Source organism: Microbacterium enclense (genome assembly GCA_038182865.1).
In the GTDB taxonomy this organism is placed as follows: domain Bacteria; phylum Actinomycetota; class Actinomycetes; order Actinomycetales; family Microbacteriaceae; genus Microbacterium; species Microbacterium enclense_B.
Genome location: CP116226.1, coordinates 1 through 55,753, shown reverse-complemented (window position 1 = coordinate 55,753; position 55,753 = coordinate 1). Strand labels below are relative to the sequence as shown.

The window sequence follows — 55,753 nt, the reverse complement described above, 5'->3', positions numbered from 1 at the left end:
TCGCCGAGGAGGTTGAGTCCGAGCACGGTGAAGGTGATCGCGAGCCCCGGCCAGATGACGGTCAGCGGGTGCACCGCGATGTATCTCTGCAGGTCGCTCAGCAGCACGCCCCACGACGGCTGGGTCACGGGGGCGCCGAAGCCGAGGTACGACAGGCCGGCCTCGGCGAGCACCGCCACCGCCATGCCCCACGACAACTGCACGATGAAGACGGGCGCGACGTTCGGCAGCAGGTGCCGGGTGAGGTTCTGCCACGAGGTGAGCCCGCTCGCCCGGCCCGCGAGCACGAAGTCGCTCTGGAGGACGCGGCGCAGCTCGGGGCGCGTGACACGCGCGATGTTGACGCCGAATCCGATTCCGACGGCCCAGATCACCACGGCCAGCGAGCCACCCCAGACCGCGGAGATCATCATCGCGATGAGCAGGACGGGGAAGGCGATGAGGATGTCGACGAGCACCGCCACGCTCTCGCGCACCCAGCGCGTCGCGAGCGAGCCGAGCGCCGCGAGGGCGAGACCCAGCACGGTGGCGACGACCCCGGCGCCCACGGCGACCGCGATCGTGGTGCGCGTTCCCGCCATGAGCAGACTCGCGATGTCGCGTCCGTTGTTGTCGGTGCCCAGCACGTGCGGCCACGACGGATCCGCCCAGCGCGCGCGGGCGTCGACGGCACCGGGGTCGAAAGGCGTCCAGACGAGCGATACCAGTGCCACGACGACGAGGAGAACGACGATCAGGATGCCGAATCGGCCGGTGCTCAGGCTCCACAGGCGCTTCAGGGTGCTCACGCGGCCTCCCGCTGTCGGGGGTCGATGAGGCGGTGCACGAGGTCGACGACGAAGCCGACGACGAGCACGAAGCCGGTCAGCGCGAGGAGCTCTCCCTGGACCTTCGGCAGGTCACGCGCTGCGACGTCGGCGACGAGCATGCGCCCCACGCCGGGAAGGGTGAACAGCTGCTCGATCACGACGGCGCCCACGATGATGCCGGCGATCTGCACCCCGAGGACGGTGATGATCGAAAGGCCGACGTTGGGCAGTCCGTGGCGCAGCAGCGCGCGCGTGCGGGTGAGGCCTTTCGCGGCGGCGGTGCGGACGTAGTCCTGACCGATCGCCTGCAGGGTCGCGCTTCGCACGAAGCGCAGGAGCATCGCGCCCTCGACGACGCCGATCGTCAGCGCGGGCAGGATCAGCGCCCGTACGGCCGCACCCGGGTCGTTCCAGCCGGCCCGGGGGAAACCCTGCGGGGGAAGCCACCCCAGCCACACCGCGAAGACGACGACGAGCATCATGCCCGCCCAGACCACGGGGACGGCGGCCAGCGCCTGCGCTGCGACGCTGAGCGCGGTTCCGCCGGCGCGGTGGCGCCCGAGCGCGGAGAGGATGCCGAGCGGGATGCCGACGACGAGCGCGACCGTCAGCGACATCGCCGCGAGGGGCACGGTGACCTGCGCCTTGTCGACCAGTTCGGTCGCGACGGACGTGCCGGTGAGCAGCGAGGTCCCGAGGTCGCCGCGGAACAGACCGCCGATCCACCCGAGGTACTGCTGCCAGAGCGGGACGTTCAGACCGAGGCTCTCGCGCAGCGCCTCGACCTGTTCGGGGGTGGCCTGTGTTCCGCCGACCAGCTGGGCGACGTCGCCGGGGAGGACCCGGAGCGCGAGGAAGATCAGCGCGCTGGCCACGGCCAGGCCCAGGACGAGCAGGCCCAGCCGTGTCAGCGCATAGCGGATCACTCCGACGAGACCGTCACACCCGCGAGCGGCAGGCGCACGTTGAGGGAGTTCTGGGGGAAGTTCGCGACGTCGGTGCCGACCGCTGTCAGCGGGGTCGACAGGAACAGCCAGTCGGCGGCATCCTGATCGTCCACGATGCGGGCGGCCTCGGCGAGCAGGTCGGACGACTGCTGCTCGTCGGTGGTCGCGAGCGCCTGCGCGTACAGGTTCTGCACCTCGGCGTTGTCGAAACCGAAGTAGTACGAGGGGTTCGCCCAGTTGCCGAAGTCGCGCGCCTCGACGTGGCGCACGAAGCTCAGGTCGTAGTCGTGGTTGGTGTACACGTCGGTCAGCCACGTCGAGAAGTCGACCTGATCGACCTGCAGCTTGACGCCCACGTCGGCGAACGATGACACGAGGAAAGTGGGAATCGAGTTCGGATAGACGTTCGGGATCGTCAGCGTCAGGTCGAGGTTCTCGGCCCCGGCCTCGGCGAGCAGTTCGCGTGCGCGGTCGGGGTTGTACGAGACGCTGCCGGTGAGGTCTTCGTACCCGGGGTCCAGCGGCGGGATCGGGCCGTTGAGCGTCTGCGCCGTGATCACGGTCTGGATGAGGGCGTCGTGGTCGATCGCCAGACGCAGCGCTTCGCGCACGCGCTGGTCGTTGAGGGGGGCGCGCTGGTTGTTGAACGCCAGCGTGGCCTTGTCGGTGGTCAGGCCCGACTCGATGGTGAAGGCGCCGGTGCCCTCCACCTGACTGCGCAGTTCGGGATCCAGTTCGAGCGCCGCGTCCAGCTCTCCGGCGACGGCCGCGTTCACGGCGGCGCTGCGGTCGGGGATGTAGTCGAGCACGACCTCGGCGACACCGGCCTTGTCGCCCCAGTACCCGTCGTAGCGCGAGAGCGTGAGGCTCTGGCCGGTGTTCCACGACGAGACCGTGAACGGGCCCGTGCCGTTGGTGGCCGTGAGGAAGTCGGTCGTGTCGTCCTTCTTGAAGACGAGGCCGGCCCGGCCGGTGAGCGTGAAGAGGAAGTCGATGTTCGGCGTCGCGAGGGTGAGGACGACGGTCGACGCGTCGGGGGAGGAGATGGATGCCACGTTCGCCAGGTCGGCGCTGCTCTGCACCGTCGCGTCGTCCTTCGCCGTCTGGAGCGAGGTGACGACGTCGTCGGCGGTGAGGGCGCTGCCGTCGTGGAAGGTCACGCCCTGGCGGAGCGTGAACGTGTACGTCAGCCCGTCGGGGGAGATGGTCCAGTCGGTGGCCAGGGCGGGGATGATCGCGTTGTTCTCGTCGCCGTCGCGGGTCACGAGTCCCTGGTACACGTTGTCGATGAGGGCCTGCTCGAGTGCGGCCCCGCTCGTGTGGCGGATGTCGAGGTTCGACGGCTCCAGGGACAGACCCACCGTGAGCGTGGCGTTCGGGTTCGCCTCTCCGGTGGTGTTCGGGCCGGGGGCGTTGTCGGAGCCGGAGCAGGAGGTCAACAGCAGCGCTCCGATCAGGAGCGCGCTCGTGGCGAGAGCAGTGCGGCGCAGCATTGCGGGGATGTCCTTTCGCAGGCCGAGGCATCGGGTGCTGTGGATGCCGTGCAGGGGTGCAAACAGCCTACTTTCACCCGTATTCCCCGCGCGCCTTTCATGACGGTGAGCGACGGCTTGTGACGCCGCGCGAAGTGCGGGTCAGCTGCTCGACGCCACCGTGCGGATGAGGTCGGCAAGACCCGCAGGGTCTTCCTCCTGCGCGTTGTGCCCGGTTGCGATCACGCGGAGGTCGGCCGCGGGTACCCGCCGCACGAATTCGTCTGCATCGTCGGAGGTGACGAAGCCGCGCTCACCGCGCACCAGCGTCACGGGGCGATCCACCTGGGACAGGTCGTCCCACCCTGTGCTCGCGAGCACCGCGCGCACGGCATCCGGGGTCGACGGATCGGAGCCCGCGTTCACCGCAGCGGCGGCGAGATGGGCGAAATGGTGCTTCCACTCCACCCGCCCGTCGGGGCGCACCCGGGAGTTGTGGAACACCCCGCGGGCCGCGGCCTCGCGCGATCCGCCGAGACCGAACGACAGTGCGCGGTCGACGAGATCGTCTCGGGATGCCCAGTCGGTCGGCCCGGCGAAGAAGGCGCGAAGCTGGGCGGGCCCCGCGCTCGCGTCGATCCCCGGTGTGATGTCGACGATGACGACCCGCTCGACCAGATCGGCTCGGGATGCCGTTGCAGCGGCGGCCGTGAGACCACCGAGCGAGTGGCCCACGAGCGTCTGCGGGCCCTCCGTCCATGCCTCGAGGGCGGTCACCACGTCGGGTGCGAGGACGCGCGCGACATAGGCTCCGTCGGCGCGCCAGGACGAGTCCCCGTGGCCGGGGAGGTCGAGAGCGAGCGCGGGGAGTCCGAGGTGCAGGAGCGTGGTGTCCCAGGTGTGCGCGTTCAACCCGGCACCGTGCAGCAGCGTCACCGCCGGGGGAGCGTCGCCCCAGCGCAGTCCGCTCAGCGTCCGCCCGTCGTGGAGGGTCAACTGCACGCGCCGCACGGAGGGCGTCGGGCGACCGGCCTCGGTGGCCTGGGCGGGCAGGAACGAGAATTCGTCGACCTCGGGCATGGGTCAACCCTGGCACCCTCGGACCGGCCGTCGCCACTGCTCCGCCTCGGAGCGTCACGCCCGCGCGACGCGCGGTCGTCGAGGCCTGCCGCGAGCCCGGGAGGCGGCTCCGAGGGCGGGCCCGAGCCCGCCCCCTCGCCGTAGGCTGTCGCCATGGGTGAGGAGAAGCGCGTCCATCTGTCCAAGAAGGCGCCCGAGGCGTACGCAGCCCTGCGATCGTTCTCGACGACTGTCGGACGCCTCGCCGCCGACGCGGGCATCGACGCGCGCCTGCGCGAGATCGTGCAGATCCACGCCTCGCAGCTCAACGGTTGCGCGTATTGCGTGCGGATCCACGTCGACGCGGCGGTCGCGGCGGGTCTCGACGCCGACGTCATCGCCCAGATCGCGACGTGGCGCGAGTCGGGGGTCTTCGACGAGCGCGAGCGCGCTGCGCTCGAGCTCACCGAGTCGTTCACCTTCATCCACGAGGACGGCATCCCCGATGAGGTCTACGACCGTGCCGGCGGCATCCTGAGCGAACAGGAGTACGTCGCCCTCAGCTGGGTGCTCGTCGCCATCAACTCCTTCAACCGCGTCGCGATCGCGGGACGATACCCCGTCCCTCGGCGCGGGGACGCGGCGCACTCTCACGGGGAGCACGCGTGATGGGCTCGCTCGTGTCGGGAGCGATGAACTTCCGCGACACCGGGGGACTGCCCGCGGGCGACCGTCGCACGCGTGACGGCGTCCTGTTCCGCTCGGGCAACCTCGTCGCCGTCGACGACGCCGGGGTCGAGACCCTGCGCGCGCTCGGCATCCGTCGGGTGATCGATCTGCGCGCCGACGACGAGGTCCGTCACTCACCCAGCCGCTTCGACGACCTGTCGATCGAGGTGCAGCGCGAGCCGCTCTTCCTCGGCTCCGTCGCATCGTTCTTCGCCCGCGACGTCAGCCTCGACGAGCTGTACTCCGCGATCGTCGACGATTCCGCCGACCGTGTCGTGGCGGTCGTGCGCGGCATCCTGAGCTCTCAGCCCGTGCTCGTGCACTGCACCGTCGGCAAGGACCGTACGGGTGTCACGGTGGCCATCGCGCTCGCCGCCGCGGGCGTCGACCGGGAGGCGGTGATCGCCGACTACGCCCGGACCGAGGCTCTGCTGCCCGCGGAACGCAACGCCCGTGTGGTCGCCGGGATCCGGTTGATGCATCCGGAGAACGTGCACGTCGAGGCCCTCGCGACGCGTTCGCCCGCGCCGGTGATGCGAGCGCTGCTGGAACGTCTGGATCGCGAGTACGGATCGCCCGCGGGGTATCTGCGGGCCCACGGGCTGGGCGATGACGAGCTCCGGAGGCTGCGCGAGGTGCTGGTCGACTGACCGATCTCTCGACATCGGGATACAAAGCCGGAACTCAGGTTAGGCAACCCTTCTCCACGGGTATAGTGGAGAGCATCATGACCACGTCCTCCGAGCACAACGACGCCGCGTGCCGCGCGTCGCGGCACACGCGCGTGCAGCACCTCGTCACCGCCGACGAGACCTCTCTCGTCGAGCTCGAGGCGCTGCTGTCGACCCTGCCGATCTGCTCGACGGGACGCGTGTTCGTCGAGGTCCCGGATGCATCGTGGATCGGCCACATCGCGGCCCCCGCGCGGATGACCTTCACGTGGCTCGACCGTTCGCGTCGTTCGGGTGCCCCCGGCACGGGGCGAGGCTGCGCGCCGGGTGAGGCCCTCGCGCGCGCCGTGTCCGGCTGGGCCGGCGAGATGCTGTGCTGCGACGACGACGCGACGCGCGTCTTCCTGCTGGGCGGGTACCTCGGTACCGCCGAGATCGTCGACGAGCTCGTCTCGCGTCACGGCGTCGATGCCGCCACGATTCACACGCCCGAGCGCTTCGGTCTCTCGACCGCCCGCTGACCGCGGCGTCGCCCGCTCCGGGTACCGGGTCAGCTGCCTCGAGGGAGGTAGTTGCCCTCGACCAGGCCGGCCTCGATCTCGAAGCGATTGCGCAACGGGTCACGGCCCGCGAGGGCGTACAGCACCGGCATGAGGAAGCCGTATCGACGCCATTGGCGCTGATGCACGGCCTCGTGCCGGAGCACGGTGTCGGTAGGGCGGGCGTCGCCGGTGAGGAAGCATCCCCCGACGCACACGCCCCCGCGCGGGAACGCCCACGCGGGGAGCCCGCGGAACACCCACAGCCCCTGTCGCTTCTCGATTCGGCCCGTGCTCCACAGCGACCCCCACACCCAGCCGACCGTGCAGCCGTACCAGTACCCGATGCGGCTCACGGGGGAGTCGAGCAGGATGCCGGGGATGAAGCGGTCCCACACGCGTCCGCGCGCCACGGCGCGGTCCGCGCGCTCGCGCCACCCCGCGGGAGGCCGGGGGATCGGGCTCACGCGAGCGCTCCGATCAGCCGCAGGATCGTCCCGAGGTCGTCCACGGCGGCGGCGGGGGACGACGGCGAGAACTCGGTGAGGGTGGCCCCGGCGAGTGGCAGCCGCTCCCGTAGACGACGAATGGATGCCGCGACATCGGCGCTGCGCGCCCCGAACGGTTCGGGCAGGGCGACGCCGGTCATCTCGGCGGGGTCGAGAACGTCGAGATCGACATGGATGTACACCCGCGATGCGCCGGTCGCGACCACGGCGTCGGCGAGGACGTCGGGGTCGCCGAGGTCGTCGGGAGCGATCACCCGCACGCCGTGGGCGTCGATGAACCTCTGCTCCTCGGCATCCAGCGCCCGGGTACCGGCGAGGACGATGCGCGTGGGCGCGACTCCCGGTTCGAGTCGGTGGGTCTCTTCGCCCTCGCCCGTGATCGCTCGCAGCACCATGCCGTGGAACGCGCCGCTCGGCGACGAGGCGGGGGTGTTCAGGTCGGCGTGGGCGTCGATCCACACCACCGCGAGATCGTCGCCCGACACCGCGGAGACCGAACCGAGGGCGACGCCGCAGTCGCCGCCGACGACGATCGCGGGCTCATCGGCCGCGCGCACGGCCTCCTCGATGCGCTGGCGCATCCGGACGAGGGCGCTCAGCCGGTGAACCGCCGTGCCGTGGGCGTCACCGGCCTCGGTCGGAACCTCGAGCACGGTGGTCGCGGCACGTGGCAGGTCGCCGGCGATGGCCTCGGCGCCGTCGACGAGCTGCATCGCTCGCGACGACGACGACCCCTGCCACTGCGGGGCGATGATGAAGCGGGTCATGGGTGGTCCCCTCGCCGGAAGACGCGAGTGCACCGCCCGGCGAGACGGACGGTGCACTCGCGATGTGGATCAGACCTGGTCGGGGCTGGGCGCGTCGATCGCCGCGCGCTGGGGGCCGCCGACCTTGAGGGCCGCGAGGCGAGCCTCGACCTCGGTCAGCTCACCCACGTCTTCCAGGGCGTTGAACTGCGCGTCGATGCTCGACGCGGCCAGCTCCTGCTTCCCGGCGGCGAGGGCCTCCTGGCGGCGGATCTTGTCTTCGAAGCGTCCGAGCTCGCTCGTGGGGTCGAGGACGTCGATCGACTTGACCGCGTCGTGCACCTTGTTCTGTGCTTCGGCGACCTTGGCGCGGGCGGTGAGCTCGTTGCGCTTGGCCTTCAGCTGGTCGAGCTTGCCCTTCATGCCGTTGAGACCGTCTTTGAGCTTGTCGACGACCTCGGTCTGCGCGGCGATCGTGGGCTCGGCGGCCTTGGCCTCGCCCTCGGCGGTGATCTGACGCTGGAGAGCGATCTTGGCGAGGTTGTCGAACTTGTCGGCTTCGGCGACGTTGCCCGAGGCGCGCAGCTCGTCGCCCTTCCGGCTGGCGGCGAGGGCCTTGTTGCCCCACTCCGCTGCCGCCTGGCGGTCTTCTTGGTGGTCGCGCTCGAGCAGGCGCAGGTTGCCGATGGTCTCGGCGATGGCCGATTCGGCGTCGGCGATCGAGTTGGAGTAGTCGCGGACGAGCTGATCCAGCATCTTCTGCGGGTCCTCGGCCTGGTCGAGGAGCGCGTTGACGTTCGCGCGGACGAGGGTCTGAATGCGACCGAAGATGGACTGCTTGGCCATGCGGGGGTTCCTTCCTAAGGCGACAGAGTCGAGTCTGGTGTCGAATGCTACGAGTTTTCTGTGACGGCCGAGAGCGGCTTGCGAGGGGCGTTCAGAAGCGTCCGCCTCCCCGGCGCGAGCGTCCGCCCCCGCTGCCGCGCGAGCCTCCCGAGCGCATACCGCCGCCTCCGGATCGCGACCGGGAACCGCCGGAGCGAGTGCCCCCGAAGCCTCCGCCGAAGCCGCCCAACCCGCCTCCGCCGAAGCCTCCACGTGATCGCGAGCCGCCCCCGCCCAGGAGGGAGTTGACGGCGATGCCGCCGAGGATGGCGCCGAGCACGTCGCTCCCGCCGCCTCCGGGCCCGCCGCCGAAGCTGCCGACGTCGTTCTGGGCCAGGGACCCCGCTTCGCTGGAGAGCTGCACGGCTCGCTGGGCGAGTGACGATGCGCCGACGGGATCGGTGGCGCGCAGGTGTTCCGCCTGGACGAGAGCCGCCCCGGCCTCGGCGAGACGCGTCCGCGCCGTGGGGCCGACAGCGCCCCGTCGCGCGGCGATGAAGCTCTCGGTCGATGACACCTGGGCGCGCGCCTGCATGAGCGCGGTGTCGAGCTGGGAGGCTGCGCGCCGCTGACGCTCGGCGGCGTCGCGTGCCTCGGCGATGACGCCGTCGATCGTCGTGTTCGCCTGCTCGAGAGTGGCGAGAGCGCCCAGGGGGTCGGACCGCTCGCCGCCCAGGGCGGCGCGGGCGGCATTCAGCTGGGCGCTCGCCGCGGCGACGGCGCCGGCGACGCGGCCGTCGGGGTCGGAGAGAGCGCCCGCCGCGGCGATGTCGCCGTCGATCTCGGCGACGAGCTCGCTCGAGCGTCTCTCCGCATCGGTCAGGTCGGTGCCGAGCGACGAGACGGCCTTCTCGAGCGTCTCGGCCTGCGTGACCGCGGCTTGCGCCGCCCGCAGGGCCACGGCGGCCGCTCCGGTGTCTCCGGCCGCGAGGGCACGCGAGGCGGCGGCGATCTGCTGGGCGGCGAGATCGAGCCGGGCGCGAGCCTGCGCGGCGTTGTCGGCGACGGGAGCGAGGGCCGTGTCGGCGTACTTCTCGCGCAACCGAGCGAGCTCGGCATCGGCGGTCGGCAGGGCGGCTGTGGCCGCGGCGTGCTGCTGCTGCAGGCGGGCGAGGGCTCCGGGCGCGTCGGCCTCGAGGGCGCGAAGCTCGTCGAACGCCGCCGCCTTGGCATCCAGGGCCTCGTCGGCCGACGCGCACAGCCGCAGGATCTCGGTGTAGCCGGCTCGCTGCTGGTCGGGGGTCTCGGGGGTCGCATCGTCGAGCTGCTGCGAGATCGTGAACGCGCGGTCGAGGTCGGCCTTCGCCTGCGCGAGCACCTCGACGAAGGGCGCGGCGGCGTCGTCGCCGAACTGCGCCCGCGCGAAGCCGAGCTCCTGCCCGCTGTTCTTGATCGCATCGTCGGTCGCGACCAGAGCCGATCCCGCGCGCCGCGAGAGTTCTTCGATGCTCTCCTGCGGTGCGGCCGAGCCCCCGGATGCCGTTCGCCGCCGCCGCAGACCGAACCACAGCAGCCCACCGCCGATCACGAGGACGAGAAGGACCACGAGAGCGATGAGACCGACGTCGGGACCGCTGCCGGCGGGGGTGGGGGCGGGCGCTGCGGGTGCGGCACGCTCCGCCGCCGTCAGCCCGTCGACGGCCTTCACCGCGGCCCCGGCCCAGTCTCCACTCGCGAGGGCGGGTTGAACGAGGTCCTGCTCGATCGCGGCGAGTTGCTGCGTCGTCAGGGCACCGTCGTCGACATCCCCGGAGAGGTAATAGGCGCGCCCGTCGACCGATACGGCCAGCAGGTACTGATGCGGACCGAGGTTGTTGCGGTTCGCCGTCTCGTTGGCCCACTCCTCGGCGGCTTCGGGCTGGGTGAACTCATCGACGTAGGCGACCCACATATCGAAGCCCGTGTCGGTGGTCAGTCGCACCAGGCGCGACTGGACCTCGGCCTCCTGGGCGTTGGTGAGGACGTCCGCCTGATCGAGCACGTAACTCGAGCCGAGCGACGGGGGTGGGACAGCAGCGGCGGACAGAGGCCACGCGAGCACCCCGGCGACCACCGCAAGCAGAACCGCCATCGCTCGCGCGGCGCTGGGCTTTCGCATGCCTCCCCCTTCGGCTGGCGGACCTGTCCACTCTATAAACGACCGCCGACACCCGGGTAGAACCGGCGCGTCCGCTGTGAGCGCACATCGACCCCGCCTAGGCTCGATCGCTCGGAGGTACGAATGGACGACCGCTACGGCACCGATGTGCTCGCCCGCGGCTGGCGTGATGCCGGACGCAAGAAGCCGGCCCACGTCGCGGCATCCGCAGACCTGGTGGTCGAGGTCGCCGGAGACGGCTACGTCGGTGCGGTGACCCGCGTCGAGGGCATGAACGTCGAGCTCGAAGACCGCTTCGGCAAGCGTCGGCTGTTCCCGCTCGGCGGCGGCTTCCTGGTCGACGGCGCTCCCGTGGTGCTCGAGGCGCCCACCGCTGCAGCGAAGGGCCGCACGCGCACGGCGTCTGGATCGTTCGCCGTCGCCGACCAGCGCGCCCGCACCGCCCGCGCGAGCCGCATCTTCGTCGAGGGCAAGCACGACGCCGAGCTCGTCGAGAAGGTCTGGGGCGCCGACCTGCGCGCCGAGGGCGTCGTCGTCGAGTTCCTCGAGGGCGTCGACCTTCTCGAACAGACCCTGGATGCCGAGCCTCCCACCGCCGAACGACGCTACGGCGTGCTCGTCGACCACCTCGTGCCGAACTCCAAGGAGTCGCGCATCGCGGAGAAGATCGCGCGCGGACGACACGGCGCGCACGTACGCATCGTCGGCCACCCGTTCGTCGACGTCTGGCAGTGCGTGACGCCGCGTGCCCTCGGCATCGCCGCGTGGCCTGAGGTGCCGCGCGGGATCGAGTGGAAGGTGGGCGTCTGCCGCGCCCTCGGCTGGCCCGCCGACGAGCAGGCCGACACCGCGCGCGCGTGGCAGCACATCCTGTCGAAGGTCACCACGTTCCGTGACCTCGAACCGGCCCTGCTCGGCCGCGTCGAGGAGCTCATCGACTTCGTGACCGTGCCGTGAGCGGCCGCAAGGTGCCCGTGCGCCACACCCCCGAAGGCTCGTCGCCTAGCCTGGAAGACATGGACGCCGCGCCCGTGTACCGCGACAAGCCGGTGTCGTTCGTGCGCCGCAGCGGCCGCATGTCGGAGGCGCAGGACCGGGCGTGGGCCGAGCTCTCGCCGTTCTACCTGCTTCCCGTGGAGCGTGCCGCCGCCGCCACGAGCGTCAAGGCGGGAACCGCCGTCGACCCCGCCGCGGTCTACGGCCGACAGGCCCGACTCGTCGTGGAGGTCGGCTCGGGCCAGGGTCATCAGATCGTCTCGGCCGCCGCCGCCCACCCCGACACCGATTTCCTCGCCGTCGAGGTCTTCACCGCGGGGCTGGCGCGCACCATGCTCGATGCCGATCGCGAGGGCGTCAGAAACCTGCGTCTCGTCGAGGCCAACGCGCCGGAGGCGCTCGAGCACCTCCTACCCGCGGCATCCGTCGACGAGCTGTGGGTGTTCTTCCCTGACCCGTGGCACAAGAACAAGCACACCAAGCGCCGCTTGGTCGCCCCCGACTTCGCACGTATCGCCGCGCAGGCGCTTCGCCCCGGTGCCACCCTGCGCCTCGCGACCGACTGGCAGGACTACGCCGACCAGATGCGCGACGTGCTCGACGAGGCGCCCGACTTCGAGCGGGCGTTCGTCGGGGAGTGGGCCGAGCGGTTCGAGGGACGTGTGCTCACCGCCTTCGAGCGCAAGGGCCTGCGCGTCGGCCGCGACATCCGCGACCTGACCTACACGCGGGTCTCGCCGTGACCGCGCACACCGCGGTGCCGGTCCGCGAGCGTTCCACCTGGACGCCGAAGCTCATCCCGGCGCTGTTGGTGTGTCTCGCCGCCCCGGTGCTGTTCGTCGTGCAGATCGTGTGGCTCGGCTGGATCCTGCTCGCGCTCGCCGTGGCATCCGGTGTCCTCGTCGACCGTCGCGCCGGCATCGCCCTCGTCCGGGGCGACGAGCCGAGCATCGCGCGCGACGTCTCTCTGGTGGCGGTCGGCCAGTTCATCGTCAGCCTGATCCCGCTGCACGCCGAACTCGACAATGCCGCGTTCCTCCGCTTCACCCTCGCCCTGGGCGGTGCGGTCGTCGTTCCCTATGTGATCTCGCGCTTCGTCTACCGCGATCGCGCGATCGCCTTCCCGTGGCGCGGGGGAGGCCGGTGGACGTGGTGGCAATGGGCGTGGCTGGCCGGCGTCATCGTGCTCGGCTATCTGATCCTGCCGTTCTACTTCATCACCTCCGGCGTCTACATGAACTGGCCGGTGGTGAACACGCCCGATCTCATTGCGCGGCTGTTCGTCGGCGTCGGCGCGGTGGGCATCTGGGACGAGCTGTTCTTCATCTGCACGGTCTTCGTTCTGCTGCGACGGCACTTCCCCGACCTCACCGCCAACCTGCTGCAGGCGATCGTCTTCATGTCGTTCCTGTGGGAGCTCGGTTACCAGGCGTGGGGACCCCTGCTCACCATCCCGTTCGTGATCGTGCAGGGCTTCCTCTTCCTCAAGACGCGCTCGCTCTGGTACGTCGTGACCGTGCACCTGCTCTTCGACGCCGTGGTCTTCGGCGTTCTGGTGCACGCACACAACCCCGGGGCGGCATCCGTCTTCCTGATCTGACCCCGGATGCCGGCACCCCGGCCGCCCTGTCCGATCGATGCGGCGTCGCCCTGACAGGCATAAACGCGATCGGCGCCCATAAACGCGAGCACAGCGCGTTTATGCGCGTGGAAAGCGTTTATGCGTGGTCTCGGAGGGGCAGCCGCCGCTGCACGGGCACTGCCCAGGTGGGCTCGATACTCTGGGTCTCGGACGCACGACCGCGCCCCCGGACGACGGATCAGTACCCGGACAGCGACAAGACTGGCCAAGGAGAGCAGCCATGTCGTGGATCGTCCTCATCCTGTCCGGCGTCCTCGAAGCCGTCTGGGCGACCGCCCTCGGCCGCTCGGAGGGGTTCACCAAGCTCTGGCCCAGCGTGATCTTCGGCGTCGCGATCCTGGCATCCATGGGCGGACTCGCCTTCGCCATGCGCGAGATCCCCACGGGAACGGCGTACGCGGTCTGGGTGGGCATCGGCGCAGCGCTGACCGTCGTGGTCGCCATGGTCACCGGTGCCGAGGCCGTCTCGGTGGTGAAGCTGCTGCTCGTCCTCGGTCTCGTCGCCTGCGTGATCGGCCTGAAGCTTGTCAGCGACACCCACTGACCAGGACATTTTCCTGGAAGTCAACCGGAGGGAACGTTCGGTTTGATCCGCTACGATCTGGCTTCACTGCACTTGTCCGGGCCCGACACCGTCGTCACTCGCCCACATCTTCCCCTGTGAAAGGTTCCGAGTGAGCGCACCGCCGAGCGAGCTTGCCTCCCCGACGCGTCCCTCGCGCGTCATCGAGCGCCCGAGCCGATACCGCCGACTCGATCGACTCCGTGGATCGCGGATCGGTCGCGCGTTGCGGCAGTACGGCGAAGACGTGCTGCGTCCCCCGCAGGGCGCGGTGCCCGTCGAGCGCGGCTCGTTCACCCGTGTCCTGCTGTTGTGGGCCATCGCCCGCGCCGTCAACTTCGGCTTCCTGTGGGGGTTCTACTCGATCGCCAAGGCCGCGCGTTGGGGCTTCGGCCCTGACAGCGAGCGCCTCGGCACCTTCTTCGACTACCTCACCGGCTGGGACGCCGACCGCTACGGTCAGATCGCCGCCGAGGGCTATCCGATGTCGCTCCCGATGAACGTGTCGGGCGACATCCTCCCCAACAACTGGGCGTTCCTGCCGGTCTTCCCCGGGATGGTCCGCGCCCTGTCGGATGCCACGGGCCTCGGCTGGCAGCCCATCGCGGTGCTGCTGAGCCTCGGTGCGAGCCTCGGCGCCACCTGGCTGCTGTTCCTGCTCCTGCGCACCGTCACGAAGCCGCAGGCGGCGTGGTGGGCGGTCGTGTTCTTCTCCTTCGCCCCGATGTCGTTCCTCTTCGTCATCGGCTACAGCGAGGGCCTCTTCATGGCGCTCATGTTCGGCGCGATGCTGCTGGCGATCAAGCGCAGGTACCTGTGGATCCTGCCGATCGGCCTCGTCACCGCCTACACGCGACCGGGGGTCCTCGCACTGGGGCTGGCGCTGGGCATCGTGTTCCTCGTGCGCTTCTTCCGCCGTCGCGTCGACCCGTTCCCGATGAAGGAATGGGCGTCGCTGATGGCGACCGGCCTCACGATCGCCGTCGCCGGATTGTCGTGGAACCACATCGCGCAGTACGTCACCGGCACGCACAACGCCTACATCCGCACCGAACTGGGCTGGTGGCTCGATTACGTCGGGAACGACGCCTTCACGCCGTTCACGCCGTGGTTCCGCCAGGCCGGCACACACCTCGGTGTGGTGGGCATCGTGCTCGTCGTCGCGCTGATCGTGGCGTTCCTCGCCCTCATGTGGTCGCGTCCCGTTCGCCGCCTCGGCCTGATGGTCGTGACCTACGGCTTCAGCTACGGCGTCTACATCCTCGCCGTGTTCCTCCCGCAGCAGAGTACGTTCCGACTGCTCATGCCGATGGCGCCGATGATGGCCGACGAGCGCTGGTCGTCCACGCCGCGGCGTCGCGCGGCGATCCTGACCGGATGCCTCGTGCTCCAGGTGGTGGCGATCCTCCTGCTGTGGACGCGCGGCAACCCGTGATCCGCTGATCCTGAACGATGACGGGGCGACGCCGAGATGGCGTCGCCCCGTCGTCGTCCGGTCAGGTCAGTCCGGGCGTCCGCCGGGGTCGACGGCGTCGATCATGTCTTCCTCGACCGCGTTGTCGGCATCCATCTCGGCGGAGCCGACCGCGTCGTCGTCATCCTCGGCGAAGGCTCCCGCGGAGTCATCGCTCGCGGGATCCGCGTCCGCCGCGCCCCCACCCCCGGCGGACGCGCTCGCGGGAGCCGGCGAGGTCTCGGGCGGCAGCGGGACGGTGGGCTCGGTGGGATTCGGGGCGAGCGGTTCGGCCGGAGTGGTCGGGGTGGCGGGCTCGGCGGGCGTCTGAGGGAACGGGGTCGAAGTGCTCATGCCGCCACTGTTCGGCGCCTCTCGCGAGAGCGCGACCCCCTTCCCCCTCGGCCCTCCCGGGTGTAACCGCACTAGGCTCGACGGAGGGGAGTACCACCAAGAGGGGACGATGTGTCCACGGCGCATGATGTGACGCGACGCGAGGCGATCGCGCAGTACCGGCTCGTCGGGGAGCCGTCCGAACCCGATCTGCAGGGGCTCGTCGAGCTCGCAGCCACCGCGTGCGGGGTTCCCACCGCGGTGATCAACATCATCGACGACCGCATGCAGCATCAGGTGGCGGCTGTCGGGATCCAGGCGGCGTCCTGCGCCCGCGAAGACTCGATGTGCGCCGCGGTCATCAGCACCCCGGGTCGTGTCGTCGTCCCGGACGCCCAGCTCGATCCGCGCTTCGCGCAGAATGCCTTCGTGACGGGGGAGATCGCCAACGTCCGCTTCTATGCCTCGAGTCCGCTCATCACGCCGGCCGGGGTCACGATCGGCACCCTGTGCGTGTTCGACGACGTCGTCGGCGAACTCTCGGATGCCGCCAGTCGGGCGCTCGACCTTCTCGCCCATCAGGTGATCGACGTTCTCGAACTGCGCCGCATCCAGCGAGACCTCGTGGAGTCCAACGCGCAGCTCGAGCAGTTCGCCGTGCAGGTGAGCCACGACCTCCGCAATCCGCTCACCGCTCTCGCCGGGTTCATCGAGCTCGCCGCCGACAGCCCGGAGATGGCGGCGGCCCCGCGGGCCGCGCAGTCGCTCGTGCGTGCGGAGGCGGCCGCCGGGCGGATGACGGCGATGGTCACCGACCTGCTCGATTTCGCCCGCATGGGGGGTACCCGCCCGCATCTCACCGACGTCGACGTCGCCGACACCGTCGACGCGGTGCTCGAAGATCTCGACGGTGCCGTGGTGAGCACGGGCGCCGAGGTGACGGTCGCCCAGTCTGAGCACGTGCGCGCCGACGACACCCTGCTGCGGGTGCTCCTGCAGAACCTCATCGCCAACGCGGTGAAGTTCACCGTCGCGGCCGAGAGGGTGCCCCGCGTCCGTGTCAGCGTCGAGACCCTGCCCGACGGCTGGCGGATCTTCGTCGACGACAACGGCGAGGCGATCGAGCCGGAGCTGCGCGACCGTGTCTTCGAGCCCATGGAGCGCGGTCACGGTGCCGAGGTCCCGGGGATCGGGATCGGGCTCGCGACCTGTCGGCGAATCGTCGATGCGCACCACGGTTCGATCGGTCTCGACGCGTCGCCCGAGGGGGGCACGCGCGTGTGGTTCGTGCTTCCCGCCGCCGCCTGACGGATACCCGGCGCACCGCCTTCGCGCAACCGTCGCGACGTCGGGGCGGGCGGGGCCGTAGCGTGGGGATCCACCGGTCGACGAGGAGGAGCGACGATGGCCCGCAATGTGCGTCTTCTGCGATGCGCCCCCGAAGATGTCTTCCGCGTCCTGGCCAACGGCTGGCTGTATCCCCTGTGGGTCGTCGGCGCCTCGCGGATGCGCGACGTGGCCGACGAGTGGCCCGCGGAAGGATCGACGCTGCACCACTCGTTCGGGTCGTGGCCGGCGCTGGTCAACGACTCGACCGTCATGCGGGTCTGGGACCCGCCGCGGCGCGCGGTGCTCGAACCGCACGGCGGCCCGATCGGCATCGCCCGCGTAGCCATCGATGTGAAGGCCCGCGGTGACATGTGCGTGGTCCGTCTGCAGGAAGAACCCGTCACGGGACCGACGAAGCTCCTGCCCGACGTCGTCTTCGACGCGATCACTCGCTGGCGCAACGCCGAGACCCTTCATCGCCTCGCATACCTCGCCGAAGGGGGAGCGCCCGGCACCTCCGAGGGATCCGCCGCGCGTGGCCACGAATCCACCGCCGAGCGGGAGCCGATCGACCGATGAGCGAGAGCTACGACGCGATCATCGTCGGTTCCGGACCCAACGGGCTCGCGGCGGCGGTCACCCTCGCGCGCTCCGGTCTCTCGGTGGCGGTGTACGAACGCGCCGACACCTTCGGGGGAGCGGCGTCGACCGCTGAACTGACGCTGCCCGGGTTCCGTCACGACGTCGGATCGGCGGTGCACCCGCTGGCGTTGGAGTCGTGGTTCTTCCGCGAGTTCGGACTCGAGCGGCGTGTGCCGCTGATCGTCCCCGAGGTGTCGTACGCCCATCCCCTCGACGGGGGCCGAGCGGGACTGGCCTACCGCGATCTGGAACGCGCCGCGGATGGGCTCGGGGTCGACGGGCCCGCCTATGCGCGCCTCATGCGTCCGCTCGTCGAGCATCTCCGCGGGGTCGCGGACTTCACCGGCAACGCCCTGTTGCGCATCCCCGGCGATCCGCTCGCGGCCGCGTTCTTCGGCATCCGCTCTCTCGAACAGGGTGGACCCTGGTGGAACACGCGCTTCCGTGAAGAGGTCGCGCCCGCACTCGTCACCGGCGTCTCGGCGCACACGATCCTGCACCAGCCGAGCCTGGCCGCCGGTGGTGCCGGTCTCGTCCTCGCCACCTACGGGCACGGTCGCGGCTGGCCGATCCCGGTCGGGGGCAGCCAGGCGATCGCCGACGCGATGATCGCGGATATCCGCGCCCACGGCGGGGTGCTGCACACCGGCGTCGAGATCACCTCGCTGGATGAGCTGCCGCCGTCGAAGGCCGTGCTGCTGGACACCACGCCGCGCGCGCTCATCCGCCTGGCGGGAGACCGGATGCCGGCGGCCTACCGCCGCGCCCTCGAGCGGTTCCGCTACGGCGGCGGTGTCGCCAAGGTCGACTTCGCGCTGAGCGAGCCGGTCCCGTGGGCGAACGCCGACATCGCCCGCACGGGCACGGTGCACATCGGCGGGACGCGCGAAGAGATCGCCGCGGCGGAGAACGCGGTGGCGCGGGGGGATCTGCCGGACGCGCCCTACGTCCTCGCCGCACAGCCGACGCTGTTCGACCCCACCCGCGCCCCCGAGGGAAAGCACGTCCTCTGGGCGTACACCCACGTGCCTTCCGCAAGCCCCGCGGACAGGGAAGAGGCGATGGTCCGGCAGATCGAGCGTTTCGCACCCGGCTTCAGAGACACCGTGCTCGCTTCGACCTCGCGCACGGCCGTCGACATCGAGGCGTGGAACCCGAACTTTCCGGGCGGTGACATCTCGGCGGGCGCTCCGACGTTCACGCAGCTGCTCGGACGGCCGATCTACAGTCCCGACCCGTGGCGCACACCGATGACGGGCGTGTACCTGTGCTCCTCGTCGACCAGCCCGGGCCCGGGGGTCCACGGGCTCGCCGGGTGGCAGGCCGCCCTCAGCGCACTGCGGCACGAGTTCGGTACGCGCCTGCGGCCCGACCTCGCTCCCCGCGACGACCAGCTCGTCCCGGCGCGCTAGCCGTGCCGGAGGGCGACAGCGTCTACCGCCTGCGCCGACGCCTCGATGCGGTGACGACCGGGCGGGAGGTCCGCGAGGGGGAGCTGCGTTCGGGGGCGGCGGCCGGCACGTCGCTGGCGGGACGGCGTATCCGGGGTTACGACACCCACGGCAAGCACCTCCTGACGCGTTTCGACGACGACACGACCCTGCACACGCATCTGCGGATGCAGGGCAGCTGGACCATCACGCGCCCCGGCCGTGCCCTCCCGACGGCCGCACGGGAGAAGGCGCGCGTGCGACTCCGCCTCGACGACGGGCGCGAGGTGTGGGGACTCGATGTGCCCGTGGTCGACCTCATCCCGACGATGCGCGAGGCCGACGTGATCGGATACCTCGGTCCGGACCCGCTGCGAGACGACTGGGATGCCGCGGAGGCTGTGCGACGCCTGTCGGCCCGGCCCGAGCGTCGCTTCGTCGCGGCACTGCTCGACCAGACGCGCATCGCCGGGCTCGGCAACCTCTGGGTGAACGAACTCGCGTTTCTGCGCGGCATCCATCCCTTCGCGCCCATCGGTGCGACCGACCTCGATGCTCTGGTCGCGCTCGCGGCACGCGCCCTGCGGATCTCGGCGACCGTGCCGGGGATGTATCAGGTGACGACCGGGAATCAGCGCAAAGGATCGTCGCACTGGGTGGCCGGCCGGGCGGGGAGGCCGTGTCTGCGCTGCGGCACGCGCGTCCTGGTGCGCGACGAGGTGGCGAACGATCCCGAGCAGCGACGCACGTGGTGGTGCCCGCGCTGCCAGCCGGTACCGGCCGGAGCGGATGTCGGAACCCCCGGGTAGAACGGAACGATGGCCGTCCTTCGCGAGAACCTGCTGCGCGTGACCCGCATCTATGCGGAAGACGCCGCGCTCGAGCTCGAGCGCGGGCGGGAGATCGTCGCGCGCTGGCCCGACGCCCACATCGTGCCCATCGCGTCGCACTGGCAGATCCCCGAGGTGCACGGCGACGAGACGAACGTCGCACGCTGGGTGCGCATCAAGACCGAGGCGCTCGTGCTCGGCGTCAAGAAGAGCGTCGCGACGCGGGTGAACGGCCGCTCGGCGGATTTCATCGCGCCGTCGCTGTCCAACGGGTGCGCCATGGCCTGCGCGTACTGCTACGTCCCGCGACGGAAGGGCTACAGCAACCCGATCACCGTGTTCGCGAACATCGATCAGATCACGCGCCACCTCGCGCGGCATGTCGCGGTGCGCGGGCAGAAGACCGAGCCCAACCAGTGCGACCCCGAGGCGTGGGTGTACGACATCGGTGAGAACGGCGACTGCTCGGTCGACGCGATGATCAGCGAGAACGTGCGCGACGTGTGCGATCTGTTCCGCATGATGCCGACGGCCAAGGCGTCATTCGCGACGAAGTTCGTCAATCGCGACCTGCTCGAGTGGGATCCGGCCGGCCGGACCCGCATCCGGTTCTCGCTCATGCCCGCGGCGACGGCCCGCGTCACCGATCTGCGCACTTCTCCGATGTCGGAGCGCATCGCCGCGATCAACGACTTCGTCGACGCGGGATTCGAGGTTCACGTCAACTTCTCCCCGGTGATTCTCACTCCGACGTGGCTCGCCGATTGGGAAGCTCTCTTCGACGAGATCGACGCGGTCCTCCACGCGCGGGCGAAGGCGCAACTCGCGTGCGAGATCATCTTCCTCACGCACAACGAGGGCCTGCACGAGGTCAATCTCGGATGGCATCCCACGGGCGAAGAGCTGTTGTGGACGCCTGCCGCACAAGAAGAGAAGCGCTCGCAGAACGGCGCGGTGAACGTTCGCTACCGACACCCGCTGAAGGCGCAGAGTGTGGCGGCACTCACCGCGCTCATCGATCGGAGACTCCCGTACTGCCGTGTGCGGTACGCCTTCTGAAGAGTCTTACGAGATGTCGCCGACCGGCGACTCCGAGGTCGTGGCGGCTTCGTCGGCGTCTTGCTGGGCGGCAGCGCCCTCCTCGGGGGACTCGCTCCCCGCGCCGTTCGAATCCTGATCGGGGGCGTCGTCGGCGCGACCGTTGGTGCTCGTCATGCTGTCTCCATTCATCCGGGGCCGGAACCGTGACCCGCGAGCGACGTTCGCACGCGGCCGCGACGGTGTCCAGGGGGTCGACGCGCTCAGATCGGGGTGACGCCGTACCTCTCGGTGAACGCCGCCATCGCGGCATCCTCGAAATCGTCGGCGTCGTCGCGCAGGTCGATGTCGTCCATGTCGTTCACAGCAGCGGGGCGATCGCGCCGGCGGTCAATGCGAAAGCGAGGGCGGTCCCGCCGATCGCGGTGGCCGCGGCGACGGATGCGCGTTCCAGACGCATGCGTCGCGTGGTGTTGACCGGGTGCGTCGTGCTGCGCAACGACGACCTCGCCTCGGCGAGAGCGTCATAGCGGCCGATGGGGATGCCGTGCGCATCGCGCGACACGAAGCCGCCGGCGACCTGGTCGACGCATCCGAAGTACTCGCCGCCACGATGCGCGACCCAGAATCCGGTGTCGACCTTCGCCCAGGTCGTGCGCGTCGACGTCGCCGGGGTGGTCCGGGGGAGAACGGCGATGTCCATGTCAGGCGGCCACCGACACGAGGGTGCGACGGCGTGCGACCGCGGTGCGCGCCGGGGCCGGAGACGCCGCGTCGTGCGCGGGGATCTCGGCAGAGAGGTCGACGACGAGGCCGGCGGAGGAGTTCGCCATGTCCGCCATGTTCTTCAGCACGGTTGCGTTGAGGGTCTCGGGCTCGGCCGAGTCGAACGCGAACCGGAGGGGGATGGAGGGCTGCAGCCAGAGCGTGGACCGGCCGGCGTCACCGTCGACATGCGTCCAGCTGAGGGTGAAGCTCTCGCTCCGGCGGAGTTTGGTCGTGACGACCACCTTCAGGTGGGCGAGGACCCGATCCGGAATCTCGATCGATTCCGTCGAGGTGGCGTAGAACAGCTGGCCCATGAGTGACTCCTTCCGTCAGCAGTTAGCTTGCCTCAGAACATAGTCGTTTAGTAACTAGTTCGTTTAACTATTATTTTGGGGTATAGTCGCCCCAGACGGAGGGGGGAGTGTGCCGTGACCGACGTCGATACCGCGAACCGCAGTGCCACGAGCGCCGAGCCCACCTATTGGTACGGGGACGAGCCTGCAGATCGCCGCAAACGCCACAAGGCGGTCCTCGAGGCTCTGCGCATCTACCGCGCCGCCGAAGTGGCCATGCGTCGCCGAACGCGCGACTCGATGTCGATGGGGGAGAACGAGCTTCTCGTCCTGAGATTCCTCCTCCGCGACTCGACCAAACAGGTTCGGCCGGGGGAGTTGACGAGGTACCTCGGACTCTCCACGGCGTCGACGACCGCCCTGCTCGACCGGCTGGAGCGCTCCGGCCACATCATCCGGGTCGCCAACCCCGACGACCGGCGCAGCATCTTCATCCAGTCGACGCCTCGTGCCGACGCCGAGGTGCGCCAGACGCTGGGCAACATGCACGACCGCATGCTCTCGGCTGTGATCGACATGTCGCCGGAAGAGGCCGCCACCGTCGTGACCTTCCTGCATCGCATGAGCGACGCCGTCGACGGTGTCGCCGCCGAGACCACGCCGGTCGACTCCCCGTGATCTACGTGCTCGTCGGCGGTCCCCGCGACGGACAGCACGTGGACGATCTCCCTCGCGGCTATCGCCTCTCCCTGAGCGACCCGCCCCCGGAGCGGTTCGGAGAGTTCGAAACCGTGCGTGCCGTGTGGTTCGAGCTCGACGACGCGATGTTCCGGTCCGCGCAGCGCCGGGACTGAGGCGTACCGCACGCTTCGCGTCGAGGCAACCCACCCCCGCTCGATACCCGCGCACCTCACGCTGAATTCATGCGCTGCGTGACATATGCCGGAGAAACCGTCCTCACCACCGACGATGTGGCCTCGTCGCTCGTCGAGCTCACCGCCGCCGTGGCCAAGGAGGGGCAGTCCGAGGCGGTCAGCATCCCGATCGTCACCAGCGACAACAAGGTCGCCCAGGCCGAGTTGGTCATCGGGGTCGGCAACGACGTGCTCTCGGCACCCGTGGAGTGGGACGACGAAGAACCCGACTTCTCGCACGCGGCGAAAGAACTCAAGGACCACCGCCTGTTCCCGCAGACGCAGCTGCGCGCCGTCGAGCCCGATGCCGGCGCAGACGATGACGGCGGCATCGACTGGGACTTCGATCAGCCCACCCGGGCGTGATCGTCGGCCCGGCTGAGGGACGGGCTTCGACGGACGACGGGATGCCGCGACTCTTGCGCCGAGTCCGCGGCATCCGTTATGTTCGCAAGCCTGTGTCATTCGGCACAGGGAGCCGAGAGAGGACGAAACGATGACCGCGAAGCGCGATCTGCGCCGTGAGCAGCTTTCGTCGTACCTCTCGGCGCTGGCCGCGTAGACCCTGTTCTTCCGCGCCCCGCACCGACAGGTCGGGGCGTTTTCCTTTCCCTCGTGGTGGGGGAGTGTCCCGACTCCCGGCTCACCGTCGCGCTCTCGCGCACCACACGAAGGAAAGGAATCATGCAGAAGCTCACCGAACGACTGGTGTCGTGGGCGAGCCTGATCGATGACAAGACCATCGAGCAGGCCCGTACCTCGTCGCGCATGCCGTTCATCCACCCCCACCTGGCCCTGATGCCCGACGCCCACCTGGGCTTGGGCGCCACGGTCGGCTCGGTGATCCCGACGCTCGGCGCCATCATGCCCGCGGCCGTCGGCGTCGACATCGGCTGCGGAATGATCGCCGTCAAGACGCAGTTCCACGCCGACGACCTGGACGGTCGTGACCTCGCGGAGCTGCGGCAGCAGATCGAACGCGCCATCCCGCTGTCGGCCGGTCGCGACAACCGCAAGATCGTCACGACCGCTGAGCCGCGCGTTGCCGAGCTCGAGGCTCTCGCCGAGAAGGCCGAGTTCGATCCGGCGAACTACGCGGGGCACTGGCGGAACCAGCTGGGGTCGCTGGGAAGCGGCAACCACTTCATCGAGATCTCGCTCGACGAGAACGATGACGTGTGGATGTTCCTGCACTCCGGCTCCCGGGGCGTCGGCAATCGCATCGCGCAGCACCACATCACGGTCGCACAGCGTCTGGCGAAGCAGTGGTGGATCGAGCTTCCGCATCCCGACCTGGCCTACCTCGTCGAGGGGTCGCCGGAGTTCACCCGGTACATTCGGGAGCTCCGGTGGGCACAGCACTTCGCCCTGCTCAACCGCGAGGAGATGATGGATCGCGTCGCGAACCAGCTCGGTCGCTTCCTCGACACGCCTGTCGAAGAGCGGGAGCGGATCAACTGCCACCACAACTTCACCGAGTCCGAGAGGCACTTCGGCAAGCAGGTGTGGGTGTCGCGCAAGGGGGCGATCATGGCCGACGCCGGTCGGCCGGGGCTGATCCCGGGGTCGATGGGTACCGCGTCGTACGTGGTCGAGGGCCTCGGCAACCCCGTTGCGCTCAACTCGTCGCCGCACGGTGCGGGCCGGGAGTACTCCCGCTCCGCCGCCCGCAAGACCTTCACGCACGAGCAGTTGCGCGAGGCGATGGCGGGCATCGAGTACCGCGACACCGATGCCTTCATCGACGAGATCCCGCAGGCCTATAAGCCGATCGACCGGGTGATGGCGGATGCCGCCGACCTCGTCACGGTGCGGCACACGCTGCGCCAGATCGTCAACGTGAAGGGTGACTGACCGGATGCCACGGGCGCGAACACGCGTCCGTGGCATCCGTGCGTGCGGGCACCGCCCCGTAGCCTGGAGAGATGCGCGAAAGAACGAGAACGTGGCGGATCGGTGGCATTCTGCTCGCCGTCTCCGGGCTCCTGACGCTTCTCGCGGGGCAGTACACGATGAATCCGTTCGCCGCTCGCGCGGCGATCGACATCGCCTGGGCGGCCGGCGTGATGGTCTTCGCCGTGGGTCTCTCCCGCTCCGCGAGCGTCGTCGCGCGGCGCCCGTTGGGCGTGAGCGCGCTCGCCGTCGTGGCGTTCGCACCGCTGGTGGCGGGAGTGGTCGTCGGGCTGCTCCCGGAGGTCCGCGCCGCCGATGACCCGGCGGTGGTCGTCATGTCGAGCATCTCGGTCGCAGAGTTCCTCCTCATGATCGCGGCCGGGCTGGTTGCGACGGTGCAGATCGCGCGGCTGGGTGCCGTGCCGCGCCGGTGGAGACGGATGCCCCTGTGGGCGCTGTGCGTGAGCGTCGGGGCCGCCGCGGTGCAGTACGCCCTCGTCGCCCTTCTCTTCCATTCCGGAGCGGGGCAGGACGTGCTCGTCCCCGTCACCTCGATCGGGCTCATCTCGCTTCTCGTGCCGACCCTCGGTCTCGGGATCCTCGCCCTGATCGCCGCGGCGTCGGAGCGTCCCGACAGCATCGACGTCTACCGCCCCGCGTAGCAGACTCGCGGCGTTCGGCGTCTCGCCGTTGCCTGGGATCGGCGTCTCGCCGTTTCCGTCTGATCGGCGTCTCCGCCGTACCCCTGCGATCGGCGTCTCCGCCGTACCCCTGCGATCGGCGTCTCCGCCGATCAGCGGGGAGGAATACACCTTTGGGTGGATGCTCTCGTTCACCTTCTTCCGCGAGCATGAGGTATCGCCCGCCGCACCGCGCCGGCGATGATCGTCCCCCGGAGCAGAGACCCATGCCTTCGACCCTCGCCGCGGCACCGACGCGGCTCACCGATCCCGTCCGCGACCCGGCGGCACCCGCCCGCCGGACTCGTCGTTTCGCGGTGCCGTTCGCCACTCTCGCGCTCGCCGCGCTCGTCACGATCGTGAGCCTGTCGCCGCTGGGCGAGGCACCGTTCACCGACAACCCGCTCGACCTCCGCGGCCTGCTGGTGGCGCTCTTCCTGGTGGACGACGGCCGAGTCCTGCCGATCCTCGTCGCGGTCGCTCTGATCGTCGGTGCCTGCGCGGAGCGCGTGATGGGCACCCGTCGCGTGCTCCTCGCCTATGTCGGGGGTGGCGTGGTCACCTCGGTGGTGGGGCTCGTCATCGGGGCGATCGAGACGTCGTTCCTGCCCGCGGTCCCCTTGAACTCACCGCCGTTCGCCGGCGCCCCGCCGATCGCCGCACTTCTGGTGGTGGCCATGGCGGCGAGCTGCTTCTCCGGTGCCCTGTGGCGCCGACGAGTGCGTTTGGCGAGCGTCTTCCTGGCACTCACGCTCTTCCTCTACTCCGCTTCGGCGAGCGACCTGTATTCCCTCGTCGCCCTGCCCGTCGGTCTCGCGGTCGGGATGCTCGCGGGCGGCCGCCGCGCGACGTTGCGCGTGCAGCGCAGTTCTCACCACGAGACGCGGGTGCTGCTGGCCGCCCTCACCGCCGTGACCGCGATCGGCCCGGTCATCGCCACCGTGTGGGGGAGCGGCGCCGGCCTGCTCTCCGTCTACGGCTGGCTCTCCTACGACCCGCTCACCGTGGCCGACGGGGTGGTCTGCGTCGTGGGGTCGACGGTGGCGCCGTGCCCGGCGGCGATGACCTACGACGAGTTGCAGACGCACGCCGGGTGGATCGCCGTCCTCCCGCTGGTCGTGTTGCTGGTGGCATCCTGGGGCATCCTGCGGGGGCGCCGGGGTGCGCTGGGACTGGCGATCGCGGTGAACCTCCTCGTGTTCGCCGGAATGGCGTACGTCTTCCTCGCCACCGAACCCTCGACCCTGGCCGACCTCGCGGAGCTGCGCGCGGCCGACATGGCATCGGTCTGGCAGACGCTCGTCGGTCTCGGGGTCAGCGCCCTCGTTCCTCTCGCCGTCGCGGTGACGTTGTTCGCCTTCCGTCGTGCCACGCCTGTCCCGTCGGCGCGCGGGGCGCGCACGGCGTTCGTCGTCACGATCGCGATCGCCGCCACGGGCACGCTCGCGGTCGCGCTCGCCGGAACCCTCGCCATTGCGGATCAGTTCGGTCCGCGCCCGGAGCCGGGTCGTCTGGTGCAGACGCTGCTCCTCCACCTGCTTCCGCCGTCGTTGCTCCCCGTCGAGGCGGTCGAGTACGTTCCCCTCACTCCGGCGGCCCAGGCCCTCTGGTATCTGCCGGCGGCGGTGTTCTGGACGGTCTGTGTCGTCGCCGCGGCACGTCTGATCCTCCGCTCCCGCGCCGCCCACGTCACGGGCGACCGCGCGCGAGCCCGGGCCATGCTCGAGCGCGGGGGCGGCGGCTCGCTCGCGTTCATGACGACATGGGGCGGCAACGCGTACTGGTTCGCTCCGGATGCGGACGCGGGCATCGCCTATCGGGTGTACGGCGGAGTCGCCGTGACCCTCGGTGGCGCGTTCGGCGCCGACAGGTCGCGCCGCGACATCGGTCGCGCGTTCGTCGACTACTGCGGCGAGAACGGGTGGACCCCGGTGTTCTACAGCGTCGACGACGCCTCCCGCGAGGCCCTGTCCGGCCTCGGGTGGCAGCAGACCCGTGTCGCCGATGAGGCGCTGCTCGACCCGCAGACCTGGACGCCCGCGGGCAAGAAGCGTCAAGACGTGCGCACCGCTACCAACCGCGCCGCGCGCGAGGGAGTCACGACGCAGTGGACGCGGTGGGGCGACCTGTCGTTCCTCGACCGCGCTCAGCTCCGGGAGATCTCCGAGGCGTGGGTCGCCGACAAGACGATCCCCGAGATGGGCTTCACCCTCGGGGGACTGGATGAGGCGGCCGATCCCGCCGTCCGGCTCATGCTCGCCCGCGACGCCGAGGGGCGCATCGTCGCGGTGACGAGCTGGCTGCCGATCTTCGGCGACCCCGGTGTCACCGGCTACGCGCTCGACGTGATGCGCCGACGCGATGACGCGATGAACGGCGTCATGGAGTTCGTCATCGGCGCTGTCGTCGAACAGACGCGGGCCGACGGCTGCGCCGTGCTCAGCCTCTCCGGTTCGCCGTTGGCATCCCATCGGGAGGGGGATGCCAACGACCTGCCCGCCGTGGATCGGCTGCTCGAGCAGCTCAGCGCCCTGCTGGAGCCGGCGTACGGGTTCCGCTCCCTCGCCACCTTCAAGAAGAAGTTCCAGCCGGACTTCGCCTCGATGTGGATGCTCTACCCCGACGCCGTGCACCTGCCGTCCATCGGTCTTGCGTTGCTGCGCTGCTACGTGCCGGGGCTGACTCTCGCCGGCGCGGCGCGTCTCGGTGCCCGACTGCGCCCCGCGCGCGAGACGTCGGGAACGGAGGTACCGGCGTGAGCGCCCTCGATGCGATCGAACGCCAGCGCGCGTCCATCCGGGCGGCCCAGGCGCGTGTCGCGGCGTTCCTTGCGAGTACGGCGGCCGACGTCGAGGTCGCCGCGCACGACGCCGAGGCGGCTCTTCGCAACGCCGTGTCATCGGGAGCGGGGCTCGAGCGCGTCTCGGCCGAGCTCGAACTCAGCCCGCGAGCCCTGCGGGCCATCGTGGAGGGATCGGTGCGGCTGCGCAGTCTGCACCCCGACGATCGCCTGCGGCCGGCGTGAGGGGATTTCACGCGGAAGGCCCCGGCGGGTGCACGCTCGCGCTCGCCGGGGCCTTCGGATTCCGGCCGTCGGATCGAGGTCAGATCCGCTCGGCGCGGTAGGTGTCGCTGCTGAACGCCAGGATGAGGTAGCCGATGATGTGCAGCAGGACCAGCAGCACGATCGAGAAGAACCACCCGTGGCCGAAGGCGCGGCCGACACGGATCGACACGATGATGTAGAACACGAACCCGACGACCGGGATCAGGTACAGCAGTGCGAACCACCCCGAGAACCCGGCGATCTTCGTCAGGAAGACGAGGTTCACGATGGGGATGATCGCCAGCCAGCCGGGGTAGCCGGCCTTGGTGAAGACGCGCCACAGCGCGACGACCAGGAGGACGTACACGGCGAGGCCGATGAGGGAGTTGGTCGCGCTGAGCGCGAAGATCGAGGTCTGCTCGGTGATGGAGTACGGGCTCGAAGTCAGCATGCGCTCATCGTAGAGGTCTCTCAGCTGACGTTCAGGTTCGGACCCCGGATGCCGAGCTCCCGCGCCATGCCGGGGGAGCCGGGGTTACGCTCGGGGAACGCGACGGAGAGGTGCCATGAGCGAGCGCAGATTCGAGTGGGGCGGCTTGAGCGCCGACCGCGCGGGGTACGTCACCGCTGCCGAGGCACTCGCCATGCTTGAGGTGCTCGCGGTGGCCCGAGCCGACCTCGAGGTCACGACGGAGCTGCGGGACGGGGCGGCGCGTGCCCGATTCGCGCGGGGCGACCGCTGGGCGGTCGTGTCGACGCCCGGATCGCGCTGGTTCTCGGTCGACGTCGACACCGGGCACCGTACCCAGCTCGTCGACGCCACGTCGTCCAAAGACGAGAGCGCTCGGCTCTTGGCCGTCTACGTCGAGGTCGCCGAGGCGTACGTGCGCGGCGATGCGGCCCCGACCCGCGGGGGAGCGTTCGGGGGAAGCTCCGTGACCGTCGAGGTCAACGGGCGCGCCGTCGTTCTCACGCCGCCGTTCCGGCGTCGGATGCGGGCGCTGTTCGGACGGTAGGTGCGCCCCTCGTTCCGGTCAAGCCGTTGGGATCGCCCGATGCTCCTTGCGAGGCTGGACACGTCCGCGACGAGAGGAACCCCATGAGCGATCCGCAGAATTCCGCCCCGGCCGACGACGCCGCCGATCTCGGCGACGACCCCACGGTCACGCCGAGCCAGGAGAACGACCCCGACCAGGGGTCGAAGGCGCCCACGAAAGACGACCCGAACGCCGACCACCAGGCGACCGGCATCGGCGTCATCGGCGAGGAGTGATCCGGATGCCGCGGGCCCGCCGTCGCACCGGTCGGCGGCGCCCCGCGGCGTCGGGCATCGTCGCGCCGCGATGCTAACCTTGACCGTCCGCCTCCGTAGCTCAGGGGATAGAGCGTTGGTTTCCGGTACCAAAGGTCGCAGGTTCGATTCCTGTCGGGGGCACCGATCCGGAGGAGGGGTCGCGGGTCACTCTGACCGCGCGGCCCCTTTTTTCGTGCGTCTGCACCGCACCACTCACCGAGTCGGGAGTCCGGGGAACGAACGTCCGGCGGAGATCAGCGCTCCGCGTCCGTGCGTTCTTGGAGGTACGCGCACAGTCGCCCTGCGGCCGTGACCTCTTCTCCGAGGCCGATGAGATCAAGTGACGTGCCGGTCAGCTCGTCGGCCCGCTCCGTGAGCGTCGCGGACCATCGTCCGTCCGCCGTGAGCTGGAGGTATACGGACGCGGGAGCGTGCTTCAAGTAGACGAGAACGATCCCCAGACCGTCCTGCTCAGGATCGCCGTGCGCGACCACTCGAGCCGATGAGGGAGCGATGCGCTCGTCATAGTCGTGCACCCACCGCGCGACGTCCGCGAGATTTGGTCTCTGGCGCGCGGTCATGTACCGATACTAGGTGGACCCGGTCCAACCTGCGCGGGGCCTCACCCCTCGCCATCTCGCGTTGGATGCCTCGTTGTCAAGACCCAGTCGGACGAGTTCCTCCGGCTGAGATGCTGTCGTCACCTTCGAAAGGGGACCCACATGAGTATCGGAGCCGGCATCGCGCTGTTCGTCATCGGGGCCATCCTCGCCTTCGCGGTGAACCTTCCCAACGACTACGTCAGCCTCAGCCTCGTCGGCTACATCATGATGGGTGCGGGCGTCGTCGTCTTCGTCATCGGCCTCGTCCTGCTGATGCGGCGTCGCCAGACCGACACCGTCACCCGTACCGAGGGTGCCGGGGGAGCGCAGGTCACGCGCTCCACCACGCGCAGCTCGAACGACGACCTCGTGTGAGATCCTCTCGGGGTCACCGGCCCCGAGAAAGCGATCATGACTGAACCGATCTCCACCGTTGCGTTCGACGCGTCCGCCGAAGACCTCTTCGACGGACGATATCGGCTCGGACGCGTGCTCGGGCAGGGTGGATATGCCCGCGTATACGAAGCGGTGGACACGTCGCTCGGTCGCACCGTCGCCCTCAAAGTCATCGACGGAGACGGCGCCGATCCGGCGGATGCGGCGCGCGTCCGATCCGAGATCCGACTGCTGGCGTCCCTCTCTCATCCTTCGCTCGTCACGCTGTACGACGCACGTCTCGCGGCGAACCCGGCCTACCTGTCGATGGAGCTCATCGCGGGTCCCACCCTCACCGACCTGATCGCCCGCGGTCCGATTCCCGGGCCGGATGTCGCGCGCGTCGGCCGCGAGATCGCCGAGGCCCTTGCGGTCATCCACTCCCGCGGGATCGTTCACCGCGACGTGAAGCCCTCGAACATCCTCATCCGCCCGCCCGCGCACGCGGGTGAGGCGCCGCGCGCGACGCTGGCCGACTTCGGCATCGCCTCCCTCGTGGGGGCCACGCGCGTCACGCGGGCCGAGACGGTCGTCGGCACCGCCGCATACCTCAGTCCCGAACAGGCCCGAGGGATGCCGGCCGCCCCCGCGAGCGACGTCTACTCGCTCGGGCTCGTCCTGCTGGAGGCCCTCACCGGAACGCGCCCGTTCGACGGCCGAACCCCGCACGAAGCGCTCGCGGCGCGTCTGGTGACGCCGCCGGAGATCCCCGCCCCGATTCCGCCCGCGTGGCGCGAGGTCCTCGAACGGATGACGGCCGTGGACCCCGCCGAGCGACCGGATGCCGCGGGCCTCATCGCCGCATTCCGGCCGCTGTCCGACGTGTCGGTGCCGACCGAGTCCGTCGGGGCCACGACGGCCGTGCTCCCGGGTGCGGCGCAGACGCAGACCCGTGTGCTCCCCGGGTCGGCCGATCCGGGTGACGCCCCGACCCGGGTCTTCGAGAAGCAGCGCCCGCGCCGATCTCGCCGCGTCCTGCTCGTGGCATCCCTGCTGGGCCTCCTGCTCCTCGGCGGAGGTATCGCTGTCGCGGTCGGGGTCTCCGGTGCCTCCACGAGTGTGTCACCCGACCTGCCGACTCTTCCCGCCCCCCTCGACCAGCATCTGGACGATCTGTGGAAGGAGGTCGGACCGTGAGCCGGCGGACCCCCCTGCTTTCGGGAGTCCTTCTCGTCGCCGTCCTCGCGCTCGCCGGGTGCGCCGCCCCCGCGACGGCGCCGACGGCGTGGCAGAGTACCGTCGAGACGGTCGCCGATCAGGCGTCGACGGGCGACTACGCCTCGGCGCTCGCAACCCTCGATGCTCTCGACGCCGACGTCGTCGCGCGCCGCGATTCCGGCGAGCTCTCGGCGACCGAGGCGGACGCCATCCTCGGTCGCATCGCCACCGTGCGGGCCGATCTGTCGGCGCTCGCCCCGACACCCACTCCCACTCCGGAGCCCGTCACCACCACCGATCCCGAACCCGCACCGACGACGCCCGACGAATCGACCGACGAGGGCGACGACGAGTCCATCGATCCCGGCGATCAAGCCCCCAACGGCCCCGATGGCAAGGGGCCGGGCGACAACGGGAAAGACAAGGGCGACCAGGGCCCGGGCGACGACAAGGGCCCGGGCAAGAAGCACAATTGAGGCCCCCGACCGCCTCAGCCCGAGCCTGTTCCCGCCCCGCGGACCGAGGGGGCCTCACAGCGTGCGAGGATTACCCGGTGCCGCGCCGGGTGACCGCTGAACTCGACCTCGATCTGGGGGCGTCCGTCGACCTCATCTTCCAGATCACCGCCGCCCAGGGCGTGCCCCTGGCCAGCGAAACGCTGACCTTCTCGCAGGGGGATCGTCTGTACACCCCGACGGAGATTGTCGACCAATCCGGGAGCCGTCTGCACCGGCTGAGTGCCGAGCAGGGGCCTTTGACCGTTCGCTACGACGCGCTCGTGCAGGGCGCGTCCCAGACCCCGCACACGAGCGATCTCGAGACGATCACCTACCTCCGTCCGAGCCGGTACTGCCAGTCCGACGAGGTCTTCGCTCAGGCCCGCCGACAGTTCCGGGGTCTCGCCGGAGCCGACCTCCTGGCCGCGGTCTCGACCTTCGTCGCCTCGACGGTGACGTACACACCTGGCCTCAGCCTCGGCACCGACAGTGCCGTCACGACCCTGATGACGGGTCAGGGCGTCTGCCGCGACTACGCCCACGTCGTCATCGCTCTCCTGCGGGCGATGGACATGCCCGCGCGCTACGCGGCCTGCTTCGCGCCAGGGCTCGAACCCATGGACTTCCACGCGGTCGCCGAGGCGTACCTCGACGGTGCCTGGTACGTCGTGGATGCGACCCGGCTTGCCGACCGCCGCTCGCTCGTGCGCATCGCGACCGGTCGCGATGCCGCCGACTGCGCGTTCCTCAGCTACCACGGAGGCTACGTCGGTCTCGAGCGCCTACACGTCGACGCGGTCCTCGAAGCGGAGGCGTTCACCGCTCCCGACGATCACGAGGCCCTCGTCCAGATCGCCTGACGCAGCCTCCCCGGCGCCGCGCCCTAGACTTGACGGGCTATGGATCCCGCTGCCCTCTCCGCCGCCCTGCTCGCCGTCATCGCCCCGCTCGCGGAGGCGCGACGAGAGGGCTCTTCAGAGGGTCTGAGCGTCGCCGATCTGCCGCTCGAACGGCCGAAGAACCGCGACCACGGCGACTGGGCGTCCAACGCTGCGATGAAGCTCGCGAAGGTCGTCGGCGCGAACCCCCGCGAGTTCGCCGCGGAGATCGCCGCGGGCCTCGAGACCGTCGACGGCATCGCGAGCGTCGAGGTCGCCGGCCCCGGCTTCATCAACATCCGCCTCGACGCGGCTGCCGCGGGTGCCCTCGCCAAGACGATCGTCGACCAGGGTGCGGCGTTCGGCACGAACGATTCTCGCGCCGACGAGATCATCAACCTCGAGTTCGTCAGCGCCAACCCCACCGGTCCGATCCACCTCGGCGGGACCCGCTGGGCCGCCCTGGGCGATGCCCTCGCCCGGATCCTGTCGTCGCAGGGCGCCAAGGTCACCCGCGAGTACTACTTCAACGATCACGGCGCGCAGATCGACCGCTTCGCGCGCAGCCTCCTGGCGGCGCACCAGGGCGACCCGACCCCCGACGACGGGTACGGCGGTGCCTACATCGGCGACATCGCCCGACGCGTCGCCGAGGCGTACGACGGCGACATCGACGCCCTCGACACGGATGCCAAGCAGGAGGCCTTCCGCGAGCTCGGCGTGAACTTCATGTTCACCGAGATCAAAGACTCCCTGCACGAGTTCGGCGTGGACTTCGACGTCTACTTCCACGAGAACGACCTGCACGACTCGGGCGCCGTGGAACGTGCCGTGGCCCGTCTGCGTGAACTCGGTCACATCTTCGAGGCCGACGGCGCCACGTGGCTGCGCTCGACCGAATTCGGTGACGACAAAGACCGCGTCATCATCAAATCCGACGGGCAGCCCGCCTACATCTCGGGCGACCTCGCCTACTACCTCGACAAGCGCGAGCGCGGGTTCAACCGCTGCATCATCATGCTCGGTGCCGACCACCACGGCTACGTGCAGCGGTTGATGGCGATGTGCGCCGCTTTCGGTGACGAACCCAACGTCAACCTGCAGGTGCTCATCGGCCAGATGGTCAACCTCGTCAAGGACGGCCAGCCGATGCGCATGTCCAAGCGCGCGGGCACCGTGGTCACCCTGGAGGATCTCGTCGAGATCGTCGGAGTGGATGCCGCCCGCTACGCCCTCACGCGCAGTTCCGCCGACTCCAACCTCGACATCGACCTCGACGTGCTGCAGAAGCGCACGAACGACAACCCGGTGTTCTACGTGCAGTACGCGCACGCGCGGACGCACAACGTCGCGCGCAACGCGCACGCCTCCGGGGTCGACCGGTCGGAGTTCGCACCCGAGCTGCTCGACCACGAGACCGAGTCCGCGCTCCTGGGAGCGCTTCAGGAATTCCCGCGTGTCGTCGCGCACGCCGCCGACGTCCGCGAGCCGCACCGGGTCGCCCGCTACCTCGAAGAGGTCGCCGGGCTCTACCACCGCTGGTACGACAACTGCCGGGTCATCCCGCTCGGTGACGCCCCCGTCGAGCCCGTGCACCGCACGCGACTCTGGCTGAACGACGCCACCGGTCAGGTCCTTCGCAACGGGCTGACCCTGTTGGGCGTGAGCGCGCCGGAGCGGATGTAACCGATGGCGGATGCCACGACGGCCCCCCGGAAGAGCCGGCGATGGATCGCGATCCTCGCGGTGGTCATCGTGGTGGCGGTCGGCGCGGTGGTCGCCGCGGAGTTCATCGCGCGGTCCGTCGTCACCAGCACCGTGCGCTCGCTCGTGGTGAAGAACGTCGGTCTGCCCGATGACCAGGAGCTCGACGTCCAGGTCCCCGGGGTCGTGCTCCCGCAGCTGATCACCGGGCGCCTCGACGAGGTGACGATCACCTCTGACGACGTCACTCTCGGCCCCATCACGGGCGACGTGTTCGTCGACATGCGCGGTGTTCCCGTCTCGGGTGGAGCCGCCGCGGAGGGGGGAACGGCCTCCGTCCGCCTCGACGAGGCTCAGGTGCGCACGCTCCTCGCTCAGATCCCCGACTTCCCGTCCGGGACGGTCACCATGGCGGCTCCCGATCTGACGTTCACGAACGACCTGTCGGTGTTCGGCATTGCGATCCCCGTGGGCGTCTCCGTCGTGCCCGGAGCGGCGGGCGGCGATCTCACGTTGACCCCCTCGGCCTTCGAACTCGGGGGCAACAACATCGACGCCGACACGTTGCGAGCGCAGTTCGGTGGCGTGGCCGACGCTCTCCTGCGTACGCAGAGCCTCTGCATCGCCGACCGGCTGCCCGCGGCCCTCACGCTCACGACAGCGACGGTGCAGGATCAGACCTTCGTGGCCGTGTTCGATGTCGCGGGCGGGGTCTTGAACGACCCGGCCCTGCAGGGAGACGGCTCGTGCTCCTGAGCCGCGCTGCGCGCGGGAACGGTGCGGCATACGCGGTGCTCTAGACTGCAAGGACTGCCCGCCGCGTGACTCTCCGCGCGGGTGGGAGCCGTGATCCGCGGCCATCGCGTCGCCGCAAAACCCGATTGGTTCCTCTGTGTCCGCCTCGCACTCCGCGCTCGTGCCCGAGTGGCTCACCGCCCCGGACGAAGCGAACGAGCTCGTCGCCCCCGTCTGGCCCTCGTCCGCGCACCGCGTCGATGACGGGTCCGTCGAGATCGGCGGCGTGTCGGTGTTCGATCTGCGTGACCGCTTCGGCACACCGCTCTACGTCCTCGACGAGGACGAGGTGCGCGACCACGCCCGCCGTGCCCGCGACGCGTTCGACGACGCGGCGGCCCGTCACGGCGTCCGGGCTCGCGTGTACTACGCGGGCAAGGCGTTCCTCTCGACCGAGGTGGTGCGCTGGGTCGTCGACGAGGGCCTCGCCGTCGACGTGTGCACGCGCGGCGAGCTCGAAGTCGCTCTCGCCGCCGGAGCCGACCCGGCGCGCCTCGGCTTCCACGGCAACAACAAGAGCGTCGGCGAACTCGAGCGCGCCGTCGAGGTCGGCATCGGCTCTGTCGTCGTCGACAGCCCGATCGAGATCGAGCGCCTCGCCGCGATCGCCGACCGCCGTGGCGCCGTGCAGTCGGTGCTCGTGCGCGTACGCACCGGTGTCCACGCCGAGACCCACGCTTTTCTGGCCACCGCCCACGAGGACCAGAAGTTCGGCTTCTCCCTCGAGGGGGCGGCCGAGGCGGTCGCTCGTATCCGCGACCTGCCGAGCTTGCGCTTCGTCGGGCTCCACGCGCACATCGGCTCGCAGATCTTCGACTCGTCCGGCTTCCGCGAATCCGCCGCGCGGTTGGTCGACCTCCACGCCGAGCTCCTCGCCGGGGGAGAGATCCCCGTGCTCAATGTCGGCGGCGGATTCGGCATCTCCTACACCTCCGTCGACGACCCGAAGCCGATCGAGGAGATCGCCGACGGCATCCTGGATGCCATCGCCGACGAGTGCGCGGTGCGCGGCATCCCGATGCCCGACGTCGCCACCGAGCCCGGCCGCGTCATCGTGGGGCAAGCCGGCGTCACCCTGTACGAGGTCGGAACCGTCAAGACCGTCACGGCCGCGGAGAACCTCGAGCGCACGTACGTGAGCGTCGACGGCGGGATGAGCGACAACGCCCGCCCCGCGCTGTACGGCGCCGACTTCTCGGCGCGTATCGTCTCGCGCGTCAGCCATGCGGTCCCGGCGCTGTCGCGCGTCGTCGGGCGGCACTGCGAGTCGGGTGACATCGTCGTGGATGCCGAGTACCTCCCCGCCGACGTCACGCCCGGCGACCTTCTCGCCGTCCCCGCGACCGGCGCCTACTGCTTCTCGCTCGCGAGCAACTACAACTACACCCCGCGTCCGCCGGTCGTCGCCGTGCGCGACGGACGGGCGCGCGTCATCGTCCGCGGAGAGAGCGTCGACGACCTTCTCTTCCGCGACGTCGGCGTCGCGGCATCCGCTGACTCATCCCGCACCGCACCACCCCACGGAGACACCGAATGACCGACTACCGCACGCTCCGCGTGGCGCTCCTCGGCGCCGGCGCCGTCGGCTCGCAGGTCGCCGACCTGCTGCTCAAGCACGGCGACGAGCTCGCCGACCGCGCGGGCGCGAAGCTCGAGCTCGCCGGCATCGCCGTGCGCAATCTCGAGGCGAAGCGCGACGCCGACCTGCCGCAGGAACTGTTCACCACCGACGCCGAGACCCTCATCGTCGGCAGCGACATCGTCATCGAGCTGATGGGCGGCATCGAGCCCGCCCGCACGCAGGTGCTGCACGCGATCGCCTCGGGCGCCGACGTCGTCACAGCCAACAAGGCGCTGCTGGCGACGCACGGCTCGGAAGTCTTCGAAGCCGCCGATCAGGTGGGTGCGGAGGTCTATTACGAGGCGGCCGCTGCCGGCGCGATCCCGATCATCCGGCCGCTGCGCGACTCGCTGGCCGGTGACCGCGTCGTGCGGATCATGGGCATCGTGAACGGCACGACGAACTACATCCTCGACCGCATGGACACCGAGGGTGCGGACTTCGCCGACGTCCTGGCCCAGGCGCAGGAGCTCGGTTACGCCGAGGCCGACCCGACGGCCGACGTCGAGGGCTACGACGCGGCGCAGAAGGCCGCGATCCTCGCGAGCCTCGCGTTCCACACGACGGTGCCTCTGGATGCCGTGCACCGCGAGGGCATCACCTCCGTCGATGCCGCGATGATCGAATCCGCGCGCCACGCGGGTTACGTCATCAAGCTCCTCGCGGTCTGCGAGCGACTCGCCGCCGAGGACGGCGGCACGGAGTCGATCTCGGTGCGCGTGTACCCCGCGTTGGTGGAGCGCACTCACCCCCTCGCGAGCGTGCACGGCGCGAACAACGCCGTCTTCGTGCAGGCCGAGGCCGCGGGCGACCTCATGTTCTACGGCGCCGGCGCCGGGGGTGTGCAGACCGCGTCCGCCGTGCTCGGCGACGTCGTGTCGGCGGCGCGCCGCCACATCGCCGGGGGAGTGGGCGTGGGTGAGTCGACCCGCGCGAACCTCCCCGCCGTCCCGATCGGTCGCGTCATCACGCGCTACCAGATCACGCTCGAGGTCGACGACAAGCCGGGCGTGCTCGCCACCGTCGCCGGCATCCTGAGCGAGGGTCGCGTGTCGATCGCGACCGTCGAGCAGACCGTCATCGAGGCGTACGAGAAGACCTCGACCAGCGGCTCGGCCCGCCTGGTCATCGGAACACACAAGGCCCGCGAGCAGGACCTGAGCGAGACCGTCGAGCGTCTCGCCGCGAGCGGCGTCGTCGAGCGCGTGGTCTCCGTGCTGCGCGTGGAAGGGAACTGAGCATGGCACACCTCTGGCGCGGAGTCCTCCGCGAATACGCCGATCGACTGGGCGTCACCGACGCCTCCACCGTCGTCACCCTCGGCGAGGGCGGCACGCCCCTGCTGCCCGCACCCTCGCTGTCGCGCCGCACGGGCGCCAACGTGTGGGTGAAGTTCGAGGGCATGAACCCCACCGGCTCCTTCAAGGACCGCGGCATGACGGTCGCCCTGTCGCGCGCGGTCGAGCACGGCGCGAAGGCCGTCATCTGCGCCTCGACCGGTAACACCTCGGCCTCCGCGGCGGCCTACGCCGCCCACGCCGGCATCACCGCTGCCGTGCTCGTTCCCGAGGGCAAGATCGCCATGGGCAAGCTCAGCCAGGCGGTCGCGCACAACGGCCGTCTCATCCAGATCCGCGGCAACTTCGACGACTGCCTCGAGATCGCCCGCGAGCTCGCCGACCACTACCCGGTTCACCTCGTCAACTCGGTCAACCCCGACCGCATCGAGGGTCAGAAGACCGCCGCGTACGAGGTCGTCGAGGTGCTCGGCGACGCCCCCGACTTCCACTTCATCCCCGTCGGCAACGCCGGCAACTACACCGCCTACTCACGTGGCTACCGCGAAGAGGCCGCGCGCGGCGTCGCCACCACGGTGCCGCGCATGTTCGGCTTCCAAGCCGCCGGCTCCGCCCCGCTCGTGCGTGGCGAGGTCGTGAAGAACCCCGAGACCATCGCGAGCGCGATCCGTATCGGCAACCCCGCCTCGTGGGAGCTCGCGCTCGAAGCGCGGGACGCGACCGACGGCTACTTCGGCGCGATCGACGACGCCGGCATCCTCGAGGCGCAGAAGATCCTCGCCGGTGAGGTCGGCATCTTCGTCGAGCCCGCCTCGGCGATCAGCGTCGCGGGTCTGCTCGACCGGGCCGAGGCCGGGGTCGTTCCCGCCGGAGCGCGCGTCGTGCTCACCGTCACCGGTCACGGTCTGAAGGACCCGCAGTGGGCCCTCCGCCAGGCAGACGGGACCGACGTCCAGCCCACCGTCGTCGACGCGACCACCTCGGAGGTCGCCTCGGTTCTCGACCTGCAGCCGGTGACCGCGTGACCGAAGGCCCCGGCCGTCGGGTCGCGGTCCGCGTTCCCGCCACGAGCGCGAACCTCGGACCCGGCTTCGACACCCTCGGTCTCGCGCTGAGCGTCTACGACGAGCTCGTCGTCGAGCAGCTCGACACCGACCGCCTCGAGATCGAGGTCGAGGGGGAGGGCACAGCCGACGTCCCCCGCGACGCCTCTCATCTGGTGGTCCGCGCGATGGCGCACACGTACGCCTCGGTCGGCCGCACCCTTCCCGGGGTGCGGCTGACTGCGCACAACGTCATCCCGCACGGCCGCGGCATGGGGTCCTCGGGTGCGGCGGTGGTGGCCGGCATCCTGGCGGCCAAGGGTCTGCTCGAGGGCGAGGTCGCGTTCAGCGACGTCGACCTGCTTCGCCTGGCCACCGAGATGGAGGGCCACCCCGACAACGTCGCTCCCGGTCTCTTCGGCGGTCTGACCATCGCGTGGATGGATGCCGAGGGCCCCCAGCACAAGCAGTTGATCGTGCACCGCGGCGTCTCGCCGCTCGTCTTCGTGCCGAGTTTCACGATGTCGACCGCCGTGGCGCGGAGCCTGCAGCCGCTCCAGGTGCCGCGCGAGGACGCCGTTTTCAACGTCTCGCGCTCGGCGCTGCTGATCGCGGCGATGACGCAGAGCCCGGAGCTGCTCATGGCGGCGACCGAAGACAAGCTGCACCAGAACTACCGTGCGCAGGCGATGCCCGAGACCGACCGCCTCGTGCGTGCGCTCCGGGCCGAAGGATATGCCGCCGTCGTCTCCGGTGCAGGCCCGAGCGTGCTGGTGCTCGCCGACGGGCCGGGGCAGCGTCTTGCCGCGGCTGATCTCATGGCATCCGTCGTCGACACCCCGTGGCAGGCGCTCATGCTCGCCGTCGACGTCAAGGGTGGTACAGTGAAAAGCGCAGAGGGTTCCGCATAAGTCGCGAATCTGAGCCTCTGCACCACCTGCGAAATCCGCAACACATCGCGAACCCGGTATCGGCTGCAGTCTCCCGAACCGCTGGTGTCTCTTCGTCTGCGTTCTGCATGGCGAAGCGCGATCTGATCACGTTTCATTTTCTGAGGAGCACTCGTGGAGTCCATCTCCGAGACCCAGCCCGTCGACGCGCCCGAGGGCGCCGAGATCACCGCCGACGACCAGTCGACGGCCGTGGCACAGGGCACCGACACCGACCAGGTCGACACGACCACCGAGACCCCGGATGCCGAGGGCACTGACGCCTCGGGCGCCGAGGCGCCGGCTGAAGAGGCGCCGGCCGCCGACACCGCCTCGGACGACGCCCCCGCCGCCGATGACGCGCAGCCCGAGGCGTTGTTCACCGACGACACGCTCGCCGCCGATGCGCCGGCAGCCGATGCGCCGGCAGCCGAGGCGCCGGTCGCCGATGCGCCGGCTCCCGCCGAGGCTGCTGCCGCGGCTCCTGTCGAGGAGCCCGTCGCCGAGGAGAAGCCGGTCAAGGCCCCGCGCAAGCGCGCGCCGCGCCGCGCGACCACCGCTTCCGCCAAGGAGAAGGCGGCCGCCGAAGCAGCTGCTGCCGAGGCCGCTGCTGCCGAGGCTGCTGCTGCCGAGGCTGCTACTGACGTCGCTGCCCCCGACGAGGCCGCACCGACCGCCGAAGCCGCCGTCGAGACTCCCGCTGTCGAGGCTCCCGCCGAGCCCGAGGCGGAGACCGCCGCGACGACCCCCGTCACCACCGCCGCCGACGTCGCGGACGATGCGGCTGCCGCCGAGGCGACGCCCGCGGTCGACGGTGCTGCCGTTGCGAGCGAGGCAGCGACAGACGAGAACACCGCTTCCGAGACGACCGCCGCGGACGACGCCTCCGACGAGACGCCCGCGCGAGGTCGTGGCCGCAATCGTTCCCGCAACCGCAACCGCAACAAGCCCGACGCCGCCGAGAAGACCGAGACGCCCACGGGCGCCCCGGAGAGCGGTGACGAGGCCGAGGCTCCCCAGCAGGGTGGCCAGCGCGAGGGCAACGCACAGAACGCGCAGAACGGGCAGCAGGGCGCCACCGGCAACCGCAACCGTCAGCGCAACAAGCGTCGTGGTCAGAACACCACGGGCGACGAGTTCGACTCCGAGATCGGTGAGGACGACGTGCTCGTCCCGATCGCCGGCATCCTCGACGTGCTCGACAACTACGCGTTCGTGCGCACCACCGGCTACCTGCCCGGCCCCAGCGACGTCTACGTCTCGCTCGGCCAGGTCAAGAAGTACAACCTGCGCAAGGGTGACGCGGTCGTCGGCTCGATCAAGCAGCCGCGCGAGAACGAGCAGTCCACCCGCCAGAAGTACAACGCACTCGTCAAGGTCGACTCGATCAACGGCCTGTCCGTCGACGACGCCGCCACCCGCGTCGACTTCGGCAAGCTCACGCCGCTCTACCCGCAGGAGCGCCTGCGCCTGGAGACCGCGCCCGAGAAGCTGACCCAGCGGATCATCGACCTCGTCGCGCCCGTGGGCAAGGGTCAGCGCGGGCTGATCGTCGCCCCGCCCAAGGCGGGCAAGACGATCGTGCTGCAGCAGATCGCGAACGCGATCGCGCACAACAACCCCGAGGTCCACCTCATGGTCGTGCTCGTCGACGAGCGCCCCGAAGAGGTCACCGACATGCAGCGCACGGTGAAGGGCGAGGTCATCGCCTCGACGTTCGACCGTCCCGCGGAAGACCACACCACGGTCGCCGAGCTCGCCATCGAGCGCGCCAAGCGTCTCGTCGAGCTCGGTCGCGACGTCGTCGTGCTCCTCGACTCGATCACCCGCCTGGGTCGTGCCTACAACCTGTCGGCGCCCACCTCGGGCCGCGTGCTCACCGGTGGCGTCGACGCGTCGGCACTGTACCCGCCCAAGCGTTTCTTCGGCGCCGCCCGCAACATCGAGAACGGCGGATCGCTCACGATCCTCGCGACCGCGCTGGTCGAGACCGGCTCGAAGATAGACGACGTGATCTTCGAGGAGTTCAAGGGCACGGGCAACAGCGAGCTGCGTCTGAGCCGTCAGCTCGCCGACAAGCGCATCTTCCCCGCGGTCGACGTCAACGCGTCCAGCACCCGCCGTGAAGAGATGCTGCTCTCGCCCGACGAGGTCAAGATCACCTGGAAGCTCCGCCGCGCCCTGGCCGGCCTCGAGCCCCAGCAGGCTCTCGAAGTCGTGCTCGGCAAGCTCAAGGAGACGCAGTCGAACGTCGAGTTCCTCGTGCAGATGCAGAAGTCGATCCCGGCGCCCTCGCGCGGCGGTGACGACAACAGCATCCGCTGATCCGGGAGCCGCGCGCGATGTCGGTCCCCGCGATGTTCGAGTCGGTCCGTGGCCTGCTCGACGAGCACAAGGCCGTCGAGCTCGAGCTCAACGATCCGGCGGTCCACGCCGACGCGGCACGCGCCAAACGGGTGAATCGGCGATACGCCGAGCTCAGCCGCATCGTGCACGCGTACGACGCGTGGACAGCGGCATCCGATGATCTGGATGCTGCGCGCGAGCTCGCCCGTGAGGATGAGGCGTTCGCGGACGAGGTGCCGGCGCTGGAAGAGCGGCTCGCTGAGACGCAGGAGCGCCTGCGGCGCCTGCTCATCCCGCGCGACCCCGACGACGCGCGCGACGTGATCATGGAGATCAAGGGCGGCGAGGGCGGGGCAGAGAGCGCCCTGTTCGCCGCCGACCTGCTACGGATGTATCTGCAGTACGCCGCATCCATGGGGTGGAAGACCGAGCTGTTGGAGCGCACCGAATCCGACCTCGGCGGCTACAAAGACGTCCAGGTCGCGATCAAGGGCTCATCGAGCGACCCCGCCCAGGGCGTGTGGGCGCACCTGAAGTACGAGGGCGGCGTGCACCGCGTGCAGCGCGTTCCCGCGACCGAGTCGCAGGGGCGTATCCACACGTCGACGACCGGGGTGCTCGTGTTCCCCGAGGTCGACGAGCCCGAAGAGGTCGCGATCGATCCCAACGACCTGAAGATCGACGTCTTCCGCTCCTCGGGCCCCGGCGGGCAGTCGGTCAACACGACCGACTCCGCCGTGCGCATCACGCACGTGCCGACGGGCATCGTCGTCTCGATGCAGAACGAGAAGTCGCAGCTGCAGAACCGCGAGGCCGGCATGCGCGTGCTGCGCGCCCGCCTGCTCGCGAAGCAGCAGGAGGAGCGCGACGCCGTCGCCGCCGACGCGCGGCGGTCGCAGATCCGCGGCATGGACCGCTCGGAGCGCATCCGCACCTACAACTTCCCCGAGAATCGCATCGCCGATCACCGCACGGGATACAAGGCGTACAACCTCGACCAGGTGATGGACGGTGCCCTCGGCCCGATCATCGAGTCGGCGATCGCCGCCGACGAAGAGGCGCGTCTGGCGGCTTTGGCCGGCGAGTGACCCCGGCGCGCTCGACACCGTCGTCCGCCATCGCTCATCCGCCTCGGTCTCGCCCGGTTCGCCGTGTGCGGAACTCCTGAGAAATCACCGTTCAGCCGCGCTGTCGCATGGTGCGGGTCCCGGACGCCCCGGAGATTCAGGAGTTTCGCCCGGGGGCGGTCGCGGCCTCTGCCCGTGATCGTTCCGCGGGCGGCCGGGCGATGGGGGCCGAAATCCTGAGAGATGAGCCATTCGACCATCGGCTGGTGCGTCGTGGGGCGCGAGGAGCAAGAACTCAGGAGTTTCGCCCGGGGGCGGTCCACGCGCGGTCGCTCACGCGTCCCAGACGGGCGGGTGGGCGAGCGGACCGCGACGGTGTTCCAGCTGCGCGGCCAGCGACAACAGGGTCGCCTCGCCGCCCGGGCGTCCGACGAGCTGCACCGAGACGGGATGGCCCGTGGTATCCGGCGTCACCGGAAGCGTCACCGCGGGCAGCCCCGAGACGTTGACGAAGCTGGAGTAGGGCGCGTACTCGACCTGCATCGCGAAAGTCCGCTCGGGGCTGTGCCCGGCGTAGGCCCCCACCGGCTGCGGAGGCTGCGCGAGGGCGGGGGTGAGTACCGCGTCGAAGGGCGCGAAGTCGGCGATGGTTCGTCGCTCGAAGGCGCGGGCCGCAGACAGACCCTCCAGGAGGTCCCGAGCCGATAGTCCGCGGCCCTCGGCGACGAGCCATGCGGTCAGCGGTTCGACGAGCGCCATGTCGTCGTCGCTCAGGGGGATCCGCGCCGCGCTCGCGCGCCAGAGCACGTGGAACAACGACGCGTAGCCGACCGGATGCCACGCGGCATCCGTCACCTCGTGCCCCGCGTCGGAGAACCATGCGGTGGCTGTGTCGAAAGCCTCGTGGGCGTCGGAGTCGAGGCGGATGTCCTCGTCGTCGTCCCACGGAGACACCGTCGTGACACCGATGCGGAGATGTCCGGGCTCCCCGCGTGCGGCATCGACGAACGGGGCATGACCGGGGGCGGCCGTGGCATATGTGAACGGCGCGAGCCCCACGAGGGCGTCGAGCAGCAGACCGGCGTCCTCGGCCGACCGCGCGATGGGGCCCGTGACCGAGAGGCCGTCGGGGGAGTCGAAGCCCGATCCGATAGGGAGGCGACCGCGGGAAGGCTTCAGGCCCACGACGCCGACAGTGGCGGAGGGGATGCGGATGGACCCGCCTCCGTCGGAGCCGACCGCCGCAGGTAGGAGCCCTGCGGCGACGGCGACCGCGGCGCCTCCGCTGGAGCCGCCCGCTCCGGCGGACAGTCGCCACGGGTCGCGGGCGGGCGCGTGGATGAGAGGCTCCGTGAAACCGGTCAGACCGAACTCCGACGTGCTCGTCTTGCCGATGTTGATGGCCCCGGCGGCGTCGAGCGCCTCCGCGAGGGGATCGGATGCCACGGGCACGAGGTGGGCGCGGGAGCGCGAGCCGTAGCGCGTGGGGACGCCCGCGCGGGCGACGAGGTCCTTATCGGCCAGAGGGATGCCCCAGAGCGCGCCATCGGCGGGTCCGTCGGCGAGATCCGCGGCGCGGTGGCGTGCGGCATCCGGGGTGATCGCGGCGAAGGCTCCGAGGTCGGGGGCCCGTCCGATGCGGGCGAGGTAGTGGTCGGTGAGGTCGACGGGGGACAGCGTGCCGGCGCGCAGCGCGGCGACCTGCTCGACGAGGGAGAGATCGTGCAGGCCGGGCATGCGTCGAGCCTACGGTCTCCGCCCCGACGGTCAGGTAGAGCGTTCCCATCCGGGGGCCTCGGTCACGCGCCGGCCGAGCACGTCGCGCGGTGACTGCCCGAAGTCGTGCCGGCGGCGATGGCGGGTCCGCACGGGGCTTTCGGATGCCGCCTCGCGTGCGAACGGCATCCCCACCGCGGAACCGCCGGCCCGACGACGGGTCACCGTCTCCGCCGCGGCGCGCGCCCGCCGTGGGCTCAGATGGAGTACTCGGGTGCCATCAGCAGCGCACGCGTGTCTTCGCCCGTGCGGCGCGAGCGTGCCTTCGCGGGAACGCCGACGAGAACACTGTCCGCGGGAGCGTCGCGGGTGACCACCGCGTTCGCGCCCACCACGGCCCGCGCTCCGATGGTGATCGGCCCGAGGATCTTCGCTCCCGCACCGACCGCCACGCCGTCGAGGAGAGTCGGGTGCCGCTTGCCGCCCTCGCGCTGACGACCGCCGAGGGTGACACCGTGGTACAGCATGACGTCGTCGCCCACCTCGGCCGTCTCGCCGATGACGACGCCCATGCCGTGGTCGATGAAGAAGCGGCGACCGATCGTCGCGCCGGGGTGGATCTCGATGCCCGTGACCCACCGGCCCACCTGCGACAGCGCCCGCGCGGGGAAGCGGAGGCCGCGTCGCCACAACCGGTGCGAGACGCGGTGCAGCCACACCGCGTGCAGTCCCGGGTACAGCAGGGCGATCTCGAGCCCGCCGCGCGCGGCCGGGTCGCGGAGCTTCGCCGCGGCGATGTCCTCGCGGATGTGGGAGAGAGCCCCCACGTCAGTCTTCGCGCAGGTGCTCGTACAGGGCCGTGGAGAGGTAGCGCTCGCCGTACGAGGGGATGATCACGACGATGTTCTTACCGGCTGCCTCCGGTCGACGCGCGACCTCGAGGGCGGCCCAGATCGCCGCGCCCGACGACATGCCGACCAGGATGCCGTCCTTGGCCGCGGTCTCCCGCGCGAGACGGATCGCGTCGTCGAACTCGACGTCGATGACCTCGTCGATGATGTCGCGATCGAGGATCGCGGGGACGAAGTTCGGACCGATGCCCTGGATCTTGTGAGGTCCGGGGTGACCCTTGGTGAGGATGGGGGAGTCGGCCGGCTCGACCGCGACGATCTTCACACCGGGGACGCGCTCCTTCAGCACCTGACCGACACCGGTGATCGTGCCGCCCGTGCCGATGCCGGCCACGAAGTAGTCGACCTTGCCGTCGGTGTCACGGAGGATCTCTTCCGCCGTCGTCTTGCGGTGGATGGCCGGGTTCGCCTCATTCTCGAACTGACGGGCCCACACCGCGCCAGGAGTCTCGGCGACGATGCGCTTGGCCTCGTCGACCGCGTACGACATGCCCTTGGTGGGGTCGGTGAGCACGAGTTCGGCGCCGAACGCCTTCAGCAGGATGCGGCGCTCCTTCGACATCGAGGCGGGCATCGTGAGGATGACCTTGTAGCCCCGAGCGGCGCCCACCATGGCGAGGGCGATGCCGGTGTTTCCGCTGGTGGACTCGACGATCGTTCCGCCGGGCTGGAGCTCGCCGGAGGCTTCGGCCGCGTCGACGATCGCGATACCGAGGCGGTCCTTGACGCTGGAGGCGGGGTTGTAGAACTCGAGCTTGGCCAGGATCTGCGCCTCGGTCCCCTCCGCGACGCGGTTCAGGCGCACCAGCGGAGTGTCGCCGAACGCAGAGGTGATGTCGGAATGGATGCCGGGCATGGCTTACCTTTCGCCGTCGATGAGAACGCGATCATCCTAGGCGAGTCGTCCGTCACCGACGCGTGTGTGACGACGGGCGACTAGGCTCGGACCCCGTCATGCGTGAGACCGCACCGCCCCCCGCCCCCACGGCCGCCCCCGTCGCCGAGGTCGTTCGCGACCTGTCCGCCCGATTCGCGATTGCGGGCATCGCCGACCCGCAGGTCGATGCGGAGCTGCTCGTCGGTCATGTGCTGCAGACCTCGCGCGGAGGAGTTCAGGCCGCATCGATCCGCGGGGACCGGATGCCGCCGGCGGCGCACGCGGCGCTTCTCCCGCTCGCTGATCGACGGTGCTCTCGCGAACCCCTGCAGCACCTCACCGGCGTCGCTCCCTTCCGATCCCTCGAACTCGCTGTCGGCCCGGGCGTCTTCGTCCCACGCCCCGAGACCGAGATGGTCGCGCAGCTCGCCATCGACGCACTGGGTGCGGTCGCCTCGCCGTCGCCGATCGCCGTCGACCTCGGGACGGGAAGCGGTGCGATCGCACTCGCGATGGCGACCGAGGTGCCGCATGCGCGGGTGTTCGCCGCGGAGAACAGTGTCGAGGCGTTCGTCTGGACGAAGGAGAACGTCGCCCGCGTCGGTGCGACGAATGTGACGCTGGCCTTCATCGACCTCGCGGACGCCTTCCCCGACCTCGACGGCACCGTCTCGGTGGTGGCATCCAACCCCCCGTACGTCCCCGATGACGCGATCCCGCGCGATCCCGAGGTGCGTCTGTTCGATCCGCCCGCGGCGCTGTACGGCGGACCGGACGGACTGGATGCCGTGCGGCAGCTCTCCCGCGTGGGGCTCCGGCTCGCTCATCCGGGAGCGACGATCGTCATCGAGCACGGCGAGTGGCAGGGACCCCCGATCCGCGATCTCCTCACCGCCGACGGGTGGCGCGCCGCCGCCACGCACCGCGATCTCACCGGACGGGATCGCGCGACCACGGCCGTGCGTCCCTGACACGACGCCAGCGGCGCGCCAGTAGACTGGCGCGCGATATGTCACCCGTCTACGACTGCCGAGACGAGTCGCAGCTGCTGTCTGGAATGCGCCACGCGCGACAGGCCATCGGCCGCGGCGAACTCGTCGTGCTCCCCACCGACACGGTCTACGGAATCGCCGCGGACGCGTTCAACGCGCGCGCGGTCGCCGGTCTCCTCGAGGCGAAGGGACGAGGCCGCCAGCAGCCGCCTCCCGTCCTCGTGCCCGGCGTGGGAACGCTCCGCGCGCTCGTGGCCGAGATCCCTCCCGCGGTCGACGACCTCGTCCGCGAGTTCTGGCCGGGAGGGCTCACGATCGTTCTGCCCGCGCAGCCGTCGCTGTCGTGGGACCTGGGTGACACGCACGGCACCGTGGCCGTGCGCATGCCCGCTCACCATCTGACCCTCGAACTGCTCGAGGAGACCGGGCCTCTGGCGGTATCCAGCGCCAATCGCACCGGCATGGCCGCGGCTGTGGCGATAGACGACGCCCGCGACATGCTCGGCGACAGCGTCGCCGCCTACCTCGACTCCGGCCCCAGCGAGACCGGGATCGCGTCGACCATCGTCGATGCCACCACCCTCGTCGGCGGCGCCGAGCCGCGCGTGCGCGTGCTCCGCGAGGGTGCCGTCTCGCGCGAGCGGCTCCGCGAGGTGCTCGGCGACCTCCTCGAACCCGACCCCGAACTCGACACGCCCACGGCGGTGGGTGGCGCGGCTCCCGCGGTCGACGCCTCGACGGACGGCACGGCGAGCGGCACGGATGCCGAGGCGCCGGGTCCGTGACCCAGTACCTCCTCACCATCCTGTTCACGGCGGCGGTCACCCTCGCGCTGTCGTGGGTGGTGTGGAAGCTCGCCCTGCGCTTCAAGCTGTATCCCGGCATCCGGGACCGCGACGTCCACAAGACGCCGACACCGCGGTTGGGGGGCGTCGCGATGTTCCTCGGCGTCGTCGCCGCGTTCGCGCTGTCCAGTCGGAACCCGTACTTCTCGATCTTCTGGACCGACCCGGTGCCCGTGCTGTGGCTGCTCGGCGCGGTTCTCCTCATCGTGCTGGTGGGTGTCGCCGACGATCTGTGGGACCTCGACTGGATGATCAAGCTCGGTGCCCAGTTCATCGCCGCGGGCATCATCGCGTGGTTCGGGCAACTGCAGATCCTCTCGCTCCCGATCGGGGCGCTCACCGTCGGGTCGAGCTGGGTGAGCTTCCTGCTCACGGTCTTCGCGCTCGTGGTCGTGATGAACGCCGTGAACTTCATCGACGGACTGAACGGCCTGGTCGCGGGTGTCTGCCTCATCGCGAACGGCGTGTTCTTCGCCTACTCGTACCTCCTCGTGCGCGACACGGGGGCGAGCACCTACTTCAACCTCGCCTCGTTCATCGCCGCCGTCCTGGTGGGGGCGTGCCTCGGGTTCCTCCCCATGAACTGGACGCCGGCCAAGCTCTTCATGGGAGACGCGGGCGCGCTGATGCTCGGACTGCTCATGGCAAGCTCGGCGATCGCGATCACCGGCCAGCTCGATCCGGCGGTCCTCGACCCCGAGAAGATCGGGCGGTCGCAGTTGCTGGGTGCGTTCATCCCGATCCTGCTGCCGGTCGTGATCGTGTTGCTCCCCCTGCTCGACTTCGGCTTGGCCGTGATCCGACGTCAGTGGGCGGGGCGTTCCCCCTTCTCGCCCGATCGCAAGCACCTGCACCACCGCATGCTCGACATGGGGCACACCGACACCGGTGCCGTCCTGATCTTCTACAGCTGGACCGCCGTGGTGAGTCTGGCGTTCCTGCTGATGTACATCGGTACTCAGCAGAGTTGGCCGGGCGACTACCTCTTCGGCATCCTCTTCGGCATCGTCGGCGTGATCGCCTGCGCGGTGCTCACCATCCTGCCCTCACCGCACCGCCTGCGACGGCTGTCGTCGCGACGCGCGCGTCCCACCCCACCGGAGTCCTCCTCATGACCAGCACCACACCCGCCCGCCGACGCCCGTCCAGCACGCCGGTCCTGCGCACCGCCCTGGTGTGGGGAGGGATCGTCACCGCGGTCTTGCTCGTCGTGGGGGCGGTCGTCGGCTTCGCGGTCGGAGGAGCGGGCGGCCTCGGGAGCGCCCTCGCGGGGGTCGCTGTCAGCGCCGTCTTCCTCGCCGTCACCGCGACGAGCATCCTCGTGGCCAACCGGTGGTTCGGCGACCCCCTCTACGTCCCCATCTTCTTCGGCATCGTCCTCGGGGGATGGTTGCTCAAGCTCGTCCTCTTCATCGTGGCCATCGTCGTGCTGCGCGAGCAGGGGTGGGTGGACCCGAAGATCTTCTACGTCGCCCTCGTGGTGAGCGTGGTGGCCTCTCTCGTGGTGGATGTCGTGGTGCTGCTGCGCATGCGCATTCCCAGCGCGAGCGACGTCACCCTGCCCACCGACCCCGATGAGGGCGACCGTCGTTCCTGACCCGGGGGCGGTCCGGTCGTATCGTTCCGCCGCACGTCTTGCAAGCCGGATACCCCGGTGCCGAGAGGATCGGCCGCACTCGCCGCATGGATCCGCTGGGAGTTTGATAGGGTGGGGTAAGTACCCGCCCGCACCAGGGTTATCCCTCCAGGTCTGCATTCTGGGTGCTCTCACCGACCATCGTCGCAACGGTTCACACCGATGCCCCGAAGCTGGAGCCAGCGCTGACTACTCAAGCTGCGACCCTGATCACGAACCTCGCGTCTGCGGGTCCGGAGTTCCACCCGCCGTCCATCGGCGAGTTCTTCCCCGACGCGGTGCTCTTCGAGGGCACGATCTTCGCGATCACCCGCATCAACCTGATCCAGATGCTGGCGACCGTCGTCCTCGTGACGCTGCTGGTTCTCGGGACCCGCCGTATGACCGTCGTCCCCGGCCGCTTCCAGAGCATCGTCGAGATGGGCCTGGACTTCGTCCGGGTGAACATCGCCGAAGACATCCTCGGCCGCAAGGACGGGCGTCGGTTCCTCCCCATCCTCACCACGATCTTCTTCATGGTGCTGTTCATGAACATCACGGGCGTCATCCCGTTCCTGAACATCGCCGGAACCAGCGTCATCGCGGTGCCGATGCTCCTGGCGATCGTCGCGTACGTGACGTTCATCTACGCCGGTATCAAGAAGAGCCCCGGCGGCTTCTTCAAGAACGCCCTGCTGCCGTCGGGTGTCCCGTGGCCGCTGTACATCATCATCGTTCCGCTCGAGTTCCTCTCGACCTTCATCATCCGCCCCGTCACGCTGACGCTGCGACTGCTGATGAACATGGTCGTCGGACACCTCATGCTCGTCCTCTTCTTCTCGGCGACCCAGTTCTTCGTGGTCGACCTCAGCGGATGGTGGACGGCACTCGGTGCGGGATCCCTCGCCTTCGGCTTCGCCTTCACCCTGTTCGAAATCTTCGTCGCCTTCCTCCAGGCGTACGTCTTCGCGATCCTCACCGCGGTCTACATCCAGCTCGCGGTCGCAGAAGAGCACTGAGCGGCCCGGCGCACGCTGAGCCACCCAACCGAAAGGAAAAATCCGTGGACGCAACTACGGTTCTCGCCCAGGTCACCGGTAACGTCGCCACGATCGGCTACGGCCTCGCGGCGATCGGCCCCGCCATCGGCGTGGGTATCGTCGTCGGCAAGACGATCGAGGGTGTCGCCCGTCAGCCCGAGCTCGCCGGCCGCCTGCAGGTGCTGATGTTCATCGGTATCGCCTTCACCGAGGCGCTCGCCTTCATCGGCATCGCGACCGGCTTCATCTTCACCTGATCCGGCCGCTCTCGACTCACTGTAAGGAGACAGGATGCTGAACGCTCTTGTCACTCTCGCCGCGGAACCCGCGGGCGAGGCGGCGCACAACCCGCTGATTCCGGCGTGGTACGACATCATCTGGTCGGCCGTGTGCTTCCTCGTCATCGTGTTCGTGGTGTGGCGCGTCGCTCTGCCGCGCATGGCGAAGCTGCTCGACGAGCGCAGTGCTGCCATCGAGGGCAACATCGCCAAGGCCGACGAGGCCCAGCGCCAGGCCGAGGCGGCGCTCGAGCAGTACACCGCGCAGCTCGCCGAGGCGCGCCGCGAAGCCGGTGAGATCCGCGAGACCGCGAACCAGGACGGGCGCAAGATCGTCGCCGAGGCCAAGGAGAACGCGTCGGCCGAGGCCGCGCGCATCACCGCCGCCGCGCACGCGCAGATCGAGGCCGAGCGTCAGACCGCTCTGGTGCAGCTGCGCTCCGAGGTCGGTACCCTCGCGGTCGACCTCGCCGGCAATGTGATCGGCGAGACCCTGACGGACGACGCGCGTGCGAACGCCGTGGTCGACCGCTTCCTTGCCGAGCTCGAGGCATCCGAGAAGGCGGCCAAGTAATGGGCAGCGCGACCACTCAGGCGCGGACCGCGACCGCGGAGGCCCTGGCCTCCACCTCGGGCGTCGATCTCGACGTCGCGCGCGAACTGTTCGCGGCCGTCGGTGCCGTGAGCGGATCGTCGCAGCTGAGCGGCGCGCTGTCCGACTCCTCGGCGCCGGCCGCCGCGCGTGCGGGGTTGGTCTCGGCCGTCTTCGGTTCCTCCTACCGCCCCGCCACGGTGGCGCTGCTCAACAGCGCGGCCCAGCAGCGGTGGTCGAACTCCTCGGAGTTCATCGAAGGTCTCGAGGAGCTCGCGGTGCGCGCCACCGCCGTCGCCGAGTCGGCCGACATCGAGCCCGAGTTGTTCTCGTTCTCGCGGACTGTCGCCGCCAACGGCGAGCTCGAGCTCGCCCTCGGCGGTCGCCTCGGAGACGCCTCCGCCAAGGGCGCCCTCGTCTCGAAGCTGCTCGATGGCCGCGTGAGCGCCGGAACGGCACTCATCGTGTCGTCGCTGGTGCAGAACGCCCGGGGCCGTCGGGTTCGCGCCCTTCTGCGTCGCGCCGAGAGCATCGTCGCCGACCAGCGGGCCCGGATCGTCGCGACCGTCTCCGCGGCCGCCCCCCTGAGCGCAGAGCAGCAGACGCGTCTGCAGAACGCGCTCAGCGCACGGTACGGATCAGCGGTCACGCTGAACACCGTCATCGACCCGACGGTGGTCGGCGGACTGCGCGTGCAGGTCGCGGACGACGTCATCGACGCGAGCGTGTCCGCACGTCTCGCTGACCTCCGCCAGCGGATCGCAGGCTAAGACTTTCCGCCCGAGCGGGCGTGGATCTGGGGGCCGTGAGCCCCACGAACGAAGGAAGACAATGGCAGATCTCTCTATCAGCCCCGACGTCATTCGTGACGCGCTGAAAGACTTCGTCACCGCCTACGAGCCCACCGGCGCTGCGGCGACCGAGGTCGGCGCCGTCGTCGACGCGGCCGACGGCATCGCACACGTCGAGGGCCTTCCCGGCGTCATGGCCAACGAGCTCATCCGCTTCGCGGACGGCACGCTGGGCCTCGCCCAGAACCTCGACGAGAACGAGGTCGGTGTCGTCGTCCTCGGTGACTTCGCCGGCATCGAAGAAGGCCAGAGCGTCACCCGTACGGGCGAGGTGCTCTCGGTCGGCGTGGGCGACGGTTACCTGGGTCGCGTGGTCGACCCGCTGGGCAACCCGATCGACGGTCTCGGCGAGATCGCGACCGAGGGTCGCCGTGCCCTCGAGCTCCAGGCCCCCGGCGTCATGCAGCGCAAGAGCGTGCACGAGCCGCTGCAGACCGGCATCAAGGCCATCGACGCCATGATCCCCGTCGGTCGCGGGCAGCGCCAGCTCATCATCGGTGACCGCCAGACCGGTAAGACGGCCATCGCGATCGACACGATCATCAACCAGAAGGCCAACTGGGAGTCGGGCGACGTCAACAAGCAGGTGCGCTGCATCTACGTCGCCATCGGCCAGAAGGGCTCGACCACCGCCTCGGTGAAGGGCGCGCTCGAGGACGCCGGTGCGATGGAGTACACCACCATCGTCGCCGCCCCCGCCTCCGACCCCGCGGGCTTCAAGTACCTGGCTCCCTACACCGGTTCGGCCATCGGTCAGCACTGGATGTACGGCGGCAAGCACGTCCTGATCATCTTCGACGACCTGTCGAAGCAGGCTGAGGCCTACCGCGCCGTGTCGCTCCTCCTGCGTCGCCCGCCGGGCCGCGAGGCCTACCCCGGCGACGTCTTCTACCTGCACTCGCGTCTGCTCGAGCGTTGCGCGAAGCTGTCCGACGAGCTCGGCGCAGGTTCGATGACGGGTCTGCCCATCATCGAGACCAAGGCCAACGACGTCTCGGCGTACATCCCGACCAACGTGATCTCGATCACCGACGGCCAGATCTTCCTGCAGTCCGACCTCTTCAACGCCAACCAGCGTCCGGCGGTCGACGTGGGTATCTCGGTGTCGCGCGTCGGTGGTGACGCCCAGGTCAAGTCGATTAAGAAGGTGTCCGGAACGCTCAAGCTCGAGCTTGCGCAGTACCGTTCGCTCGAGGCCTTCGCGATGTTCGCGAGCGACCTCGACGCCGCGTCGCGTCGTCAGCTCGCCCGCGGTGCGCGTCTGACCGAGCTGCTGAAGCAGCCGCAGTACTCGCCGTACCCGGTCGAGGAGCAGGTCGTCTCGATCTGGGCCGGCACGAACGGAAAGCTCGACACTGTCGAGGTCTCCGACGTGCTGCGCTTCGAGCGCGAGCTGCTCGACTACCTCCGTCGCAACTCGACGGTGCTCGACACGCTGCGCGAGACCAACGTCCTCGACGACGACACCCTCGCCGAGCTGGACAAGAAGGTCGATGCGTTCGCCCTCGAGTTCCAGCCCGGAAACGACCAGGGCGTCGTCGGTGCGGAGAAGGTCGATGCGGCCGAGGCCGAAGACGTCAACCAGGAGCGGATCGTCAAGGGCCGTCGCTAAGAGCGACGACACGAGAACGTAAATCATGGGCGCACAACTGCGGGTCTACAAGCAGAAGATCAGTTCTGCTCAGACGACCAAGAAGATCACCAAAGCGATGGAACTCATCGCGGCCTCGCGCATTCAGAAGGCGATGGCGCGTGTGCGCGCCGGCATCGCCCTTCGCGCGGGCCGTGACGAACGCCGTCTCCGCGGTGGCCACGTACTCGTCCGTCGACCACCCGCTCACGACCGAGCGCGAGAACATCCGCCGCTCGGCCGTGGTCATCTTCACCTCCGACCGCGGTCTTGCCGGTGCCTTCAACTCGCAGATCCTCCGCGAGGGTCTCGAGCTGGCCGAGTTGCTCCGGTCGCAGGGGAAAGAGGTCGTCTTCTACCTCGTCGGGCGCAAGGCCGTCGGGTACTTCCAGTTCCGCCGTATGCCGAGCATCGAGCAGTGGGTCG

Annotated in this window: 60 protein-coding genes, 1 tRNA gene, 1 pseudogene and 1 riboswitch (1 of these 63 cut by a window edge); of the genes and pseudogenes, 45 read left to right on the top strand and 17 right to left on the bottom strand. The window is 69.9% G+C overall.

Features of this window, described 5'->3' with window-relative positions; translation table 11 throughout:
* From PIR02_00310 to PIR02_00295, 4 genes are all read right to left on the bottom strand, one after another.
* Positions 1–788: the 5' portion of an ABC transporter permease gene (locus PIR02_00310; GenBank protein ID WZH37117.1), read on the bottom strand. 82 nt of this gene lie to the left of the window's left edge; 788 of the gene's 870 nt are visible here — the first part of the coding sequence; the start codon lies at positions 786–788; the stop codon falls past the left edge of the window.
* On the bottom strand, positions 785–1,735 hold the full coding sequence (locus PIR02_00305) for an ABC transporter permease (GenBank protein ID WZH37116.1): 951 nt from the start codon (positions 1,733–1,735) through the stop codon (positions 785–787). The genes PIR02_00310 and PIR02_00305 overlap by 4 nt, the downstream gene beginning before the upstream one ends.
* A complete protein-coding gene (locus tag PIR02_00300; protein ID WZH37115.1) occupies positions 1,732–3,249 on the bottom strand; it encodes an ABC transporter substrate-binding protein in 1,518 nt (505 codons plus the stop codon). The genes PIR02_00305 and PIR02_00300 overlap by 4 nt, the downstream gene beginning before the upstream one ends.
* 141 nt (positions 3,250–3,390) lie before the next feature.
* Positions 3,391–4,308, bottom strand: coding sequence for an alpha/beta hydrolase (locus PIR02_00295; GenBank protein ID WZH37114.1), 918 nt, complete (start codon positions 4,306–4,308; stop codon positions 3,391–3,393).
* A gap of 153 nt (positions 4,309–4,461) precedes the next feature.
* Here PIR02_00295 and PIR02_00290 point away from each other — a divergent pair, with 153 nt between their 5' ends.
* The 3 genes from PIR02_00290 (at position 4,462) to PIR02_00280 (ending at position 6,208) form a co-directional block, all read left to right on the top strand.
* Positions 4,462–4,956 (top strand): carboxymuconolactone decarboxylase family protein, encoded by a 495-nt coding sequence (locus PIR02_00290; GenBank protein WZH37113.1) that lies wholly within the window; start codon positions 4,462–4,464, stop codon positions 4,954–4,956.
* Positions 4,956–5,666, top strand: coding sequence for a tyrosine-protein phosphatase (locus PIR02_00285; GenBank protein WZH39057.1), 711 nt, complete (start codon positions 4,956–4,958; stop codon positions 5,664–5,666). Before PIR02_00290 ends, PIR02_00285 begins: the two co-directional genes overlap by 1 nt.
* Positions 5,667–5,743: 77 nt before the next feature.
* Positions 5,744–6,208, top strand: a complete 465-nt coding sequence (locus tag PIR02_00280) for an SIP domain-containing protein (GenBank protein WZH37112.1) — start codon at positions 5,744–5,746, stop codon at positions 6,206–6,208.
* A 29-nt stretch (positions 6,209–6,237) separates the two neighbouring features.
* Here the strand turns inward: PIR02_00280 and PIR02_00275 are convergent, their stop codons facing one another.
* From PIR02_00275 to PIR02_00260, 4 genes are all read right to left on the bottom strand, one after another.
* On the bottom strand, positions 6,238–6,693 hold the full coding sequence (locus tag PIR02_00275; protein WZH37111.1) for a Fe-S oxidoreductase: 456 nt from the start codon (positions 6,691–6,693) through the stop codon (positions 6,238–6,240).
* Complete coding sequence (locus tag PIR02_00270; GenBank protein WZH37110.1) at positions 6,690–7,502, bottom strand: arginase family protein; 813 nt, start codon at positions 7,500–7,502, stop codon at positions 6,690–6,692. Before PIR02_00270 ends, PIR02_00275 begins: the two co-directional genes overlap by 4 nt.
* Before the next feature lie 69 nt (positions 7,503–7,571).
* Positions 7,572–8,327 carry a PspA/IM30 family protein gene (locus PIR02_00265; protein ID WZH37109.1) on the bottom strand — a complete coding sequence of 252 codons (756 nt, stop codon included), beginning with the start codon at positions 8,325–8,327 and terminating at the stop codon, positions 7,572–7,574.
* Positions 8,328–8,418: 91 nt separating this feature from the next.
* Positions 8,419–10,464, bottom strand: a complete 2,046-nt coding sequence (locus PIR02_00260) for a TPM domain-containing protein (GenBank protein WZH37108.1) — start codon at positions 10,462–10,464, stop codon at positions 8,419–8,421.
* A 123-nt stretch (positions 10,465–10,587) separates the two neighbouring features.
* Between PIR02_00260 and PIR02_00255 the strand changes: the two genes are divergently transcribed.
* The 5 genes from PIR02_00255 to PIR02_00235 all read left to right on the top strand — a co-directional run bounded on the left by PIR02_00255 (position 10,588) and on the right by PIR02_00235 (position 15,099).
* Positions 10,588–11,421: a DUF3097 domain-containing protein gene (locus PIR02_00255; GenBank protein WZH37107.1), complete on the top strand. Its 834-nt coding sequence runs from the start codon at positions 10,588–10,590 to the stop codon at positions 11,419–11,421.
* Between the two features lie 59 nt (positions 11,422–11,480).
* A complete protein-coding gene (gene trmB / locus PIR02_00250; GenBank protein ID WZH37106.1) occupies positions 11,481–12,203 on the top strand; it encodes a tRNA (guanosine(46)-N7)-methyltransferase TrmB in 723 nt (240 codons plus the stop codon).
* Positions 12,200–13,060, top strand: a complete 861-nt coding sequence (locus tag PIR02_00245) for a CPBP family intramembrane metalloprotease (protein ID WZH37105.1) — start codon at positions 12,200–12,202, stop codon at positions 13,058–13,060. Before trmB ends, PIR02_00245 begins: the two co-directional genes overlap by 4 nt.
* Positions 13,061–13,248: 188 nt before the next feature.
* A riboswitch (guanidine-III (ykkC-III) riboswitch) is annotated at positions 13,249–13,312 on the top strand.
* A gap of 10 nt (positions 13,313–13,322) precedes the next feature.
* A complete protein-coding gene (locus tag PIR02_00240; GenBank protein ID WZH37104.1) occupies positions 13,323–13,646 on the top strand; it encodes a multidrug efflux SMR transporter in 324 nt (107 codons plus the stop codon).
* 130 nt (positions 13,647–13,776) lie between these two features.
* A complete protein-coding gene (locus PIR02_00235; protein ID WZH37103.1) occupies positions 13,777–15,099 on the top strand; it encodes a hypothetical protein in 1,323 nt (440 codons plus the stop codon).
* Between the two features lie 66 nt (positions 15,100–15,165).
* Here PIR02_00235 and PIR02_00230 read toward each other — a convergent pair whose 3' ends face one another.
* Positions 15,166–15,471 (bottom strand): hypothetical protein, encoded by a 306-nt coding sequence (locus tag PIR02_00230; GenBank protein ID WZH37102.1) that lies wholly within the window; start codon positions 15,469–15,471, stop codon positions 15,166–15,168.
* A gap of 111 nt (positions 15,472–15,582) precedes the next feature.
* Between PIR02_00230 and PIR02_00225 the strand changes: the two genes are divergently transcribed.
* From PIR02_00225 to PIR02_00205, 5 genes are all read left to right on the top strand, one after another.
* Positions 15,583–16,758, top strand: coding sequence for an ATP-binding protein (locus tag PIR02_00225; GenBank protein WZH37101.1), 1,176 nt, complete (start codon positions 15,583–15,585; stop codon positions 16,756–16,758).
* A gap of 96 nt (positions 16,759–16,854) precedes the next feature.
* Positions 16,855–17,358, top strand: a complete 504-nt coding sequence (locus tag PIR02_00220; GenBank protein WZH37100.1) for an SRPBCC family protein — start codon at positions 16,855–16,857, stop codon at positions 17,356–17,358.
* Positions 17,355–18,833, top strand: coding sequence for an NAD(P)/FAD-dependent oxidoreductase (locus PIR02_00215; protein WZH37099.1), 1,479 nt, complete (start codon positions 17,355–17,357; stop codon positions 18,831–18,833). Before PIR02_00220 ends, PIR02_00215 begins: the two co-directional genes overlap by 4 nt.
* A gap of 2 nt (positions 18,834–18,835) precedes the next feature.
* Positions 18,836–19,660, top strand: a complete 825-nt coding sequence (locus PIR02_00210; GenBank protein ID WZH37098.1) for an Fpg/Nei family DNA glycosylase — start codon at positions 18,836–18,838, stop codon at positions 19,658–19,660.
* Between the two features lie 9 nt (positions 19,661–19,669).
* Positions 19,670–20,740, top strand: a complete 1,071-nt coding sequence (locus tag PIR02_00205; protein ID WZH37097.1) for a spore photoproduct lyase family protein — start codon at positions 19,670–19,672, stop codon at positions 20,738–20,740.
* A gap of 6 nt (positions 20,741–20,746) precedes the next feature.
* Here PIR02_00205 and PIR02_00200 read toward each other — a convergent pair whose 3' ends face one another.
* The 3 genes from PIR02_00200 to PIR02_00190 all read right to left on the bottom strand — a co-directional run bounded on the left by PIR02_00200 (position 20,747) and on the right by PIR02_00190 (position 21,801).
* Positions 20,747–20,896 (bottom strand): hypothetical protein, encoded by a 150-nt coding sequence (locus PIR02_00200; GenBank protein ID WZH37096.1) that lies wholly within the window; start codon positions 20,894–20,896, stop codon positions 20,747–20,749.
* 184 nt (positions 20,897–21,080) lie between these two features.
* Positions 21,081–21,422, bottom strand: coding sequence for a peptide ABC transporter permease (locus PIR02_00195; GenBank protein ID WZH37095.1), 342 nt, complete (start codon positions 21,420–21,422; stop codon positions 21,081–21,083).
* 1 nt (position 21,423) lies between these two features.
* Positions 21,424–21,801, bottom strand: a complete 378-nt coding sequence (locus PIR02_00190; protein ID WZH37094.1) for a hypothetical protein — start codon at positions 21,799–21,801, stop codon at positions 21,424–21,426.
* Positions 21,802–21,915: 114 nt separating this feature from the next.
* Between PIR02_00190 and PIR02_00185 the strand changes: the two genes are divergently transcribed.
* From PIR02_00185 to PIR02_00155, 7 genes are all read left to right on the top strand, one after another.
* Entirely contained in the window at positions 21,916–22,458 is a 543-nt protein-coding gene (locus tag PIR02_00185) for a MarR family transcriptional regulator (protein WZH37093.1), read from the top strand.
* 38 nt (positions 22,459–22,496) lie between these two features.
* A complete protein-coding gene (locus PIR02_00180) occupies positions 22,497–22,634 on the top strand; it encodes a hypothetical protein (GenBank protein WZH37092.1) in 138 nt (45 codons plus the stop codon).
* A 69-nt stretch (positions 22,635–22,703) separates the two neighbouring features.
* Positions 22,704–23,060 (top strand): hypothetical protein, encoded by a 357-nt coding sequence (locus PIR02_00175; GenBank protein WZH37091.1) that lies wholly within the window; start codon positions 22,704–22,706, stop codon positions 23,058–23,060.
* A 318-nt stretch (positions 23,061–23,378) separates the two neighbouring features.
* A complete protein-coding gene (locus PIR02_00170) occupies positions 23,379–24,548 on the top strand; it encodes an RtcB family protein (protein ID WZH37090.1) in 1,170 nt (389 codons plus the stop codon).
* Between the two features lie 71 nt (positions 24,549–24,619).
* Entirely contained in the window at positions 24,620–25,249 is a 630-nt protein-coding gene (locus tag PIR02_00165) for a hypothetical protein (GenBank protein ID WZH37089.1), read from the top strand.
* 245 nt (positions 25,250–25,494) lie between these two features.
* The gene (locus tag PIR02_00160; GenBank protein ID WZH37088.1) at positions 25,495–28,026 is read left to right on the top strand and encodes a DUF2156 domain-containing protein; all 2,532 of its coding nucleotides are present in this window, start codon (positions 25,495–25,497) and stop codon (positions 28,024–28,026) included.
* Entirely contained in the window at positions 28,023–28,292 is a 270-nt protein-coding gene (locus PIR02_00155; protein ID WZH37087.1) for a hypothetical protein, read from the top strand. Before PIR02_00160 ends, PIR02_00155 begins: the two co-directional genes overlap by 4 nt.
* Before the next feature lie 79 nt (positions 28,293–28,371).
* Here the strand turns inward: PIR02_00155 and PIR02_00150 are convergent, their stop codons facing one another.
* On the bottom strand, positions 28,372–28,764 hold the full coding sequence (locus PIR02_00150; protein WZH37086.1) for a DUF5684 domain-containing protein: 393 nt from the start codon (positions 28,762–28,764) through the stop codon (positions 28,372–28,374).
* 115 nt (positions 28,765–28,879) lie between these two features.
* On the opposite strand from PIR02_00150, the gene PIR02_00145 reads away from it, so the two are divergent.
* From PIR02_00145 to PIR02_00135, 3 genes are all read left to right on the top strand, one after another.
* Positions 28,880–29,329: a hypothetical protein gene (locus PIR02_00145; protein WZH37085.1), complete on the top strand. Its 450-nt coding sequence runs from the start codon at positions 28,880–28,882 to the stop codon at positions 29,327–29,329.
* Between the two features lie 83 nt (positions 29,330–29,412).
* Positions 29,413–29,586 carry a hypothetical protein gene (locus PIR02_00140; GenBank protein ID WZH37084.1) on the top strand — a complete coding sequence of 58 codons (174 nt, stop codon included), beginning with the start codon at positions 29,413–29,415 and terminating at the stop codon, positions 29,584–29,586.
* Positions 29,587–29,675: 89 nt separating this feature from the next.
* Positions 29,676–29,748 (top strand) — tRNA-Arg (locus PIR02_00135).
* Between the two features lie 113 nt (positions 29,749–29,861).
* Here the strand turns inward: PIR02_00135 and PIR02_00130 are convergent.
* Positions 29,862–30,188, bottom strand: a complete 327-nt coding sequence (locus PIR02_00130; GenBank protein WZH37083.1) for a hypothetical protein — start codon at positions 30,186–30,188, stop codon at positions 29,862–29,864.
* Positions 30,189–30,329: 141 nt separating this feature from the next.
* Here PIR02_00130 and PIR02_00125 point away from each other — a divergent pair, with 141 nt between their 5' ends.
* The 12 genes from PIR02_00125 (at position 30,330) to prfA (ending at position 44,001) form a co-directional block, all read left to right on the top strand.
* Positions 30,330–30,584, top strand: a complete 255-nt coding sequence (locus PIR02_00125) for a DUF6458 family protein (protein WZH37082.1) — start codon at positions 30,330–30,332, stop codon at positions 30,582–30,584.
* Positions 30,585–30,620: 36 nt separating this feature from the next.
* Entirely contained in the window at positions 30,621–31,781 is a 1,161-nt protein-coding gene (locus tag PIR02_00120) for a serine/threonine-protein kinase (protein ID WZH37081.1), read from the top strand.
* A complete protein-coding gene (locus PIR02_00115) occupies positions 31,778–32,278 on the top strand; it encodes a hypothetical protein (GenBank protein WZH37080.1) in 501 nt (166 codons plus the stop codon). The genes PIR02_00120 and PIR02_00115 overlap by 4 nt, the downstream gene beginning before the upstream one ends.
* 77 nt (positions 32,279–32,355) lie before the next feature.
* Positions 32,356–33,159, top strand: coding sequence for a transglutaminase family protein (locus tag PIR02_00110; protein WZH37079.1), 804 nt, complete (start codon positions 32,356–32,358; stop codon positions 33,157–33,159).
* Positions 33,160–33,198: 39 nt separating this feature from the next.
* Positions 33,199–34,863 carry an arginine--tRNA ligase gene (gene argS / locus PIR02_00105; protein WZH37078.1) on the top strand — a complete coding sequence of 555 codons (1,665 nt, stop codon included), beginning with the start codon at positions 33,199–33,201 and terminating at the stop codon, positions 34,861–34,863.
* Positions 34,864–34,866: 3 nt separating this feature from the next.
* Positions 34,867–35,637, top strand: a complete 771-nt coding sequence (locus PIR02_00100; protein ID WZH37077.1) for a DUF2993 domain-containing protein — start codon at positions 34,867–34,869, stop codon at positions 35,635–35,637.
* 136 nt (positions 35,638–35,773) lie between these two features.
* Complete coding sequence (lysA, locus tag PIR02_00095; GenBank protein WZH37076.1) at positions 35,774–37,213, top strand: diaminopimelate decarboxylase; 1,440 nt, start codon at positions 35,774–35,776, stop codon at positions 37,211–37,213.
* Positions 37,210–38,535, top strand: a complete 1,326-nt coding sequence (locus PIR02_00090) for a homoserine dehydrogenase (protein WZH37075.1) — start codon at positions 37,210–37,212, stop codon at positions 38,533–38,535. The genes lysA and PIR02_00090 overlap by 4 nt, the downstream gene beginning before the upstream one ends.
* A 2-nt stretch (positions 38,536–38,537) precedes the next feature.
* Positions 38,538–39,620: a threonine synthase gene (thrC, locus tag PIR02_00085; protein WZH37074.1), complete on the top strand. Its 1,083-nt coding sequence runs from the start codon at positions 38,538–38,540 to the stop codon at positions 39,618–39,620.
* Complete coding sequence (gene thrB, locus PIR02_00080; GenBank protein WZH37073.1) at positions 39,617–40,549, top strand: homoserine kinase; 933 nt, start codon at positions 39,617–39,619, stop codon at positions 40,547–40,549. The genes thrC and thrB overlap by 4 nt, the downstream gene beginning before the upstream one ends.
* 153 nt (positions 40,550–40,702) lie before the next feature.
* Positions 40,703–42,892 carry a transcription termination factor Rho gene (rho, locus tag PIR02_00075; protein ID WZH37072.1) on the top strand — a complete coding sequence of 730 codons (2,190 nt, stop codon included), beginning with the start codon at positions 40,703–40,705 and terminating at the stop codon, positions 42,890–42,892.
* A 32-nt stretch (positions 42,893–42,924) separates the two neighbouring features.
* On the top strand, positions 42,925–44,001 hold the full coding sequence (prfA, locus tag PIR02_00070) for a peptide chain release factor 1 (protein ID WZH39056.1): 1,077 nt from the start codon (positions 42,925–42,927) through the stop codon (positions 43,999–44,001).
* Positions 44,002–44,313: 312 nt separating this feature from the next.
* On the opposite strand, the gene PIR02_00065 is transcribed toward prfA, so the two are convergent.
* The 3 genes from PIR02_00065 to cysK all read right to left on the bottom strand — a co-directional run bounded on the left by PIR02_00065 (position 44,314) and on the right by cysK (position 47,463).
* The gene (locus tag PIR02_00065; protein ID WZH37071.1) at positions 44,314–45,717 is read right to left on the bottom strand and encodes an amidase; all 1,404 of its coding nucleotides are present in this window, start codon (positions 45,715–45,717) and stop codon (positions 44,314–44,316) included.
* Between the two features lie 236 nt (positions 45,718–45,953).
* Positions 45,954–46,523, bottom strand: a complete 570-nt coding sequence (gene cysE, locus PIR02_00060; protein ID WZH37070.1) for a serine O-acetyltransferase — start codon at positions 46,521–46,523, stop codon at positions 45,954–45,956.
* A 1-nt stretch (position 46,524) separates the two neighbouring features.
* Positions 46,525–47,463, bottom strand: a complete 939-nt coding sequence (gene cysK / locus PIR02_00055; protein WZH37069.1) for a cysteine synthase A — start codon at positions 47,461–47,463, stop codon at positions 46,525–46,527.
* Between the two features lie 98 nt (positions 47,464–47,561).
* Between cysK and prmC the strand changes: the two genes are divergently transcribed.
* From prmC to PIR02_00005, 10 genes and pseudogenes are all read left to right on the top strand, one after another.
* Positions 47,562–48,455 (top strand): peptide chain release factor N(5)-glutamine methyltransferase, encoded by an 894-nt coding sequence (gene prmC, locus PIR02_00050; GenBank protein WZH37068.1) that lies wholly within the window; start codon positions 47,562–47,564, stop codon positions 48,453–48,455.
* 38 nt (positions 48,456–48,493) lie between these two features.
* Entirely contained in the window at positions 48,494–49,261 is a 768-nt protein-coding gene (locus PIR02_00045) for an L-threonylcarbamoyladenylate synthase (protein WZH37067.1), read from the top strand.
* Positions 49,258–50,436 carry an MraY family glycosyltransferase gene (locus PIR02_00040; protein ID WZH37066.1) on the top strand — a complete coding sequence of 393 codons (1,179 nt, stop codon included), beginning with the start codon at positions 49,258–49,260 and terminating at the stop codon, positions 50,434–50,436. Before PIR02_00045 ends, PIR02_00040 begins: the two co-directional genes overlap by 4 nt.
* Positions 50,433–50,918 (top strand): hypothetical protein, encoded by a 486-nt coding sequence (locus PIR02_00035; GenBank protein WZH37065.1) that lies wholly within the window; start codon positions 50,433–50,435, stop codon positions 50,916–50,918. Before PIR02_00040 ends, PIR02_00035 begins: the two co-directional genes overlap by 4 nt.
* A 164-nt stretch (positions 50,919–51,082) precedes the next feature.
* Positions 51,083–51,955 carry a F0F1 ATP synthase subunit A gene (gene atpB / locus PIR02_00030; GenBank protein WZH37064.1) on the top strand — a complete coding sequence of 291 codons (873 nt, stop codon included), beginning with the start codon at positions 51,083–51,085 and terminating at the stop codon, positions 51,953–51,955.
* Between the two features lie 44 nt (positions 51,956–51,999).
* Complete coding sequence (atpE, locus tag PIR02_00025; GenBank protein ID WZH37063.1) at positions 52,000–52,233, top strand: F0F1 ATP synthase subunit C; 234 nt, start codon at positions 52,000–52,002, stop codon at positions 52,231–52,233.
* 34 nt (positions 52,234–52,267) lie between these two features.
* The gene (locus tag PIR02_00020; GenBank protein ID WZH37062.1) at positions 52,268–52,828 is read left to right on the top strand and encodes a F0F1 ATP synthase subunit B; all 561 of its coding nucleotides are present in this window, start codon (positions 52,268–52,270) and stop codon (positions 52,826–52,828) included.
* Positions 52,828–53,616, top strand: a complete 789-nt coding sequence (locus PIR02_00015) for a F0F1 ATP synthase subunit delta (protein WZH37061.1) — start codon at positions 52,828–52,830, stop codon at positions 53,614–53,616. The genes PIR02_00020 and PIR02_00015 overlap by 1 nt, the downstream gene beginning before the upstream one ends.
* A gap of 61 nt (positions 53,617–53,677) precedes the next feature.
* Entirely contained in the window at positions 53,678–55,309 is a 1,632-nt protein-coding gene (gene atpA / locus PIR02_00010; protein ID WZH37060.1) for a F0F1 ATP synthase subunit alpha, read from the top strand.
* A gap of 25 nt (positions 55,310–55,334) precedes the next feature.
* A pseudogene (locus PIR02_00005) lies at positions 55,335–55,731 on the top strand (F0F1 ATP synthase subunit gamma).
* Positions 55,732–55,753 lie beyond the last annotated feature (22 nt).

Excerpts from the sequence above, each read along its gene's own strand:
- PIR02_00065 (WZH37071.1), bottom strand. The coding sequence starts at position 45,717 with ATGCCCGGCCTGCACGATCTCTCCCTCGTCGAGCAGGTCGCCGCGCTG.
- PIR02_00290 (WZH37113.1), top strand. The coding sequence starts at position 4,462 with ATGGGTGAGGAGAAGCGCGTCCATCTGTCCAAGAAGGCGCCCGAGGCG.
- PIR02_00020 (WZH37062.1), top strand. The coding sequence starts at position 52,268 with ATGCTGAACGCTCTTGTCACTCTCGCCGCGGAACCCGCGGGCGAGGCG.
- PIR02_00100 (WZH37077.1), top strand. The coding sequence starts at position 34,867 with ATGGCGGATGCCACGACGGCCCCCCGGAAGAGCCGGCGATGGATCGCG.
- PIR02_00220 (WZH37100.1), top strand. The coding sequence starts at position 16,855 with ATGGCCCGCAATGTGCGTCTTCTGCGATGCGCCCCCGAAGATGTCTTC.
- PIR02_00120 (WZH37081.1), top strand. The coding sequence starts at position 30,621 with ATGACTGAACCGATCTCCACCGTTGCGTTCGACGCGTCCGCCGAAGAC.
- PIR02_00295 (WZH37114.1), bottom strand. The coding sequence starts at position 4,308 with ATGCCCGAGGTCGACGAATTCTCGTTCCTGCCCGCCCAGGCCACCGAG.
- cysK (WZH37069.1), bottom strand. The coding sequence starts at position 47,463 with ATGCCCGGCATCCATTCCGACATCACCTCTGCGTTCGGCGACACTCCG.
- PIR02_00195 (WZH37095.1), bottom strand. The coding sequence starts at position 21,422 with ATGGACATCGCCGTTCTCCCCCGGACCACCCCGGCGACGTCGACGCGC.
- PIR02_00045 (WZH37067.1), top strand. The coding sequence starts at position 48,494 with ATGTCACCCGTCTACGACTGCCGAGACGAGTCGCAGCTGCTGTCTGGA.
- PIR02_00175 (WZH37091.1), top strand. The coding sequence starts at position 22,704 with ATGCGCTGCGTGACATATGCCGGAGAAACCGTCCTCACCACCGACGAT.
- PIR02_00165 (WZH37089.1), top strand. The coding sequence starts at position 24,620 with ATGCGCGAAAGAACGAGAACGTGGCGGATCGGTGGCATTCTGCTCGCC.
- PIR02_00215 (WZH37099.1), top strand. The coding sequence starts at position 17,355 with ATGAGCGAGAGCTACGACGCGATCATCGTCGGTTCCGGACCCAACGGG.
- PIR02_00260 (WZH37108.1), bottom strand. The coding sequence starts at position 10,464 with ATGCGAAAGCCCAGCGCCGCGCGAGCGATGGCGGTTCTGCTTGCGGTG.
- PIR02_00300 (WZH37115.1), bottom strand. The coding sequence starts at position 3,249 with ATGCTGCGCCGCACTGCTCTCGCCACGAGCGCGCTCCTGATCGGAGCG.
- PIR02_00035 (WZH37065.1), top strand. The coding sequence starts at position 50,433 with ATGACCAGCACCACACCCGCCCGCCGACGCCCGTCCAGCACGCCGGTC.
- PIR02_00160 (WZH37088.1), top strand. The coding sequence starts at position 25,495 with ATGCCTTCGACCCTCGCCGCGGCACCGACGCGGCTCACCGATCCCGTC.
- PIR02_00240 (WZH37104.1), top strand. The coding sequence starts at position 13,323 with ATGTCGTGGATCGTCCTCATCCTGTCCGGCGTCCTCGAAGCCGTCTGG.
- PIR02_00255 (WZH37107.1), top strand. The coding sequence starts at position 10,588 with ATGGACGACCGCTACGGCACCGATGTGCTCGCCCGCGGCTGGCGTGAT.
- PIR02_00170 (WZH37090.1), top strand. The coding sequence starts at position 23,379 with ATGCAGAAGCTCACCGAACGACTGGTGTCGTGGGCGAGCCTGATCGAT.
- PIR02_00280 (WZH37112.1), top strand. The coding sequence starts at position 5,744 with ATGACCACGTCCTCCGAGCACAACGACGCCGCGTGCCGCGCGTCGCGG.
- prmC (WZH37068.1), top strand. The coding sequence starts at position 47,562 with ATGCGTGAGACCGCACCGCCCCCCGCCCCCACGGCCGCCCCCGTCGCC.
- PIR02_00270 (WZH37110.1), bottom strand. The coding sequence starts at position 7,502 with ATGACCCGCTTCATCATCGCCCCGCAGTGGCAGGGGTCGTCGTCGTCG.
- PIR02_00200 (WZH37096.1), bottom strand. The coding sequence starts at position 20,896 with ATGACGAGCACCAACGGTCGCGCCGACGACGCCCCCGATCAGGATTCG.
- thrC (WZH37074.1), top strand. The coding sequence starts at position 38,538 with ATGGCACACCTCTGGCGCGGAGTCCTCCGCGAATACGCCGATCGACTG.
- PIR02_00265 (WZH37109.1), bottom strand. The coding sequence starts at position 8,327 with ATGGCCAAGCAGTCCATCTTCGGTCGCATTCAGACCCTCGTCCGCGCG.
- PIR02_00205 (WZH37097.1), top strand. The coding sequence starts at position 19,670 with ATGGCCGTCCTTCGCGAGAACCTGCTGCGCGTGACCCGCATCTATGCG.
- PIR02_00230 (WZH37102.1), bottom strand. The coding sequence starts at position 15,471 with ATGAGCACTTCGACCCCGTTCCCTCAGACGCCCGCCGAGCCCGCCACC.
- PIR02_00285 (WZH39057.1), top strand. The coding sequence starts at position 4,956 with ATGGGCTCGCTCGTGTCGGGAGCGATGAACTTCCGCGACACCGGGGGA.
- PIR02_00150 (WZH37086.1), bottom strand. The coding sequence starts at position 28,764 with ATGCTGACTTCGAGCCCGTACTCCATCACCGAGCAGACCTCGATCTTC.
- PIR02_00130 (WZH37083.1), bottom strand. The coding sequence starts at position 30,188 with ATGACCGCGCGCCAGAGACCAAATCTCGCGGACGTCGCGCGGTGGGTG.
- argS (WZH37078.1), top strand. The coding sequence starts at position 33,199 with ATGGATCCCGCTGCCCTCTCCGCCGCCCTGCTCGCCGTCATCGCCCCG.
- PIR02_00190 (WZH37094.1), bottom strand. The coding sequence starts at position 21,801 with ATGGGCCAGCTGTTCTACGCCACCTCGACGGAATCGATCGAGATTCCG.
- PIR02_00140 (WZH37084.1), top strand. The coding sequence starts at position 29,413 with ATGAGCGATCCGCAGAATTCCGCCCCGGCCGACGACGCCGCCGATCTC.
- atpA (WZH37060.1), top strand. The coding sequence starts at position 53,678 with ATGGCAGATCTCTCTATCAGCCCCGACGTCATTCGTGACGCGCTGAAA.
- trmB (WZH37106.1), top strand. The coding sequence starts at position 11,481 with ATGGACGCCGCGCCCGTGTACCGCGACAAGCCGGTGTCGTTCGTGCGC.
- prfA (WZH39056.1), top strand. The coding sequence starts at position 42,925 with ATGTTCGAGTCGGTCCGTGGCCTGCTCGACGAGCACAAGGCCGTCGAG.
- PIR02_00015 (WZH37061.1), top strand. The coding sequence starts at position 52,828 with ATGGGCAGCGCGACCACTCAGGCGCGGACCGCGACCGCGGAGGCCCTG.
- PIR02_00125 (WZH37082.1), top strand. The coding sequence starts at position 30,330 with ATGAGTATCGGAGCCGGCATCGCGCTGTTCGTCATCGGGGCCATCCTC.
- PIR02_00090 (WZH37075.1), top strand. The coding sequence starts at position 37,210 with ATGACCGACTACCGCACGCTCCGCGTGGCGCTCCTCGGCGCCGGCGCC.
- PIR02_00145 (WZH37085.1), top strand. The coding sequence starts at position 28,880 with ATGAGCGAGCGCAGATTCGAGTGGGGCGGCTTGAGCGCCGACCGCGCG.